Source organism: Campylobacter sp. 2018MI34 (genome assembly GCF_016598975.1).
Taxonomy (GTDB): domain Bacteria; phylum Campylobacterota; class Campylobacteria; order Campylobacterales; family Campylobacteraceae; genus Campylobacter_D.
This window is the reverse complement of record NZ_JAENKS010000013.1, coordinates 1-44,580: the sequence shown is the minus strand read 5'-3', so window position 1 is coordinate 44,580 and position 44,580 is coordinate 1. Positions and strand designations below refer to the sequence as shown.

The following is a 44,580-nucleotide window of genomic DNA, read 5'->3' as shown; positions in this document are numbered from 1 at the left end:
TATTTTATTTGATAATAATAAAGATAGATATTTTGATTTTATGTTAATAAGTGGGGCTAGTGTTAGTGATATTGTAAAGATATTAGATGATTTTAGAGTGATTAAAAGCATAAGGGGGTGAAGGATGTTTTATTAAATATTTTAATATTTTACTAAAATATAATTTTTTATAATAATATAAAGTTATTTATCCAAGGGGTGCTTAGGCTGAGATTATACCCTTAGAACTTGCAAGATAATACTTGCGTAAGGAAGGATAGTTTTGTTAAAAACTCAATTAAGTGATTTATCTTTTAAATTTTATTTCTCATTATTAGCGACTCTAATTTTTGTTATTTTAACAAGTTTAATTATTAGCACAGATATTTTAAGTATTTTTACTGCTTCGTGCGGAATTATTTATGCATTTTTTGCTGGAGCTAAGAAACTAATTTGTTTTATTTTTGGTATTATATATTCTATTTGTTATATTTATATAGCCTATAAAACTAATTTGTATGGCGATGTTATGTTAAATCTTATTTATTTACCTATGAATATATTGGGTATTATACATTGGAAAAATCATCAAAATGAAAATAATTTTGTTAATATTAGAAGCTTAAAATTTAAAAATATTATAATTAGTTTTTGTATAGTTTTAATTTTAACAATTTTATATGGATTTTTTTTAGAAAAAATTAATACTACATTTGCGTATCTTAATAGTTTTGCTGTTGTTGCTCAAATTGTTGCATTTTATTTACAAGTAAAACGATATATTCAAAATTACTTATTAGTTACTTTAGCTAATATTACTAATGTTTTAATTTGGTTTTTAATTTTTGAACATTCTAAAGAAAATATAGCTCAACTTTTAAATATGATTATTTTTTTAATTATTGGTTTATATTATTATTTTATATGGAAAAAGAGTTATAATGAAAGCTTATATACTTGCTAATGGTGCTTTTCCTAAAAAGAAATTTTTAATTAATGAGTTAAAAAATGCACCTTTTATTATAGTTTGTGATGGAGCAATTACACATATTGATCGTTTGGGTATTAAAGTAGATGTAATTATAGGTGATTTAGATAGTATCGATAAAAAGCTAAAAGAAAAATATTTTGAAAAAATTGTTTATATTCAAGAACAAATGAGCAATGATTTATCTAAAGCTTTTTATTATGGTTTAAATTTAGGTTTTAATGAATTTGTAATTTTAGGAGCTACTGGTAAAAGAGAAGATCATACTTTAGGGAATATCTCTTTATTACTTTTATATGCTAAAGCTTGTAAAAATGTTATTATGAAAAGTGATTATGGCGAATTTGAAGTTGTTAAAACTCCCTGTAAGATTTCTAGTGTTAAAGGGCAACAAATTTCTATATTTTGTTTTGATCCACATATAAAAATTAGTTCAAAAAATCTTAAATATCCACTTAAAAATTTATCATTACCACTTTTGGCTAGTGCTACGTTAAATGAAGCCTTAAAAGATAATTTTTATATTAAAACAGATAAAGTATGCAAGTTATTGATTTATAAAAAATATATATAAAAATGGTGCGGTTAGCGAGACTTGAACTCGCACATGCGAAGCATACTACCCCCTCAAGATAGCGTGTCTACCAATTCCACCATAACCGCATAAATTTAAAAAAAGCTTCTAAATTTTTAGAAGCTTTTTATAGAAAAGGATTTCCATAAAGAAGTAATAAAGCAATAACTAAAGCATAAATAACTTGCGCTTCGATCATAGCAAGAGCAATAAACATTGTAGTCATTAACTTAGATCCAAGCCCAGGATTTCTAGCTGTTCCTGCTATTGTTGCTGCTGCTGTATTTCCCATACCTATAGCACCACCTAAAGCTGCAACTCCAACTCCTAAACCAGCCGCTAAGACTGAAAATGCTTTAATCCATGCATCCATTGTTCCTTGGATACCTAATTGAGTTGTGGTATTTGTTTCAGCAAAGGCAACTGCTGTTAAAGCACATAATAAAAAAATAGTTTTTTTCATAATAATAAATCCTTTTTATAATTTATAAAATACTAAAATCATAATTTCGGCTTGCGTATCCCTACTTTTAAATGATAAAGTATATTATAAGCTAAAATTATATAATCATTTAACTTTATTTTTATTGAAAATTACTTATCTCAATAAAAATTAAACTTTTTTTTGCTTTAATATTAACATAAAATAAATATTTTGATAAAGGTTATATTTTGAGTTCTAAATTTTCAAAAATAGGTTTTATATTAGCTGTAGCAGGATCAGCTGTTGGTCTTGGAAATGCATGGAAATTCCCAACTTTGGTTGGACAAAATGGAGGTTCGGCTTTTGTTCTTTTATATCTTATCTTAACTCTTGGGGTTGGTTTTGTGATTTTTCTTGCTGAGTTAGCTCTTGGTAAATTAAGCGAAAAAGATCCAGTAAATGCTTATAGAACATTAGCCCCTAAATATAAAAAAGAATGGTCTTTTGCTGGTTTTACTATGATAGCCAATATTTTAATTGTTTCTTTTTATAGTGTGATAATTGGTTGGATTTTAAAATATGTTTTTTTAAGTATTGCTTTTGAACTTCCTTTTGATATTAATTCTGCAAAAGATCAGTTTAGTGAGTTATTGCATAAAGATTTTTTAAGTCAGTTTATTTGTTTTACTTTGGTATTTTTGCTTATTTTTTATATAGTTTCTAAAGGTATTAAAAATGGGATTGAAAAATTAAATATTTGGATGATGCCAACTTTATTTATTTTGCTTATTATGATGCTTGTTTATACAATGAGTAAAGATGGTTTTTATATGGCAGCTAAATTTTTATTTATTCCAGATTTTTCAAAGATTTCCGTTTCTGCTATTTTAGAAGCTTTAGGTATGGCTTTTTTTAGTCTTTCTTTAGGAGTTGGAACTATTGTTACCTATTCGGCTAGCTTGCCTGAAAAAACAAATTTTATTACTAGTACTTTAAATATTATTTTTATTAATATTTTAGTAGGTATTTTAATGGGACTTATAGTTTTTACTTTTATTTTTGAATTTAATGCGGATCCAGCTGTAAGTGGTCCTGGTTTGATTTTTATTTCTTTATCAACCTTATTTTCTAAATTAGGCATTATAGGTTCTATTTTTGCTGTAGCTTTTTTTATATCTTTGATTTTTGCCGGAATTACTTCTGCAGTTTCCATGATAGAACCTTTTGCCTTTTATCTTATTAATACTTATGAAATGAGTCGCAAAAAAGCTCTTGTAATCATTGGAGTTGTTGTATATATTTTAGGTATTCTTTGTATTTTATCTTATCTTAATTTTACTCAAGGATATCTTAGTTTTTTTGGAATGAGTTTTTTTGATATATTAGATTCTTTATCAAGTAAAATTATTATGCCTCTTGGTGGAATTTTGGTAGCCATTTTTGTTGGTTTTATTATGAAGAAAGAAGGTTTAAAAATTCTTTTTAAACCTTCTATGAGAGGAATTTATTTTGAGCTTTGGTATATATTTTTACGTTTTATTTCTCCTTTAGCTGTTATTATTATCATGGTTAGTACATTTATTAGATAAATTATGAGAAATTATTTTAGTAAAATAGGTTTTATTTTAGCAGTGGCTGGAGGCGCAATAGGTCTTGGAAATGCTTGGAAATTTCCAACTTTAAGTGCAGAAAATGGAGGTTTTATTTTTGTCCTTTTATATCTATTTTTTACTTTAACGATAGGTTTTAGTGTTTTTTTAGCAGAAATTGCTATGGGAAGATTAAGTAAAAGTGATTTAGCAAATGCTTATTCAAGTCTTGCTATTAAATATCCTGAAAAATGGCGTTATGCTGGTTTGTTTATGTTGGGAGGAATTTTTGTTCTTTCTTTTTATCTTATGATTATGGGATGGGTTTTAAAATATACTTTTACCAGTATATTTTATTTACCTGTGAATTTAGAAGTGGCAAAGCTTGATTTTATAAACTTAACTAGTGAAAATTTAAGTATTTCTTTATTATTTTATACATTATCTTTTTTCTTGACTTTATTTATTGTTTCTAAGGGTCTGATAAAAGGCATTGAAAAGCTTAATATTATCATAATGCCTAGTCTTTTTTTAATGTTAATTTTTATGTTGATTGTTTGTATCAATTTTGATAATGGGTTTATTAAAGCTTTGAATTATCTTTTTTATCCTAATTTTTCTAATTTTAATTTTCAATCTGTTTTGAAAGCTTTAGGTCTTGCTTTTTTTACCCTTTGTCTTGGTATAGGTTGTATTGTAACTTATTCAGTAGCCTTAAATAAAAAAACGAATTTTATCAAAAGTTCAATTTTTATTGTGTTGATTAATCTTGTGATTTCACTAATGATGGGACTCATAGTTTTTACTTTTATTTTTGAATTCGATGCCAATCCTCACTCTCAAGGTGCTAGTTTAGTTTTTATTTCTTTAATAAGCTTATTTAAACAACTTGGAATTTTAGGTTATTTTTTAGCCTTTATCTTTTTTTTAGCTTTGTTTTTTGCCGGAATTACTTCTGCAGTTTCCATGATAGAACCTCTTGTTTTTTATATGATAAATAATTATAAAATAACGCGTATAAAGGCATTAGTTTTTATAGGATTTATTGTTTATATTTTAGGAATACTTTGTATTCTATCTCTTAATAAAAATTTTTCTTTTTTAAAAGTTAATTTTTTTGAAATTTTAGATAATTTTACTTCAAATTTTTTATTACCTTTAGGAGCAATAACAAGCTCTATTTTTGTTGGTTTTTTTATAGACAAAAAAAGAATTTACAAAATTTTTTGCAAATTTTTAAATAGAAAGATTTTTTTATTTTGGTTATTTTTTGTTCGTTTTATTGCACCTTTGGCAATAATTTTTATTATGTGTTATCAAATTTTTGTATAATGCTTAAGAATTTAGATTTTTAGGGAAAATGTATGGCTAAAAAATTTATAGATGTAATGGATACTACTTTTAGAGATGGTTTTCAATCAATTTATGGAGCAAGAGTTTTAATGAATGATTTTTTCCCTGCTTTAGAAGCTGCAAAAGAAGCAGGGATAACTCATTTTGAATTTGGTGGTGGAGCAAGATTTCAAAGTTTATATTTTTATTTAAATGAAGATGCTTTTTTAATGATGGATAAATTTAGAGAAATTGTTGGAAAAGAAGCAAATTTGCAAACATTATCAAGAGGAGTTAATACTGTTGCTTTAGAAACAGCAAGTAGAGAAATAATTGATTTGCATGCTAAATTATTTGCTAAACATGGAACGACAACAATAAGAAATTTCGATGCTTTAAATGATGTTAATAATCTCAAATTTAGTGCAGAATGTATAAATAAGTATGGATTAAAACATGAGTTGGCTATAACTTTAATGGATTTGCCACCGGGTTGTAAAGGAACCCATGATGTTCCTTTTTATGAAAAAATTCTAAAAGAAATTTTAAAAGAACAAATTCCTTTTTCAAGTCTTTGCTTTAAAGATGCTAGTGGAACTTCAAATCCAAATAAAATTTATGAAACAATTAAAATGGCTAGGAAAATATTGCCACAAGAAACACATATAAGATTTCATACTCATGAAAGTGCCGGAGTAAGTGTTGCTTGCTATTTGGCGGCTTTAGAGGCCGGTGTAGATGGTATAGACTTAGCAGCAGCTCCAGTAAGCGGAGGAACTTCTCAACCTGATATTTTGACAATGCTTCATGCTGTAAAAGGTAGAGATTATGATTTGGGTGGATTAGAAGAAGAAAAAGTTTTAAAATACGAAGAAGTTTTAAAAGATTGTTTAAAAGAATATTTTTTACCTCCTGAAGCCTCTATGACAAATCCTCTTATCTTATTTTCTCCTATGCCAGGAGGTGCATTAACAGCGAATACTCAAATGATGAGAGATAATAATGTTTTAAATAAACTTCCTGAAGTGATTAAAGCTATGCAAGAGGTTGTAGAAAAAGGGGGATTTGGAACCTCAGTTACGCCTGTTTCACAATTTTATTTTCAGCAAGCTTTTAATAATGTAATTTTTGGTCCTTGGAAAAAAATTGCACCAGGTTATGGTAAAATGATACTTGGATATTTTGGAAAAACTCCAGTTAAACCAGATGATGAGATTGTAAATCTTGCCGCAGAACAATTAAATTTAAAACCAACTACAAAATTGGCTATCGATTTAGCAGATGAGGATGAGACAAAAAGTATAGCTTATATTAAAAAAATTCTTAAAGAACATAATATTGAAGAAAGTGAAGAAAATATTTTTATTGTAGCAGCTTGTAAAGAAAAAGGAATAACTTTTTTAAAAGGTGAAGCTAAAGTCAATATTCGCAAAATACAGGATGAATTATCTAAAAATTTATCGTTAAAACAAAATAAATTTGAAGTTTTAGTTAATGGAAATAAATATGATGTTGAAATTAACCCAAAAGATGATAAAGATTTAATTGTTAAAGAAAAAAAAGAAGTTAATTTAAATACACAAAATAATTTTAATAATAAACAAGCAATATCTTCTGAGATTTCTGGTAATGTTTTTAAAATCTGTATTAAAGAAGGAGAAGAAGTAAAAGCAGGACAAAAGATAATGATTTTAGAAGCTATGAAAATGGAAATGGATATTAATTCTCCAAAAGATGGAGTTATCGAGAAAATTTTTGTATCATTAGGTGATAGCGTAAGTGAAGGTCAAATTATTGCAAGTTTTAAATAAATTTTTAAGGAAAAGTTATGAAAAATTTTGATGCATTAGGTTTGGAAAATATAAAAGTATTTTATAATTTAAGCTACGAAGAGTTAAATGAGCATGAAAAAAATAATAAAGAAGGTGAAAGCTGTTTAAATGGTACTTTTTGTGTTGATACAGGGATATTTACAGGGCGTAGTCCCAAAGATAAATATTTTGTCAAACAAGATCCTTCTCAAAACTATATTTCGTGGGGAAAAATTAATCAGTCTATCACAAAAGAATTATTTGAAAAGCTTTTAAAAAAGGCTAAAAAACAATTAAGTGGAAAAAATGTTTATATTCAAGATGCTTATTGTGGAGCTTCTTTAAATTCTAGAAAAAGTGTTCGCTTTGTTACTGAATTTGCTTGGCAAGCCCACTTTGTAAAAAATATGTTTATAAGACCTACAGAAGAAGAATTAAAAAATTTTAATCCAGATTTTATTGTTTATAATGCTTGTAAATGTATTAATGAAGATTTTAAAAAAGATGGTTTAAATTCGGAAGTTTTTGTTGTTTTTAATATAGAGCAAAATATAGCGATTATTGGAGGGACTTATTATGGCGGAGAAATGAAAAAAGGAATTTTTTCTATGATGAATTATTGGCTTCCGCTTGAAAATAAGCTTTCTATGCATTGTAGCGCTAATGTAGGGAAAGATGGTGATGTAGCTTTATTTTTTGGATTAAGTGGCACAGGAAAAACTACACTTTCAACAGATCCTAATAGACAGCTGATAGGAGATGATGAACATGGTTGGGATGATGAGGGAATTTTTAATTTTGAAGGTGGATGTTATGCTAAAACAATTAATTTAGATCCAAATAATGAACCTGAAATTTATGCAGCCATTAAAAAAAATGCTCTTTTAGAAAATGTTGTATTAAGAGAGGATAAAAGTGTTGATTTTGCAGATTCTTCAAAAACTGAAAATACTAGAGTTTCTTATCCGATTGAGCATATTCAAAATCATAAAAAAGACTTAAAAGCAACTCATCCTAGAAATATCATTTTTTTAACAGCTGATGCTTTTGGGGTTTTACCTCCTGTTAGTAAATTAAATAAAGAACAAGCTATGTATTATTTTTTAAGTGGTTATACGGCAAAAGTAGCGGGAACAGAACGCGGAATTACCGAACCACAAGCAACCTTTTCTGCTTGTTTTGGCGAGCCTTTTATGCCACTTCATCCAACCGTTTATGCAAGATTATTAGGAGAAAAAATAGATACATACAAGGTTAATGTGTATTTAATAAACACAGGTTGGAGTGGTGGAAAATATGGGGTTGGTAAAAGAATGAGTATTAAAGCTACAAGAGCTTGTATTAATGCTATTTTAGATGGTAGCATTAATCAATGTGAATTTGAAACTTTTGATGTTTTTAATTTATTAATACCTAAGTCTTTAAATGGTGTTGAAACTACGCTTTTAAATCCTATTAATACTTGGAATAATAAAAATGAATATATTGATACAAGAAATAAATTAGCTATGATGTTTATAGAAAATTTTAAACGTTATGAAGATGTAAAAGAAGGAATTGAATATAGTAAATTTGGTCCTAAATTATAATTTAGCAAAAGTAATTTTACTTTTGCTAAAATTTTTAAAAACCACCTAGCATATGAAAATGAAGATGAAAAACTTCTTGTCCGCTATTTTTTCCACAATTTGTTAAAAGCTTATATCCTTTTTTATCGAGCTCTAAAAGTATTGCTAACTCTTGTATAAAAGAAGTCATTTTTGCCATCAAATTAGGATCAAATTCTTGAAAATCTTTAAAATGTTTTTTAGGAATAATTAAAATATGTATAGGAGCTTTAGGATTAATATCATGAAAGGCTAAAAAATCTTCATTTTCTAAGACTTTATTACAAGGAAGTTCTCCATCAACAATTTTTTCAAAAATAGTTTTTTCACGCATTTTCGTCCTTTATATTTTTCTAAAATTATATCTTAGAATTTTTATTGTGAATTTAAATTTATTTTTATAAAATAATTTAAATTTTTATTATGAAAGTAAGGTAAAAAATTGCAACAAATTATTGAACAAATTAAAAAATGTAGTAATTTAAATGATCTTGAAAATCTTAGAGTTTCAGTTCTTGGAAAAAAAGGTATTCTAACGCAAAAATTTTCAGAGCTTAAGAATATTAATGGAGAAGAAAAAAAAGAATTGGCAAGTATATTAAATAAGCAAAAAGATGAATTCAATCATTTTTTTGCTTTGAGATTAAAAGAATTAGAAGATTTAGAATTAAATGAAAAAATGAAACAAGATGTTTTAAATTTTACTTATTTTGATGAAACTTCTACATCAGGAGCTTTACATCCAGTTCTTAGCACTATGGATAAGATTATAGAATATTTTTTGAATTTAAATTTTAGCATTGAAAAAGGTCCTTTAATTGAAGAAGATTTTTATAATTTTGAAGCTTTAAATTTGCCAAAATCTCATCCGGCAAGAGATATGCAAGATACTTTTTATTTTGATGATAAAAGACTTTTAAGGACTCAAACCTCTCCTGTGCAAATAAGAACTATGTTAAAGCAAAAACCACCTATTCGTATGATAGCACCCGGTGTTGTTTTTAGAAGAGATTTTGATATAACGCATACTCCTATGTTTCATCAAGTTGAAGCTCTTGTAGTAGAAGAGGGACAAAAGATAAGTTTTGCCCATTTAAAAGGCGTATTAGAGGATTTTTTACATTATATGTTTAAGGATATTAATATTAGATTTCGCCCAAGTTTCTTCCCTTTTACAGAGCCTTCTGCTGAAGTTGATATTTCTTGTGTTTTTTGTAAAGGTCAAGGATGTAGGGTTTGTAAAAATACAGGGTGGCTTGAGGTTTTAGGTTGCGGTATTGTGGATCCTAATGTATATAATTTTGTAAATTATAAAAATGTAAGTGGTTATGCTTTTGGGCTTGGTGTTGAAAGATTTGCTATGCTACTTCATCAAATTCCTGATTTAAGATCTTTATTTGAAGGAGATTTAAGATTATTGGAGCAATTTAGATGATAATTACAAGAAGTTGGTTAAGTGATTGGCTTGATATAGAAAAAAAGAATTTAAATGAATTGGTCAATACTTTAAATTCTATAGGGATAGAGGTTGCTAATGCTTATAGATCAAGAGTTCCTGATAAAATTGTTGTAGGTTTTGTTAAAGAAAAAATTAAACATGAAAATTCTGATAAATTAAGTATTTGTCAAGTAGATGTTGGAAGTGAGATTTTACAGATTGTATGTGGTGCTTCCAATGTAGCACAGGGACAATTTGTAGCTGTGGCTTTAATTGGGGCTTTAATGCCAAATGGTATGATGATAAATAAGACAAAGCTTAGAGGGGTAGATTCTTATGGAATGCTTTGTTCATCTGTTGAATTAGGTTTTGCTAAAATTAATGACGGAATTTTAGTTTTAGATGAGAGTATAGGTAAATTAGAGTTAGGTCGAGCTTTAAACGAGTATAGTATTTTTAATGATGATTTGATTGAGGTTGAATTAACTCCCAATAGAGGGGATTGCTTAAGTATTTATGGTATAGCAAGGGATTTGGCAACTGCTTGGGATTTAGATTTAAAAAAGCTTTCTGTCTTTAAAGAAGAAGAAAATGTTTTGGGTATCGGTAGAATTTTAAGACTTCAGTCTGAAAAAAACCTTAATAGCTTGTTTAATTACAGAGCTATTGAAATTAAAGAAAATATAACACTTGGACTTTTATATAGTTTAAGATTAGCTCAGGCAGGAGTCTTAAAAACAAATACAATTGAAAATTTTCTTTTTTATACAACTTATTCAACCGGAGTACTTTTTAATGCTTATAATTTTAATGAATTAAGTAAAGAAGGCGAAGAATTAACTTTTAATTTAAGTAAAGAAGCTAATGGGGTTACAAAAGTTTCTTGTAATAATCAAATATTAGGAATAAGCGGTATATATCAAGAGAAGAAGTTAAAATGTGATATAGAAACAAAAATTATTATCATAGAAGCAAATTATACAGATCCTTTTATAATAGCTAATGCAAAAAATGTTTATAAAGAGCAAGATAATGATGTTTTTTATAGAAGTTTTAGAGGAAGTGAGCCAAAACTTAATCTAGGAATGGATTTTTTATTAAAGATATTTAAAACTATTCCAAGTATAGTTATTTATAGTAGCTCTCAACAAATTTCAGAAGAGAAAGAAATTCCTAGTATTTCTTTAAATATTGAAACTATAAACAATATCATAGGACAAGCTATTGATAAGGATGAGATTTTAAAAATTCTTAAAAAATTAGGTTTTGAAATTATTTTTTTCGCAGAAGGCCTGGTAAATGTTAAACCTCCTATTCATAGACCAGATATTAAAAATTTGGCTGATATTTGCGAAGAAGTTGTTAGAATCATAGGGATAGATAATATAAAATCTAAGAATTTAAATTTTATTGAAAAAAATAGATTAAATTTAGTTCATAAAGATTATAAAAAACTTTTAGATTTAAGATTAAAAGCTGTTAATAATGGCTATTTTGAAAGTTTGCACTTTATTTTAGATAGTGAAGATGAGCTAAAAGATTTTGGTTTTAATCCTATAAAATTAAAACTTATTAATCCTATAAATCAAGAATTAAATACCTTAAGAACTACGCTTTTAAATCATCTTGTAAATGCAGCAAGCTTAAATATTAAAAATTCAAAAAAACTAGTTAAACTTTTTGAAAGTGGAATAGTATTTAATCAAGATAATCAAGAATTAAATCATATAGCTTTTATACATTCAGGTTATAAAGAAGAGAGTAAAATTTCTAATAAAGCAAAACCTAATTTAGTTAATTTTTACGATTTCTTGCTTGATATTAAAAATATTATAGGAGATTTTAAACTAGTTGCTTCTAATTATGCTTTTTTGAGTCCTTATGAACAAGCTGATTTATATATTAATGATATTAAAATTGGATTTATAGGAAGATTGCATTTAAAGATTGAAAATGCAAGATCTTTACTTAAAACTTATGTGTGTGAGCTTGATGTTGATGCTATTAATTTTAAAGAAAAAAAAGCTAAAATTTATTCCAAATTCCCAAGTATTCATAGAGATTTAAGCATTTTAATTCCTAAGAATTTTTCTTATGATAAAATTAAAACTTGCATAGAAAAATACCATTTTGATATTTTAGAGAGTTTTAGAATCGTTGATCTTTATACAGATGAAACCTTGCAAGATAAATATAGTCTTACTATATCTTTTATTTTTAGAGATAAGGAAAAAACTTTAGAAGATAGTGAAGTTGTTTCGTGTATGGATAAAATTTTAGAAGGTTTAAAAGATTTAGGTTTGCATTTAAGATGAAAGTTCACCCTTTAGGGTTTTTTAATAAAGAATTAGAAGATATTGCTTCTGATAAAAGCATTTCTCAGCGTTTTGCTATTTTTTCCTTACTTGCTAAAGAATCAAGTATAGCTAAAAATTATCTTTTAGCAGAAGATTCTTTAGGAACTTTAACTATACTTAAAGCCTTAGGGGCTAAAGTTGAGATTGAAAATACTTGGGTTAAAATTACCCCACCTACTACCTTAATCACTCCTTGTAATGTTTTAGATTGTGGTAATTCTGGAACAACGATGCGTTTGTTAATAGGATTATTAAGTGGAATACCCGGCTTTTTTGTTTTAAATGGAGATAATTCTTTAAATAAGCGTCCTATGGATAGAATTTGCAAGCCTCTTAAGAAAATAGGAGCAAAAATTTATGGGCGTGAAAATACAAGTTTTGCTCCACTTTGTATACAAGGAACAAAATTAAAATCTTTTGATTTTAAAAGTAAAATTTCTTCAGCTCAACTTAAAACAGCAATGATTTTAGCCGGTTTTAATGCAGATTCAACTTCTTTTTATAAAGAAGAAGAATTAAGTAGAGATCATAGTGAAAATATGTTAAAAGCTATGAATGCACCAATTAATATAAGTAAAGATCATTTAGAAATTAAAATTAATCCTTTAAAAAGCCCCTTAAAAGCCTTAAATATTACTATACCTAATGATCCATCTTCAGCATTTTATTTTGCATTAGCAGCACTTATATTACCTCATTCTTCTATTTGTTTAAAAAATATTTTACTTAATAAAACACGTATTGAAGCGTATGAGATCTTAAGAAAAATGGGAGCCAAAATTACTTATAAAATTAATAAAAGAGATTTTGAGGATATTGGTGAAATTTATGTTGAAAGTAGTCAGTTAAAAGCCATAGAAATTAAAGAAAATATTTCTTGGCTTATTGATGAATTGCCAGCCCTTGCTATAGCTTTTGTTTTTGCCAAGGGTAAAAGTAGGGTAAGAAATGCCAAAGAATTAAGAGTAAAAGAAAGTGATCGCATAAAAAGTATTGTAATAAATTTAAAAAAATGTGGTATTGTAGCTAAAGAATTGTATGATGGTTTTGAAGTTGTATCGGGTTCGCCTAAAAAAGCTATAATTGAAAGCTTTAATGATCATCGTATTGCAATGGCTTTTGCTATTTTAGGTTTAATGTGTGGAATTGAGATTAAACAAAGTGAGTGTATTAAAACTTCTTTTCCAAATTTTAAGGATATTTTAAAAAATTTAGGAGCACAAATTGAAGATTGAATTAGCTGAAAATTATGGTTTTTGTTTTGGAGTAAAAAGAGCAATTAAAAAAGCAGAGCAAATTAAAAATGCTGCAACAATTGGACCATTGATTCATAATAATGAAGAAATTATGCGCCTTAAGAAAAAATTTAATGTTAAAACCCTTAATGATGTTAAAGAACTTAGCGATGAAAAAAGAGCTATTATAAGAACTCATGGTATTACAAAACAAGATTTAGAAAATTTAAAACAAAAAGAAATTGAAATTTTTGATGCTACTTGTCCTTTTGTAACAAAACCTCAGCAAATTTGTGAAAAAATGAGCAAGGATGGTTATGAAGTCGTTATTTTTGGAGATGAAAATCATCCAGAAGTAAAAGGAGTAAAAAGTTATGTAAGTACTAAAGCTTATGTTGTACTAGATAAAAAAGAATTAGAAAATATTAATTTTTCTAATAAAATAGCTGTAGTGTCTCAAACAACTAAAAAAGTAAAAGATTTTATGGAAATTGTAAATTTTTTAATTTTAAAAGTAAGAGAAGTAAGAGTCTTTAACACTATATGCGATGCAACCTTTAAAAATCAAGAAGCTATTGCAAAACTTTCTAAAAAAAGCGATATTGTTATTATTGTAGGTGGAAAAAATTCTTCTAATACTAAGCAACTTTTTTTGATTGCAAAAAATTATTGTAATGATAGTTATTTGATAGAAACTAAAGATGAGCTAGATAAAAAATGGTTTAAAAATAAAAAATTATGCGGTATTAGTGCTGGAGCTAGTACTCCTGATTGGATTATTCAAGAAGTTGTAAACGAAATTAAGTCTTTTGAGATTCAATAAAATGGAATTATTTTTTTAAATAAAGAAAAAATTAGTATTAATTTATAAAAAATAAGATACAATTCATAAATTTAAATATTAAAAAGGAACCCTATGATTGAGGTAGAGAAAAAGATTCAAAAAGATAATGAAATTTTTGATGACGAAGATTTTGAACAACTTTTAGAGGCATTTGATAAATCAAATAAAGAAACTATAACAGAAGGTGTTATAGTTGGTATTAAAGATAATGAAGTCTTTATAGATATAGGAGAAAAATCAGAAGGAATTTTAGAACTTAGTGAAATTCAAGATAAGAATTCTGATTTGTTATTTAAAATAGGTGATAAAATAAAAGTTGCTATCATTGGGTCACGCAATGGAAAATCTTTAATATCTCATAGTAAAGCTTTAAGAAAAGAAAAAGTAATTTGGTTTATTGAAAACTATAAAGAAGATCAAGAAAGTATTTTTGAGGTTAAAATTATAGGAAAAAATAAAGGCGGTCTTATAGCTATTGATAAAGATAATGTTGAATTTTTTCTACCTAAATCTCAGTATGGTTTTAAAGAAAATGCTAATGTTTTAAATAAAACTTTTAAAGTTAAAATTATCAAAATTGATAAAGAAAATCAAAGTATTGTTGTTTCTAGAAAAAAGATTTTAGATGAAGAAAGAAAGAAAAGAAAAGAAACTATTTATAATATTACTCAAACACAAGATCTTATAGAAGGAGTTATTAAAAAAATAACGACTTATGGAATGTTTGTTGATGTTGGAGGAATTGATGGACTTGTGCATTATAGTGAAATTTCGTATAAAGGTCCTGTAAATCCAAATCTTTTTTATAAAGAAGGTGATAAAGTTCCAGTTAAGGTTATAAAATACGATAAAGATAAAAAGCATCTTTCTCTTTCTATTAAAGCTGCTTTACCAGATCCTTGGATGGAGATAAAAGATAATTTAGAAGTTGGAGATACTATTAAGGTTGTAGTATCAAATATAGAATCATATGGATCCTTTGTTGATTTAGGCAATGATATAGAAGGTTTTTTACACATTAGTGAAATCTCTTGGGATAAAAATATTAAAACACCAAAAGACTATCTTAGCAAGGGACAAGAAATTGATGTTGAAGTGATTGAAATAAATCCAGAAGAAAGACGTTTAAGGGTATCTTTAAGAAATTTATTAACAAAACCTTTTGAGAATTTTATCAAAATGTATAAAAGTGGTGATATTGTAGAAGGTGTAGTTACTTCTATTACTTCATTTGGTGCTTTTGTTAAATTTGATTCTATAGAGGGACTTTTACATAATGAAGATGCTTCTTGGAATAGAAATATCAAATGTAAAGATTTGTTTAAAAGTGGAGATAAAATAAAAGTTAAAATTATTAAAATAGATACAGAAAATCAAAAAATCTCTTTAAGCGCAAAAGAATTGACTCAAAGCCCTGTTCAAAGTTATGCTAAAGAACATAAAGTAGGAGATATAGTCAAAGGCATTGTTAGAGATATAAAAGAATTTGGTGTTTTTGTTGAACTTAGTGAAGAAGTCGATGCTTTAATCCATAAAGAAGATATTAATATTTCAGATTTTGAAAAATTAAAAATTGGAGATGAAGTTGAAGCAAGTATTGCTTTTATTGATGAAAAGAAGAATAGAATTCGTTTAAGTGTGAAGAATTTATTAAAAATAAAAGAAAGAGAAGCTTTAAATGAAATTAATAATAATGACAAAATTACTTTAGGTGATATTATAAAAGATCATTTATCATAATGAAGCAGTATTTCCTTATAGGATTTTTAGGTTTTTTCTTACTGATTTTACTTGTTGCTGTTTTCTTTTTGTTGTGGAGTTTTAAATCAAATATAGATTTTACTCCGCAATTTATGCAAGATAATAAAATTCAAGCAATTTCTACTAATAACAACCCTACTTGGCAAGAAGAAGTTGCTAATTGGGTCTCAAAAGATTATACTCCAGCAGCAGAACAATTTAGCATGCATTTTGAGGCTGATATAAGCGATTTTAAGGAAAAAAGTAAGTACTATCAATTAATAATTAATAAATATGATATTTATTCTATATTTTGTTTAAAACAAACTCTTAATTTTTTTAATATTGATTATTTTTTATTAAAATCAAATGATAATCCAGAGATTTTTTTAAATACTGATAATAAAACCTTAATTGAAAATATTATTAATAAATTAAAAGAATATAAAATTAATGCTAAAGCAAAGGAAATATGGTTATAAACTATTATTTTAAGGATTTTTTTGGCACTAATAGATTTAATTAATGCATCAAAAAGATTTGATGAAAGAATTATTCTTAATGAAGCAAATTTTAGTGTTTGCGAAGGTGAAAAAATTGCCATAATAGGTAAGAATGGACAAGGAAAATCTACTTTTTTAAAAATCATTTTTGGAAATTTATCTTTAGATAGTGGAAGAGTTTTAAGGCAGAATGGAAAAACCATAGCAATGCTTTCCCAACAGGTCGATTTTGAACTTAATTTAAGTGTTAATGAATTAATTCATAAAGAACTTAAAGAAATTTATGATACTTTAAATGAGTATGAAAATTTACAAGATAAATTATCTAAAGATCCTTGCAATAAAACTTTATTAAAAAGAATTGATGAACTTATAAATTTGATTGATAGTAAAGATGCTTGGAATATTGATCAAAAAATTCATAGAATTTTAAATGAATTAAAGCTATTGGAATTTAAAGATCAAATGGTTTGCTCTTTAAGCGGAGGAGAGATTCGTAGAGTTGGTCTTAGTATTCTCTTGCTTAAAAATCCTGATATACTTCTTTTAGATGAACCAACCAATCATTTAGATGTTTATATGACAAGTTTTTTAGAGGATATGCTTAAAAAATCTAAAATGTGTATTATTTTTATTTCGCACGATAGATATTTTATAGAAGAAATAGCACATAAATGTGTCGAAATAGAAAATGGCAATATTAATGTTTTTGAAGGAGGATATACAAATTATTTAGATAAAAAAGCTCAAATCCTTCAAAATCTTTCAAAAAATTATGAAAATTTATTAAAGCAACTCAAAAGTGAAGAAGAATGGTTAAGAAAAGGTGTTAAGGCAAGACTTAAACGAAATCAAGGTCGCAAAGAAAGAATTTTAAAAATGAGAGAGGAAGCTAAGAAAAATCCTGCAATTATAAATCGTCTTAAACTTGAAATTCAAAGAGCAAGTCAAATAAATTCAAATCAAAATTCAAACCGCAAGAAAATGCTTTTTGAACTTGAAAATATTAGTAAAAATATAGGTGAAAAGGTTCTTTTTAAAGATTTTAGTGCAAGAATTTTGCAAAATGAACGTATAGCTATAGTTGGTAAAAATGGTTGTGGCAAATCAACATTTTTAAAGATTCTTATGGAGCAAGTTTTAAGTGATAGCGGGAAGATTAAAAAAGGAGATATAAAAATAGGGTATTTTGATCAAGCAAGAACGCTTTTAAATTCAGATAAAACTCTTATTGAAATTTTTTGTCCTAATGGAGGTGATAGAGTTTTAGTTAAAGGCAAAAATATGCATATTTATGGTTATTTAAAGCATTTTTTATTTCCAAAAGAATTTTTAGATAAGCCTGTAAGCGTATTAAGTGGTGGAGAGAAAAATCGCGTCGCCTTAGCTTTGCTTTTTACTAAAGAATATGATGTTTTAATTTTAGATGAGCCAACAAATGATCTTGATATTTCAACAATTAATATTTTAGAAGAATATCTTTTAGATTATAAAGGCGCTATTTTATTTGTTTCTCATGATAGATATTTTGTTGATAAAATTGCTAATAAAATTTATGCTTTTGAAAAAAATGGCAAAATTAATATAGAGTATATGACTTATACAGAATATTTAGATAATGAAAAAGAACTTAATGAAATTGAAGAGTATGAAAAAGAATTTAAAAAAGAAAATCCAGTATCCAACAAAGAGAAAACAAGTAAAAAATTAAGCTATAAAGAAAATGAAATTTTAAAAACTTATCCTGATAAAATTGAGATTTTAGAAAAAGAAATTAATAAACTCCAAAATTCTTTATCAAATCCCAAGCTCTATAAAGAAATAGGCATTGAAAAACTTTATGAAGAATTGACGCAAGCACAAAATGAGCTTAAAATTCTTGAAGAAGATTATTTTAAAGTGCTAGAAAAAAGTCAAAATTAAATTTATCATTAGTGTTTTTAAGAGTGAAAATAATTGATTGATCTTAAATTTATTGTATTGTAAAAATTTTTTAACAATATTTTAAAAAGCATTTTTTATTATTTTATATTAACCTTTTAAAAGTAAAACTAAGATAGAATTTACGATCTTAAGGAGTATTATATGGTTTTAATTGCAATTTTATGTTTTTATACTGCAATTTTTTCTTTGGTTTCTTATATACAAATTCAATTTTTAGAAAAACAAAAATTCAATAAAGCTTTAGTTTTAGATGATGAGACTTATAAAGATGCAGCAAATATAGCAATTGAAAATGAAAAATTTAAAATATTTTCCAATTTTTATACATTAATTATTAATATACTTTGGCTTACATTTGGGCTTTTGTATCTTAAAAAATTTATTATTAGTTCTAATTCCATATTAGAAAATACTTTATTTTTGCTTCTTTTTTTACTTATAACAAGTTTATTAAATTTACCACTTAGTTTATATGAAAATTTTGTTAAAAATAAAAAACAAGGTTTTTCAAATATGACTTTAATGCTTTTTATTAAAGATAGTGTAAAATCTTTAATTTTATTTGTAATTTTTGGCTTTTTGATTCTTTATGCTTTATTGTTTTTTTATAATTATTTTGGGACTTTTTGGTGGATAGTAGCTTTTATATTTTCTTTTATAATTATTTTAGGCATAAATGTTATTTATCCTATTTTGATTGCACCTTTGTTTAATAAAATGCAAAAACTTAACGATGAAAATTTATTAAATAAGATTACAAATTTAATGCATAAATGCGGTTTTAGTGTTAATGGAATTTATGTAATTGATGCAAGCAAAAGAGATAAGCGCTTAAATGCTTACTTTGGAGGTCTTTTTAAAAGTAAAAGAGTTGTTTTATTTGATACGCTTTTAAAAGCTTTAAATCAAAAAGAATTATTAGCTGTTTTGGGACACGAATTAGGACACTTTGTGCATAAAGATATAATTAAATCTTTATTTATGAATGCTTTAGTAATGTTTGTTTTATTTTTTCTCTTTGCTAATTTACCAGATTTTGTTTATGAAGAGAGTCATTTAACAGAAATTAATGCTGGAGTATTTGTGCTTTTATTGCTTTTTGGAAATGTTTTTAGCTTTATTATCGCTCCTTTGATTAATTTATTGAGTAGAAATAATGAATTTAAAGCTGATCAATATGGTGCTAAAATGACTTCAAAAGAGGACATGAAAAGTGCTTTAATTACACTTGCAAAAGAAAATAAAGCTTTTGTAAAATCAAGCCCTATTTATACTTTTTTTCATTTAAGTCATCCAAGTATTAGTGATAGACTTAAGGCTTTAAATTGAGGATAAAGCAAGCATTAAATTTAGCTAAAGAATCCTTAAAAGATCACAAAAATGAAGCTGTTTTCATTTTATGCGAATATTTAAAAAAAGATAAAATTTGGCTTTATTTAAATGAAGAATTAGAATTTGATGAAAAACCTTATTTTGATTTGATTTCTCGTTTTAAAAAAGGAGAGCCTTTTGAATATATTTTTAAAAAGGCTTATTTTTATAATTTTGAATTTTATGTAGAAAATGGAGTATTAATCCCAAGATATGATAGCGAGATTTTACTTGTAAAGCTTATTGACTTATGTAAAAAAAATAATTTTAAAAATATTTTAGAAATAGGTTTTGGGAGTGGAATTTTAAGTATTATTTTGGCTAAAGAATTAAGCCTTAAAATTACTGCTTGTGATATTAGTACTAAGGCTTTAGAGATTGCTAAGAAAAATGCTAAAATTCACAAAGTAGATCATTTAATTGATTTTATTTTGTGTGATTTTAGAGATTTAAAATATAATAAATTTGATCTTATTTTTTCAAATCCTCCTTATATAAAAAATGATTATAAGCTTGATAAGTGGGTTCTTAATGAACCAAAAGAAGCTTTATTTGGAGGAGAGAAAGGATATGAAATTTTAGAAGAAATAATAAAATTTAGTTTTTCAAATAATGTGAAATATTTAGCTTGTGAATTTGGTTATGATCAAAAAGAAATTTTGCAAGAAATTTTAAATAAAAATTTTTATCAAAGTCAGTTTTTTAAAGATGAAAGAGGTTTTAATAGAGCTTTTTGGGCAATTTTAAAAGGAGAAATTAATGAAAGCAATTAATCTTTTTTTACTCAGTGCACTTATAGGTATTGAATTAATTCTTGGAATTATTGTTGCACCAACTATTTTTTATCCTAAAGATATTATAGGAGAAGGAATTTTGAGTCATTTTCAAAGCGGATTAATGATGACTCATATTTTTATAAAATTTGGTTATATTTTACTCTTTATATCGTTTTTTAATTTTTTTTATGAATGTTATAGTTTTTTTAAAAATAAAATAAAATTTCAAATTAGATTTTCAAAATTAATACTTTCTTTATTGATTTTAATTTTAAGTTTATTGTTTGTTTTTTATTTTAGTGATTATATAGCAGAGCAACAAAGAATTTTAGGTGATCAAGTGATACAAAATAATGAGTTTAAAAGTATGCATTCAGCTAGCGAGGTTGTGTTAAAAATTATTATTATAATGCAAATTATTTTGTATTTTTTAAGCTTCAAGATAGAAAAAAATACTAAAATAATATAAATTTAATTAAAGGAGGAACTATGAAAATCAATAATGCCAGTGTAATGCAGCAAAATCATTATTTAGATAATGCTCAAAAATCCTCTGAAAAAGCCTTAGGGAATATCGCTGCTGCTAGAGCTATTAGTGGAGTTGATGGTTCTAATTTAGCTATCGCTGATTCTTTAAGAACAAATGCTAGCACTATAGATCAAGGTGTTGCTAATGCTTATGATGCTATAGGTGTTTTGCAAATAGCTGATGCAAGTTTAAATAGCATTTCTCAAAGTGTGGATAAATTAGGTGAACTTTCAGTAAGAATGAATAATGCAGCTTTAAATGATAATCAAAAATCAATGCTAAGAACTGAAGCATCACGTATTCAAGAATCAATTGATAATTCTTTTAATAATGCAAATTATAATGGTAAAAATGTATTTCAAAGTATGGATTTTGTAGTTGGAAGTGGAAATGAAAATTTTAATTTAAATGCTTTAAATACGAAAGATTTAAGTATTGATGATCCTGAAAGTATTGCGAATTTCAAAGATCAGCTTGGAACTTTAAGATCAGAAATTGGTTCAGGTATTAACGCTTTAACTTCAAATATTAATGCTAGCGTGCAAAATAGCATTAATGCTAAGTCTTCTGAAAGTAATTTATTAAATAATGATTTAGCAAAAAATATAAATGATTTAAATCAATCATATTTAAAAGAAAATGCTTCTGCATTTATAGCAGCACAATCAAATATGATGTTACAAGCCAAACTTGCTAGCTTATTAAGTTAAAAAAAGAGTCCTTTTTATGGACTCTTAAATAAAATACTTCCAAGTCTTACCATATTAGAGCCACATTTAATAGCTAATTCAAAGTCATTGCTCATACCCATAGAGCAAATTGTAGCTTTGTGTTTTTTTAAATTTTCATAAATTTTATAAGCTTGTTCAAAATCTTTAGCAATTTGTTTTTTATCATCACTATGAGAACCCATACACATAATTCCACATAAATTTAAATGAGAGCATTCTTCTTGAATTTGAAGATATTCTTCTAAGGCTTTATTAGGTTCTATCCCTTGTTTGGAGTCTTCTTTAGCTATATTGATTTCAAGTAAAGTATCTAGAGTATAATCTAATTTTTTATTAACTAATTTAGCCATTTCAATTCCATTGCAAGATTGCCAAAGATGAGGTTTTTGACGGATTAAAAGATTAATTTTATTACTTTGAAGATTTCCTATAAAATGCCATTTTATATCTAAATTTTCTTTATCAAGTTCTTCTTTTTTTGCTTTTAAAGCTTGAATACGATTTTCCCCAAATTCTTTAATACCTAATTTATAAAAATGTTCAATAGTTTTAGCATCAACATATTTACTTGCACCAATTAAGCGAATATTTTGTGTAAGTTTTAGTATCTTTTCTAAATTCATTAATTTTCTTTCAATCTCCATCCTAAATAAGCACATAAAAGCGAAAGTAAAAAGATAAGGTCAAGTTCTAAATTTTTAAAACCAATAAAACTAATAGAAGTAGCACTATATAAAAATCCACCCATAGCACCATACATACAAAGAGTACTTAAAGTCCCATTTTCAGCCATTTTTTTACAAGGACAAATTTTATAAACCTTCTTTTTTGTTTTATTTTTTAATTTAAGTCCTAGCAGAGCAAAACAATTTAAAAAAACAAAAATACATAATAAAACAAAATCTAAACTCAATGAAAATACCTTAACCAACTTGGTAAATGAAGAATTTCTTCTTGTAAAGTACTTTCTTTTCCGTGTCCAGGTAAAAGACGAAAGTCTTCTTTATAAAGTAGAACTTTTTCTAAGCTTTCTTTCATATTTTGAGCATTAGAATAAGGAAAATCCCATCTTCCTATGCTTCTATAAAATAAAAAATCTCCACTAAACATTAATTTTTCACCTTTTACTTCTATCATAGAACAACCTGGAGTATGACCAGGTAAAAAATGAAATTTAAAAAAAATGCCATTAATGTTAATGTCATCTTCATTTTCAATTAAAACATCAGCTTCGCTTTTTTCAAAGCCTTGATTAAAAGGATCTTGAAGAAAAAATGCATCTAGTTTATGAATATAAATAGGAATATTAAATTTCTTTTTAACTTTAGCATTATCCCATATATGATCATAGTGTCCATGAGTATTTAAAATAGCTATAGGATTTTTAATATTTTTTTCTATAAATTCTAAAGCCCCCATGCCAGGATCTATAATAAATTCACCAATATTTGTGTTTAAAATATAGCAATTTGTTTCATAAGGACCACAGGCTTGTTTAATAATTTGCATTTTTATCCTTTTAGTTTTTTAAATTATATAATATTTGAGTTATTTTTAAAATTTTTAATCTTTTTTAATGAATTTATATTTTTTTGATTTTGCTTAAATAATACTTTTTGTTTTGTTTGATTTTTTATATCTGATTTGAATTAAAAATTAATTTTTATTAAAGATTTAAAAATTTAAATTTATATTTTTATTAAGCTTATTTATATTTTTTTGTAAATCAAATTCTTTTTAAAGATATGAATTTTGCTTATGTTATAATTATGGCAATTTTAAAAGGTATAAAACTTATGGATTATGAAAAATTAACGCAAAAAATTTATGAATTTATAAAAGAAAGAATTAAAAATGCTAATGCAAAAGGTGTGGTGCTTGGTTTAAGCGGAGGAATTGATTCAGCATTGGTAGCAACACTTTGTAAAAATGCTTTAAAAACTAATATTTTTGCTCTTTTAATGCCGAGTAAATATTCAAATGAACAAAATTTACAAGATGCCCTTAAACTTTGTAAAGATCTAGATATAGAATATAAAATTATAAAAATTGATAAAATTTTAACTTCGTTTTTAGAACAAAGTCAAGATATAAACAAAATTAGAATGGGTAATTTATGTGCTAGAATTCGTATGAGTTTGCTTTATGATTATTCTGCATTAAAAGAATGCTTAGTTGCTGGAACTTCAAATAAAAGTGAGTTAATGCTTGGTTATGGAACTATTTATGGAGATTTAGCTTGTGCTTTTAATCCTATAGGAAATTTTTACAAAAGTGAAATTTATAACTTAGCTACTTTTTTAAATTTAGATCAAGTTTTTATACAAAAAGCTCCAAGTGCTGATCTTTGGGTTGGACAAAACGATCAAGAAGATTTAGGTTTTTCTTATGAAGAGATTGATCAAGGTTTAAAAGCTTTAGAATTAAATGATAAGGAAAAAATATTAAGCTTAAATCCAGAATTAGTTTCTATGCTTAAAGAAAGAATGACAAAATATGCTTTTAAGAGAGCTTTGCCGGAAATATTTAATGACTTGGCTTGATAGGTATTTTTTTAAACCATCTTTTTGGCAAAAGTGTTTAGCTTTTCTTTTGCTTCCTATTAGTTTTTTATATGCTTTAGTGGCTATTTTAAATTTATATTTTAGAAAAAAAATAGATTTTAAAAAACCTATTATTAGTGTAGGGAATTTAAGTTTTGGAGGCAATGGAAAAACTCCGGTATGCAAAGCTATTTCTAAAGAATTTAAAGGAGTTTTTATTGTGCTTAGAGGATATAAAAGAAAAAGCAAAGGACTTCTTGTTGTAAAAGCTAATGAACAAATTTTATGCGATGTAATGCAAAGTGGTGATGAAGCTATGGAATATGCTTTTGAAGAAAGTATAAGCGGGGTAATAGTAAGCGAAGATAGAGTAAAAGGGATACAAAAAGCTTTTGATTTGGGTGCAAAGATTGTTTTACTTGATGATGCTTTTTCAAAGTTTTATATTAAAAAATTTGATATTTTATTAGAAAGTAAGATAGAGCCTTATTTTGGTTTTACTTTACCAAGTGGAGCATATAGGCTTCCAAAATTTTATAAAAAAAGAGCCAATTTTATTGCAAAAGAGGGTAAAGATTTTTATCGTTATTCTTTTGCAAAAGAAAATCCTAAGGCTATTTTAGTAACAGCTATTGCAAAACCTTTTAGACTTTATGAGCATTTTATAAAGGCTAGAGCTTGTTATTTTTTTAATGATCATTATGAATTTAAAAAAGATGAACTTAAAAAATTACTTGATAAACATCATTGCGATACTTTAATGCTTACTTTTAAAGATTATGTAAAAATAAAAGATTTTGGTTTTAAGTGTCAAATTATAGAATTAAATATAGAATTAGAAGATAGTTTTAAAAAAGTTTTACAAAGCTATATAAGGAGTTTTAATGCAGCTTGTTAGCACAAGAGATAAAAATAATAAAATAGATTTTAAAGAAGCTTTGATTAATCCTAGTGCAAAGGATGGAGGGCTCTATACTTTTGATAAGATTTTACCTTTTAATGCTTATGATTTAAAAGATTTAGACTATGAAGAATTTGCTTTAAAATTTATAGAACATTTTCATTTTGGTTATATTAATTTATTTAAAAAGGCTTTGCAAACCTATAAAGAATTTGATAATAAAACAGCTCTATTTTTAAGAAAAGTAAATGAAAATTTATTTATTAATGAGCTTTATCACGGCCCAACGCGTGCTTTTAAGGATATGGCTTTACAACCTTTTGGTATGCTTTTAAATGAATTAAATGAAAATGAAAAAATTTTAATTATTTGTGCAACAAGCGGCGATACAGGACCAGCTACTTTAAAAAGTTTTGAAAAATTTCACAATATCAAAGTTGTTTGTATTTATCCTAAAGATGGAACAAGTGAAATTCAAGCTTTACAAATGCAAGCTTTAAATAAAGATCATTTAAAAGTTTTTGCCATAGAAGGAAATTTTGATGATGCGCAAAATACCCTAAAAAAACTATTATTAAAAGATGATTTTAGGGAAATGTTAGCTGGTTTGGATTTTAAACTTTGTGTAGCAAATTCTATTAATTTTGGAAGAATTTTATTTCAAATGATTTATCATTATTATGCTTGTGTGAAACTTGATAAAGTATTAGACATTATAGTTCCAAGTGGTAATTTTGGTAATGCTTTAGCAGCATATTATGCTAAAAAAATGGGAGCTAAAATAGATCGTATTAAAATTGCTACTAATTCCAATGATGTTTTAAGTGATTTTTTTAATCAAGGTGTTTATGATATAAGAGAAAGAAGCCTTAAAAAGACTATTTCTCCGGCTATGGATATATTAATTTCTTCAAATATCGAGCGTTTGCTTTTTGATAAATTTGGAGATTTAAGAACTAAAGAGCTTATGAATAATTTAAAAGAAAAAAAATATTTTTATTTAAGTAAAGATGAGCTTGATAACTTAAAGCAAGATTTTGATGCTTCTTCTTGTTCGGATTTAGAATGTATGAATTTTATTAAAGAATATTCTAAAGATTTTTTAATTGATCCACATACAGCAACTTGTTTTAAACTTTTAGATAAAAATAAAAGTACTCTTATAACTTCAACGGCAGAATGGACAAAATTCACTCCAAGTATATATAAAGCTTTGTTTGATAGAGAATTAAACAATGAAAAAGAAGCCATGCTTGAAATTGCTTTGAAATTTAATTATCAAATAAGACCAGATTTACTTGCTTTATTTGATATAAAAAACAATAATTTAAAAGCTTATAAGTGTGATGAGCTTGAAAATGAAATTATAGATTGGATAAAACAATGATAATTATACCTGCAAGATTAAAATCAACGAGATTTCCTAAAAAAATTCTTTATAAAATTAATAATGTTCCAATGTTTATAGCAACAGCTCAAAAAATGGCAAAGATTGATGAGGTGGTTATAGCTTTAGATGATGAGGAAGTTTTAAAAATTGCTAAGGATTTTGGTTTTAAAGCAGTTTTAACTTCAAAAGAGCACGAAAGTGGAACAGATAGAATTAAAGAAGCAAGTGATATTTTAAATTTAAATGAAAATGAAATTATTATTAATGTGCAAGCCGATGAGCCTTTTATAGAAGAAGAAAATATAATCAAATTTAAAGAATTTTGTTCTATAAATTTAAACGAAGATGTTTTTATGGCAAGTTGTTATAAAAACATATCTAAAATTGAAGCTAATGATCCAAATTTGGTAAAAGTTGTAAATGATAGATTTGATTTTGCCTTATATTTTTCAAGGGCTAAAATTCCTTTTGAAAGAGAAGATTATAATGATTTTAAAGGACATTTAGGGATTTATGGCTATAGGGTTAAATCATTAAGAGAATTTTGCACATTTAAAACTTCAGATTTAGAAAAAAGTGAAAAATTAGAGCAATTAAGAGCCTTAGAAAATGGTAAAAAAATTAAAATGTTACAAATTAATACTAAAAGCATAGGTATAGATACTTTAGAGGATTATGAAAAGGCGTTAAAAATTTTTGATCATGTAAATTAAAAAAGCAAATTTAAGTGATTTACCAATTTTATCACCGTTATTCTTTTTACTTTTTAATGGTGATAAAAATACTTTAGAACAAGAGCTTAAGAAATTACTTTGTTCTAAAAATCATATTTTTTTCTTATTGCATAAAGAAAATAAAGCAATTGCTTTTGCATTAGCTTCTTTAAGATTTGATTATGTAGAAGGGTCTAAAACTTCTCCTGTTGGTTATTTAGAGGCAATTTTTGTTAAAGAAGAATTTAGGAGAAAATCTTATGCAAGTTCTTTATTGAAAGCTTGTCAGTTATGAGCTTTAGAGTTTGCAAGCGATTGCGAATCTAAGAATCTTGCTAGTATTAAATTTCATAAAGCAATGGGTTTTGATATTACTAATCATCTTATTTGTTTTATAAAAAAAACTTAGATAGGATTAAAATGAATTTATGGGATAAAAAAGCTAAAACTTATGCAAGATATAATGAATCTTTAAATCAGATACAAAAAGATAGTTTTAAAGAATTTAAAAAGCTTAATATAGATTTTAAAGATAAATTTATTATAGATATAGGTTGTGGGACAGGAGTTTGGACTTTGCATTTTGCTAAAAGTGCTAAAGAAATTTTAGCCTTAGATAGTTCGAAAACTATGTTAGAAATTTTAAGCCAAGATGCTTTAAATTTAGATATAAATAATATTAAATGTCAAAATTTAAGTTTTAATCTTTTTTGTAAGGAAAATTCTTATTTTAAATGTGATATAGCTTTTTTAAGTATGTCTCCTGCTTTACAAAATGATATAGATTATAAAAATTTTATATCTTTAGCCCCACTTAGAATTTATCTTGGATGGGCTGATTATAGAAAGAGTGATTTTTTAGATCCTATTTTTAAATATTTTAATACAGAATTTAAAGGGTTTTATAAAAAAGATTTAGAAAGTTTTTTATTAAGAGAAAATATTAAATTTCATAAAGTAATTTTTAATGAAATACGCATAGTTAAAAGAAATCGCGAAGAGGCTATTGAAAATGCTTTATGGCATTTAGATATGAATGGGGTAAAAGCAGATAAAAAAATCTTAGAAAATCTTGTAAAAGAAGAGATAAAAGAGCAAATTGAATCAAAAATAAAACTTTTAATTTTTTAAATTTTTTGATATTATAATATTTTTTAGAGGAATATTTATGGATGCTAATACCGTTTTAATGATGATTTCTGATAAAATTCCATCGCAAAGCTTAATTTTTGTTCAAGAAAAACTTAAAAATTCTAGCGAAGATAAAATTAATACTATTGTAACTTTAAATTTTAAAAGTCATATTATTGGTTTAATTTTAGGTTTATTTTTTGGTTTGTATGGGATTGATCGCTTCTATAAAGGCGATATAACTTTAGGGATTGTTAAACTTATAACTTTTATTATAGGTACGATTACTACTTTTATCTATATAGGTTTTATTATTTTAATCGGACTTTGGATTTGGACTATAGTAGATTATTTTCTTGTATGGAAAGGTATTAAAAAAGATAATCTTAAAAAAAATTTTAATTGTATTGGAATAAATATTTTTTAATTATAATAAACCCTAAATTGTATAATTTAGGGTTTTACTTGAAATTTTAAATTTTCTCCTGCCATAAAAGGGATGATTTTTTCATTTTTATTTTTATACTCATTTGGAACTTGCCAATCTTCATTATTTAAAGTAATGATTTTATCTTCTTTAAATTTTAGTCTATGGACTTTACAAGCATTATCTGATATAAATTTTTGTAAATTTTCCTGATTTGAATATTTTTGAAATAGTTCAGCTAAAACACTTAAGGCTATAGGAGCACTAAAAATTCCTGCCGCACAGCCACAGCATTCTTTTTCGCTTTGTGGATGAGGGGCGCTATCACTTCCAAACATTACTTTTTCATAACCATTAAAAGCCAATTCACAAAGTGTAGTTTTATCTTCATAAGTTTTAGCAATGGGTTTACAAAATAAATGAGGTTTCATTTTTCCTCCAATAACATCATCTAAAGTAAGCATTAAATGGTGTAAAGTGATAGTAGCGTATAAATTTTCATAATCTTTTAATAAATTACAAAGTGTTTTGGTTGTTATATGCTCCATTACAATTTTGAGATTTTTAAAATTTTTTGCTAATTTTTCATAAATTTTTGCAAAATTACTTTCTCTATCCATTACAAAGTCATTTGTTTCTCCGTGAATTAATAAAGGAATATTAAGAGCACTCATAGCTTCTAAAGTAGGTTTTAAAGCTTCAATTTCAAAATTTGAAATCCCATTATCCGAATTTGTAGTAATTCCTGCTGGATAAAGCTTAATGGCAAAAATTTCATCTTTTGCTTTTTCTAAAAATTTTTCATCATAATTTTTAAAAAAAAGAGTCATTAACGGAGTAAAACATTTATCATTACTTGCTTTTAGAATACGTTCTTTATAAGATCTTAAAGATTTAATATCGCAAAGTGGAGGAATTAAATTAGGCATAATAACAGCCGCACGAAAATCTTTTGCACTTAAAGGTGCAACAAGTTCTAGCATCGATTTATCTCTTAAATGTAAATGCATATCCAAAGGATTTTTAAGCTTCATTTTTTGTTCCTTATATAAATTATCGAATTTTAATAAAGAAATTAATTTTTAAATTAGCAAATATTTATTCTTTAATATAAAGTTGATAGAACCCATTTTTAAGTTTTTTAAAAACTTTTTTTTCTTCTAAAAATTTAAAAGTTGCAATAATAGTAGGTTTGCTTTGGTTGAGTTTTTTTTCTATCTCATTTATTTTTATTGTAATAAAGCCATTGTTATCAGCATTATCACATAAAAATTTCACAAGTTCATAGCGTTTTTTTCCAAAAAGCTCTTTTATTAAATTTTCAAATTTCATAAGTATAAGCGTCCCAATATCATTCCCCAAGTAAAAAGAGCTAAAATAACACTAAAAAATACAGCGCTTGAGCCACAATCTTTTGCTATTTTTGCTTTTTCATTCCATTCATTTGTTATTAAATCAACACAAGATTCAATTGCTGAATTTAATGCTTCTACGATTAAAATAAGTATCAAAACAAAAATTAAAAATAAATGTTCTAACAAGGAAATTGGAAGAAAAAAGCTTATAATTATAGCAGGGATAATAATGCTAAGTTCTATACAAAAAGAAGTTTCATTTTTAATAAGGCTTAAAATCCCCTCTATGGCGTATTTAGTATTGTTTAAAAGACTATATTTTGGCTTCAAGGGTTATTCCCCCCCCCCTCTTAATTGACTACTAAAGAGATCGTAGCTACTCTCATAAACTTTACTTTTTACATTAAAATATCCCAAAAGAGAACTAAAAAGATTATCTTGAGAAAGTTTTAAATTTCTGTATTGTTGCGCTAGTTTTATTAAATTATTATCATTACTCCAAAAAATTAAAGGAACATGTGTTTGGTATTTTGGAGCAAAAGCATAAGGCATACCATGAAGATATAATCCATTTTCTCCCAAGCTTTCTCCATGATCAGAAATATAGATTAAAGAGCTTTGGAAATCATTCTTCTCTTTTAATAAAGCAATAATTTCACTTAAAATAAAGTCTGTATAAAGCAAAGTATTATCATAAGTATTAACAAGTGCTTCTTGTGAACATTTATCAAGTGTATTGGTATCACAAGTTGGTAAAAATTTTTTAAATTCTTTAGGATAACGTTTATAATAAGTTGGTCCATGTGATCCTTGTAGATGCAATACTATGATATTTTGATTTTTGAGATTTTTTAACTTTTCTTTGAATGAATCAAGTAAATTCTCATCATATTGATAAGAATATAATTCTGTTTGTTTAATGCGATCACAAACCCCTTTACAACCCCCTGAATTATTATCAATCCAAATAGTATTAACTCCTAATTTTTGCAAGATATCTAAAGCATTTTCTTGAAATTCGCTATTGGAGAAATTTGCTCTTTTTGAAATAGAAAACATACAAGGTAAGCTTATAGCTGTAGCTGTTCCACAAGAGCTAACATTATTAAAAAAGATAACATTTTCTTTTTTGGTATAAGCGTTTGTATCATTTGTAGTATAATCACCTAAAGAATAATTTGCCGCCCTTGCAGTTTCACCAACTACTAAAATAAGAAGTTTTTTACTTGTATTATCTTCTATGTAGGCATCATTTTCTATAGTCTTAAATTTTTCTTTAGCTTTTACGTATTTGCTATAATAACGCCATAAAGAATAAATTTGATAAAAAGGAGTGTTATACATTCTAATTTCATTATAACTTCTAAAAAATGGAATATAGGTTTTAGTTAGAGGTAAAAATAAACCTAAAAATAAAATTAAAGCCAAAGATATACTAATTATCTTAGTGGAAAATTTATTAGAATTAACAATTTTTAATTTAACAATAAAAGTAGTTAATATTAAAAAGCCTAAAATTAAAAGAATTAAACGCCAATTTAAAAGTTCTTTAACTTCTTTTACATCTGTTTGCATAGCATTTAAAATCATATCAGAGTCTATTAAAACTCCATAATAATGAATAAAATATATACTTATTAAAGAGCTTAAGATAAAAAATATAGAGAAAAATTTTGTAAGATATTTGATAAACAATATAGAAAAAATAGTATGTATAAGTAAAAAATACATAACAATAAAAGTTAAAGTAAGCCAAATATTTTGAATCTTTTCATATACAAAAATAAAAAGATTAAAATTTAAACAAGTAATCAGTATGGAATTTAATAATACAAATTTAAACCATGAAATTTTTAGCATATTTTGTTATCCTTTTTTACTATCCCTTGAATAAATGTTTATTATAATAGTTTTAGATTAATACACAGCACAAATTTAAAAAATATGTTATGATTGCATTTTTTTATTTTAAGGATAAAGATGAAGTTATTATCGTGGAATGTAAATGGTTTAAGAGCCATTTGTGATAAAAATGCATTAGACTGGATAGGTAAAGAAGATATTGATTTTATAGGTTTTCAAGAAATTAAAGCTCATGAGGATAAATTTCCTAAAAGAATTTATGAATATCCCTTTAAATATATATATTCTAATTCTGCAAAAAGAGCGGGATATTCTGGAGTAATGAGCCTTTGTAATTTTGAATGTGAAGTAAAAAAATGTGAATTTTTTGATGATGATGAAGGAAGAGTTTTAGAGCATCGTTTTAAAAATATAGTTCTTTTTAATATCTATTTTCCTAATGGACAAAAAGATGAAGAGCGTTTAAATTTTAAAATGCAATTTTATAAAGATTTTTTAATATATCTTGAAAAACTTTTAAGTGATAAAAAAGAAATTATTATTTGTGGTGATGTTAATACTGCACATAAAGAAATAGATCTTACCCATCCAAAAGCAAATGCCAATACATCAGGATTTTTGCCTATAGAAAGAGCTTGGATTGATGATTTGCTTAATTTAGGTTTTATTGACACATTTAGAGAAATCAATGGGGATATCAAAGAAAAGTACTCGTGGTGGAGTTATAGAATGAAAGCAAGAGAAAGAAATGTAGGTTGGCGGATTGATTATTTTTTTATTTCATCTGGTTTAAAAAAGAAATTAAAAAATGCCTTTATAAGAGATGATATATTTGGTTCAGATCACGCTCCTGTTGGTATTGAACTCGATATTTAATCAAAAAATAGATGCTGAATTAAAATTTTAATACCAAGTAAAATTAAAACCCCACCTCCTAATAATTCTGCTTTAGAGCTAAGATAAACACCAAATTGATTACCAATTTTAAGTGCAAAAATACAAAGTATAAAAGTAATAAAACCAATTAAAAAAAGTGCTAAAAATAAATTAACTTGCAAAAAAGCAAAACTTACCCCTATGGCAAATGCATCAATACTTGTTGCAATAGCTAATGAAAACATAGTTTTAAAATTAAATTCATTTGCTATATTTTCGCAACTTTTATTTTCGAGTGATTCTTTAATCATTTTTATACCAATAAAAGTAAGCAGTATAAAGGCTATCCAATGATCAATTTCTCTAACAAAAGGTTCAAATTCTATTCCTATAATATATCCTAATAAAGGCATTATGGCTTGAAATCCGCCAAAATAAATTCCTACTAAAAGATAGTGTTTTATATTTAATTTTTTAACGCTAAAACCCTTGCATAAAGATACAGCAAAAGCATCCATTGCTAAGGCAAAAGAGAGAAAAATTAAACTAAAAATATCCATATTTTACCTTTTTGATAAATATAAAAAAATGAAATTATAATTTAAAAATATTAATTTAAAATTTAATATAATATTAAGAATAATAAATGTATAATTCACTTTTTAAAAAAAACTCATTGAAAATTAAAAGGCCCATTCGTCTAGCGGTTAGGACATCGCCCTTTCACGGCGGTAACACGAGTTCGAGTCTCGTATGGGTCACCACTTCTTACTACATATGAACTAATTTAACTTATTAATTATTTTAAATTTGTAGCGAATTTTGTTATAATTTTTTTATAAAATAATAACAATAAGGAAATTTTATGCTTCAAACTTGTATTTTTCCAGCAGCTGGATATGGAACTAGATTTTTACCCGCAACAAAAACACTCCCAAAAGAAATGCTACCTATATTAAATAAACCTCTTATTCATTATGGTGTTGATGAAGCCTTAGAAGCAGGTATGGACAATATGGGATTTGTAACTGGAAGAGGTAAAAGAGCTTTAGAAGATTATTTTGATATTTCATATGAGCTTGAACATCAAATTTTAGGAACAAAAAAAGAATATTTATTAAATGATATAAGATCTTTAATAGATCGTTGTACCTTTACTTTTACAAGACAAAATCAAATGAAAGGTCTGGGTGATGCAATTTTAAAAAGTAGACCATTAGTAGGAGATGAAGCTTTTGGTGTGATATTAGCTGATGATTTATGTGTTAATGAAGAAGGTTTTAATGTAATGACACAAATGGTTAAAATTTATGAAAAATATCGTTGCACTATTATCGCAGTTATGGAGGTACCAAAGGATCAGGTTTCAAATTATGGAATAATTACTGGAAATAATGTAGAAGATAATTTGGTTATGGTTAATTCTATGATAGAAAAGCCAGATATCAATGAAGCTCCAAGTAATTTGGCAATTATAGGAAGATATATTTTAACTCCAGATATTTTTGGTATTTTAGAAAATACCAAAGAAGGAAAAAATGGAGAAATTCAACTTACTGATGCTTTACTGACTCAAGCTTTAAGTGGAATGGTTTTAGCTTATAAATTTCAAGGAAAGCGATTTGATTGTGGTAGTGTTGATGGTTTTGTAGAGGCAACAAATTTCTTTTATAAGAAAAGCTTATGTTAAAAAATACTTTATTTTTTAAAACAACTAAATTTGAAAATATTAGATCTTATGCTAATCGTATAAATGATGAGCTTAAAAGTGGAGATATAGGATATTATCATTTAATTGATACAAGTTTGAAACTTATTGATGAAAGTAAGGATTTTATCAAAGATAAAGATCATATTAAAAATATTATTTTAGTAGGAATGGGTGGTTCAAGCTGCGGGGTTAAAGCATTAAAAGATTTGCTTTTTAATCAAAATACAAGTTTAAAAAATCTTTATATTGTAGATAATACTTCATCTTCTACTTTAATGGAAATTCTAGAACATATTAATATTAAAGAAAGTCTTTTTTTAATCACAAGTAAAACAGGCAATACCATAGAGGTTATTTCAATCTTTAAGATTATTGTTGGATATTTTAATTTAAAACTTAGTGAGTTAAAGAATTATTTTGTTTTTATTACTGATAAGGATTCCAACCTTGATAAACAAGCAAAAGATTTAAATATAAAGACTTTTTTTATTCCAAATAATGTTGGCGGGCGTTTTAGCATACTCTCTGCTGTTGGTATAGTGCCATTTTGTTTTTGTGGTTATGATGCTAAAGAACTTTTAAATGGTGCTAGATCTTGTTTTGAAGATTTTTTTATCCATAAAAAAGATGAAATTTTGCAAAAGGCTTATCATTATTGCACACATAAAAGTGCTAATATTAATGTTTTGTTTAGTTATAATGATATTTTTAGAGGATTTAATGAATGGTATATACAGCTTATTGCTGAAAGTTTGGGTAAAAAACAAGGATATAAAAGGATAGGTTTAACTCCTATTTCTTTAATCGGTGCTAGGGATCAGCATAGTTTTTTACAGCTTATTATGGATGGACCTAAAAATAAAACAATAACTTTTTTAAAAATTAAAAATCTTAAAGATTCTCCAATTATACCGGATATTAATTTTACATTTTTAGATTCATCAAGTAATAATATAAAATTGAATGAACTTTTAAATGCTCAATGTGATGCAACAATGTACGCATTAATTTCTGAAAATCTTAGTGTTGATTTAATAGAAATTGAATATCTTGATTCTTGGCATATAGGGTATTTAATGTATTATTATGAACTTTTTACTTCAGCTTGTGGAATTATGTTAGGGATAAATACTTATAATCAACCTGGTGTTGAAGTAGGAAAACTTATTTTAAAAAATATATTAAATTCTCGTTAATTTTTTACAGAAAAAGAGTATAATAAAACAAATTAAAAATTATAATAAAAAATTTTATATAATAATAATTATTATTTAATAATTTTATGTTATAATTTTAAAAATTAAAAAAAGGAGATAAAATGTCAGTAGTAAATCAATTATTACAAATCCAAGCAGATGCACATCATTTATGGATTAAATTTCATAATTATCATTGGAATGTCAAAGGTCTTCAGTTTTTTTCAATTCACGAATATACAGAAAAAGCTTATGAAGAAATGGCAGAACTTTTTGATGATTGTGCCGAAAGAGTATTACAACTTGGAGAAAAAGCTATAGTTTGTAGAAAAACTTTAATAGAAAAAGCTAAAAGTCCAAAAGTAGATAAAGATTGTTTTACGCCTATTGAAGTAATTGAATTTATTAAAAAAGATTATGAATATCTTTTAAATGAATTTAAAAAATTAAATGAAGAATCAGAAAAAGTTAGCGATACAACTACAGCTGCTTTCGCACAAGAAAAAATTGCTAAATATGAAAAAGATCTTTGGATGCTAAAATCAGCTTCACAAGGCTCTTGTCAAACAACTTCACAAAGTTGTTGTTAATAAAAGCGAAATTTAAGCAGAGTTAATCTCTGCTTAATGTAAATCATCATTAAGTTTTACAGCTTTTTTATTAAAGCCTACAATCATCGCTCCACTAATAGAATCTTGTCTAAAATGAAGTCCGTTTAAACCTTGAAGTTCTAATCCTTTATACATATCTTTTGAAAAATCAAAATCTTTATTAACTTTTTGAAGTTTATCTTTATCCTTGAGTAAAAATTTAGTTCCTTCTAAAACAGCAATTCCAGCATCTACTATACAGTTATCTCCTAAAGGTATACCTGTAACAGAGTTAGCTCCTAAAAGACAAGACTTTCCTATGCTAATGGCATTACCGCTTGTTCCACTTAAAACTCCTAAAATAGAAGCACCTCCTCCTATATCAGTGCCTTCTCCAACTACTACCGAAGAACTAATACGCCCTTCAACCATACAAGCTCCTGTAGTCCCTGAATTAAAATTGACATAACTTGCACCAGGCATTATAGTTGTCCCTGCTGCTAAATGTGCTCCCATTCTGACTTTAGAGCTTTCAAGAATTCTTGTGTTTTCTTCAGGAATGATATGGGATAAAAATCTTGGAAATTTATCAACAAAATCAATTTTTGGATATTGATTTTTCATTTTAAGTTTCATTTGATTTACTCTTAAGTATTCTAATTCTATTGGTTTATCATCACTCCAAGCAACATTGCTTAAAAGTCCAAAAGCTCCATTTAAATTTAAAGATCTTAAAGGAACTTTTTTACTTGAAATAAGATAGAGTTTTAAATATACGCTTTCAACACTTAAAGGCTCTTTATCTTCAAAAATACATACAAAAGCATATTCATCATCTTTAAAAGATTCTTTAATGATTTTAAGTAAATCAATGTTTTGATGCCCTTCTTCTTCTAAAAATGGTTTAAAACAAGAAAGAGCAAATTCTATATCTTCTAATTTTAAAATACTAACAAATTCACTTGCATTAAAATCAATTTCAATCCCTCTTTTAGCAAAAGCTTCAAATATAATAGCAGCTGAGGCATAATTTTGTTCAAAATTTACAAAAGCAAAATTTGCTTGTAAAATTTTATTTTTATTTATTTGTCCACGATCAAGCCTTGCAATACCAAAAGCTTTTGGACTTTTGTATCCTTGTTTTTGTTCTATTTGCTTTACAAAAAGTAAAAAATCTTCTTTAGAATTTATCATTATTTTCTCCTCATATTTTAAGAACAGACACTTTTACCATTTATTGTAGGTTGGATTTTAGAATTATTTACTCCACCTTCTTGATTGATTTTTTCTATAAAATTCCAGATTTTTTCAGCAGCTATAGAATAACGTTTTGCACTTACACTTTCAGGATGGTAAAAACTCACAGGCTTTCCTTCATCTCCACCTTCTCTAACTATCATTTCAATAGGAATTTGAGCTAATACCTCACTATTATAAATTTTTGCTATATCTTCTGCTGTGCCTTTGCCAAAAATATCATATTCTTTACCATTATCAGGGCATAAAAATCCACTCATATTTTCAATAATTCCTGCTATAGGAATATAAAGTTTATTAAACATATCCAGTGCTCTTTTACTATCATCAAGCGAAACAATTTGAGGAGTACTTACGCAAACTCCAGCAGTTATAGGAATACTTTGTGCTGAGGTAATTTGAGCATCTCCAGTTCCAGGAGGCATATCAAGAAAAAGTACATCAAGTTCTGGCCAAATAACATCAGATAAAAGCTGTTCCACAGCTTTCATAATCATAGCTCCACGCCACATAAGACCTTGACCTTCTTCAATTAAAACACCCATACTCATTATATAAATTCCGTGTGTTAAGATAGGTTTTAATTTTTGGCCTACAACTTCAGGTTGTGTTTTGGTTTCTCCAAGCATTCTTGGAATATTTGGTCCATAAATATCTGCGTCTAAAAGTCCTACTTTTTTACCCATTTTTGCCATAGAAATAGCTAAATTAACAGCAGTAGTACTTTTACCTACTCCACCTTTGCCGCTAGAAACCATAATAAAATTTTTAATTTGAGGAGCTATATTTTTTCCAGTTCTAGAATTACTTTTTTCTTCAGGAATTTTAGGTTGTATGATATTAATTTTAAGCTCTTTTAAATTTAATTCTTTAAGATTTGCTTCAATATTATCTTTTAGTTCTTTTGCAATTTGTGGATTTGCTGATACTATTTCAATATCAATCAAAGCAGTTTCATTTTCAAAATGTATATTTTTTACAAAACCAAAACTAACAATATCTTTTTCAAATCCAGGATATTTTATGTTTTTAAGTTTTTCTTCAATTTTTTTTAACATTAATTCTCCTTATTTAAAATATTATTCTACTAACAAAAAAATAAAATTTAGCTTTTTATAAGTGTTTAATATGGTAACATACTATAAAGTCATAATTTTTAAAAAGGAAAATATATGCTTGATATAAGCTTAATTATACTTGCAGCTGGGGATTCTACTAGATTTAATCTTGATGTAAAAAAACAATTTATTCGTTTAAAAAATGATCCACTTTGGCTATATGCGACAAAAAATTTAAGTTCTTTATATCATTTTAAAAAAGTTGTTGTTACTTCTAGTAATACTTCTTATATGAAAAAATTTACTTCTCATTATGAAATTGTTGAAGGCGCTAAATCAAGATCGCAATCTTTAAAGAATGCACTTAATAAAATTGATAGCGAATTTGTGATGGTAAGTGATGCTGCTAGAGTGCTTATTTCTAAAGAATTATTTGACAGATTAATTATAAATATTAATTACGCAGATTGCATAACGCCTATTTTAAAAGTAGTTGATACTACTTTATTTGATGAAAAAATTTTACCAAGAGAAAAAATTAAGCTTATTCAAACTCCACAAATTTCACGCACTTCTTTACTAAAAAAAGCTTTAGAAACAGATAAAGAATTTAGCGATGATAGTAGTGCTATTGCTTCAGTAGGTGGAAAAATTTGGTATGTTGAAGGAGAAGAGAGTGCAAGAAAAATCACTTTTAAAGAGGATTTAAAAAAATTAGATTTACCAAAACCAAGTAATGAAATTTTTTGTGGCAATGGTTTTGATGTGCACGAATTTGGAGAAAAGCGTCCTTTGCTTTTAGGAGGGGTTGAAATTCATCCTAGTAAAGGTTTAAAAGCTCATAGTGATGGAGATGTTTTGGCTCATTCTTTAATTGATGCTTTACTTGGAGCTGCTGCGCTTGGAGATATAGGTGAGCTTTTTCCAGATACAAATATGAAATTTAAAAATGCTAATTCTATGGAGCTTTTAAAGCAAGCTTATCAAAAAGTTAAAGAAGTGGGATTTGAAATTATAAATGCCGATGTAACTATCATAGCACAAGCTCCAAAAATGCAAAATTTTAAACAAGATATTGTAAAAAATATAGCCAAAATTCTAGAAATAGATGAATTTAGAGTTAATGTAAAAGCAACTACAACAGAAAAATTAGGTTTTGTAGGAAGAGAAGAGGGTATAGCTGTCTTATCTTGCGTAAATTTGAAATATTTTGATTGGACAATATAATGAAAGTTTTAATTATAGAAAATGAAATTTACTTAGCACAGAGTATAAGTATGAAATTAAGTGAAATTGGATATTGGTGTGAAATTATTAACTCTTTTGATGAGTTAAAAGATGAAAAGACTTACGATGTCATTCTTCTTTCTACTAATACTAATAATTTTATCAATGCAGTTGAAAAATTTAAATCTAGTATTATAATTCTTCTTATTTCATATATAAGTACAGATACCGTTTCTGACCCATTAAAAATGGGAGCTAGTGATTATATTCAAAAACCTTTTATGATGGAAGAATTATTAAGAAAAATCAAGCATCATCAAGATTTTAGAAAACTTCTTGTATTAAATAATACTTATGAAAGTTATTTTAAATCACATTTTAAAAATTTAAAAACTATTGAATACAATTATAAAAAAATTAAATTCCCTCTTATAATCCAGACAAATAATCAAGATAATGCTGATTTTTTTGTTTTTAGTTATATGAAAAAATATGATTTAATTTTTTCATATATTGATCTTTTAGAATTAAGTTCATTGGAAAAGATTTTTAAACTCATTTCTTATAACAATATTATATATATAAGCAATTTTCAAATCTTAAAAAATACAGAAAAAGAAAAAATTTTAAATTTTATTAAAGATAAAATGGTGATTTTGCATACAAGTACTGTATTGGAAAAGCCTGTAAATTTTGATTATATTGATTTAAGAAATGATGAAAAAAATATCAATAATAATGAAATCTTAACTATTGATGAATATGTAAAATATATAATACTTACTTATCAAAATATTTTTCCAGATACAGATTTGTCTAAAAAATTAGGAATTTCAAGAAAATCTTTATGGGAAAAAAGGAAAAAATATGAAATCAGCAAAAGAAAATAAAAGTATAGTTATTAATGCTAATGAATTTAAAATTCTTGCACTTATTAAAGAAGGAATGCTTGGTCCTTATAGATATTTAATGAATGAAGAAGAAAGCGAAGAAATTTCACGCACAAAGAAATTTAAAGGTCATACTTTTCTTTATCCATTAACCTTTGTTTCTAAATATAATAAAATTAAAGAAACTTTAAAAAATATTCAATTTGGCGATAAAATCGATCTTATATTAAATAATCAAATAGTTGGACATATAATTTTTCATTCCCAGTTTAAATATAAAAGTCATTTTACAAGTATTTTTAATTTTAATGAGTGTTTTTTAGATGATAAAAATGTATGTATTAGCGGGGAATTTGAAATTTATAATTCTCCTATTAAAAGTATTAAAGAAAAATTTTTAAGTATTAAAAATAATCTTAATGCAAAAAAAATTACAGCGATAGTTTCAAGTTTTGATCCTTTACATAGAGCTCATGAGAGAATTTTTAGATGGAGTATTGATAAGGCTGATCTAGTAGTAGTTTTTTTAATAGAATCTTATGAAGAAAATGGACTTGATTTTGCTCTTAAAGAAAAATATTTAAATAAATTTATAAAAGATTATTTGCCACCTGAGCGTATTTTTGTATTTCCTTTGCAAGATACTGATATATTTCACGCTCATTTAAATCCTGGACTTGAAGGGACTATTGCTAAGAATTTAGGTTGTACGAAATTAGTAGTGGGACAAAATCATACCGGACTTGGAATGTTTTATGATTGTAATCAACCTAAAACTATTTTAGATGAATTTGCTAAAGATTATGGTATTGAAGTAATTGTTTTACCTGAGTTTGTTTTTTGCGATAAGTGTGCTATTATAGTAAGTACAAAATCTTGTCCCCATGGACATCACCATCATATGCATTTTAATAGTAATTCTTTAAAAGAATTATTAAGAGCAGGAATCATTCCTCCAGCTATTTTTATGAGAAAGGAAATTTCAAGTATGATTTTGAGCAAACTTTTTCCAAATCGTTTTAAAAATATGCAAAAAATTTATAATGATCTTTTTCCTACTAATGGAATCTTAGAATATAAAGAAGATGAAGAGTTTTATCAAAAACTTTTAGAAGTTCATCAAATGTCTTATATGGTGTAGATTATGAGAAAATTATATTTAACTTTTTTTTATTCAGGTTGCACTAAAAAAGCTTCTGGGACCTTTGGAACTATAGCAGCTTTGATTCCTGCATTTTTTATTTTAAAATATTTAGGAATACAAACTTTATTTTTACTTTCAATACTTATCTGTATTGCCTCAATTCGTGTGATTGATAATTATGAAAAAGAAACTAAAATTCACGATGATAAACATATAGTAATTGATGAAGTTGCTGGAGTATTTTTAGCTTTAGCTATTTTTGGAAATACACTTTTTGCTTTTTTACTTTCTTTTATATTATTTAGAATGTTTGATATTTTAAAACCTTCTATTATCGGGATAGTCGATAAAAAATTTAAAGGAGGCTTGGGCGTAATGCTAGATGATATGTTGGCAGGGTTATTTGCAGGATTGCTCAGTGCTGTAATTTATGGAATTTTAAATCATTTTAATTTATTGCAATGGGATATCGAATTAAAAAGTTTATTTTAAAATAAATTTAAACTTAAATTAATATAACTTTAAAATTTATTCTTATATAATTTAAGTTTTAATTTCAAAGGCAAGGAAGAAAAGCTTATGGCAAACCATAAATCAGCTGAAAAAAGAGCAAGACAAACAATTAAAAAAACAGAAAGAAATAGATTTTATCGTACAAGACTTAAAAATATCACTAAAGCTGTTAGGGTAGCTGTTGAGAATAATGATAAAAATGCTGCAAATGAAGCTTTAAAGATAGCAAATAAAAGCATACATGCTATGGTAAGTCGTGGTTTTTTAAAGAAACAAACTGCTTCACGTCGTGTAAGTCGCTTAGCACTTTTGGTGAATAAAATTGCATAGATTTTAATGCTAGCTGAAAAATTAGAACCTTTTTTAAAACGCTATGAAGAACTCAATTCTCTTCTAAGCGATACTAATATTTTAAAAGATATTAGTAAAATGACTCTCCTTTCTAAAGAACAAAAAAATTTAGAACCCATTGTAGCTAAAATTAAAGAATATTTTAGAATTTTACAAAATATTGAAGAAAATAAGAATCTATTAAGTGATGTAGATTTAGCTGAGCTCGCTAAAGAAGAGCTTAAAAATTTAGAAGATTTAAGACCAAAATTAGAAGAAGAGATAAAAATTTTACTTTTACCTAAAGATCCTAATGATGAAAGAAATATTTTTTTAGAAATTCGTGCTGGAACAGGTGGAGATGAAGCTTCTTTATTTGTAGGAGATTTAGTTAAGGCTTATGCAAGATATGCTGAAATTCGTGGTTATAAACTTGAAATTGTAAGTTCAAGTGAAGGAAGTGTAGGGGGATTTAAAGAAATTATAATGCTTGTAAAAGGCGAAGGAGCTTATTCAAGATTGAAATACGAAGGCGGAACCCATCGCGTTCAAAGAGTTCCTCAAACTGAGTCACAAGGTAGAGTCCATACTTCAGCAATTACGGTTGCTGTTATGCCTGAGGTTGATGATATAGAAATTGAAATTAATCCTAATGATTTAAAAATTGATGTAATGCGTTCAAGTGGTCATGGAGGCCAAAGTGTTAATACAACTGATAGTGCTGTGCGTATAACTCATATTCCAAGTGGAATTGTTGTAGTAAATCAAGATGGAAAAAGTCAGCATAAAAACAAAGAAAGTGCAATGAAAGTTTTAAAAGCTAGACTTTATGAAATGCAAGAAAATGAGCGTTTAGCTAAAGAGAGTGAAGCAAGAAAATCTCAAGTAGGAAGTGGAGATAGAAGTGAGCGTATAAGAACTTATAATTTTCCACAAAATAGAATTAGCGATCATCGCATCAATTTAACACTTTATCGTTTAGATGCAATTATGCAAGATGGTCTTTTTGATGAGATAATAGAACCTTTAATTGCACACTATCAATCTTTATCTTTACAAGAACAAAATCTTTAAGTATTTATGAGGGTTTTAAATTTTTTTTATGAAAATCCTCATAAATTTGAATTAAACTATGAAAGAAAAATAAAAATAACTTCTACGCGTACTCTTATTAAAGGGCCAAAATATTGTGGCAAGAAAACCTTAATTTTTAATTATCTCTCTCAGTTTAAAAGTGAAGAAATTTTATTTTTAGATCTAAAAGATTTGAGATTTGAGGAAGAAAGTTTAAAAAATTTACCTTCTTTTTTACAAAAAAATACAAAAATTAAAATTCTTTGTTTGTATAATCTAGAGCATAATATATCTTTAAAGGATATAAATATATCAATTATTTTAAGTACAAATAAAAAAGATTTAAAATTTGAGGGTTTTGATGAATTGGAGCTTGATTATTTTGATTTTGAAGAATTTCTTAGTATAGGTAAAAATATAACTTCTAATCATTCTTTAGGACTTTTTTTAAATTATGGAAGATCTAATTTTAATAATCAAATGCTAAGAGATAATTTTACTATTTTAGAGCTTGAAATTTTAAAATATCTTGCTTATAATCTTGGAAATCAAATTAGCATTACAAAACTTTTTCAAAATTTAAAAAATAAGATTAAAACTTCAAAAGATAGTGTATATA

The 44,580-nt window shown here is 26.0% G+C and carries 46 protein-coding genes, 2 tRNA genes, 1 pseudogene and 1 riboswitch; of the genes and pseudogenes, 36 read left to right on the top strand and 13 right to left on the bottom strand.

Features of this window, described 5'->3' with window-relative positions; genetic code table 11:
* Window positions 1-184: 184 nt before the first annotated feature.
* Window positions 185-270, top strand: a riboswitch (TPP riboswitch).
* Window positions 263-943, top strand: coding sequence for a nicotinamide riboside transporter PnuC (gene pnuC / locus JG676_RS04975; RefSeq protein ID WP_200217503.1), 681 nt, complete (start codon window positions 263-265; stop codon window positions 941-943). (Overlaps the previous riboswitch by 8 nt.)
* Window positions 921-1,541: a thiamine diphosphokinase gene (locus tag JG676_RS04970; RefSeq protein ID WP_200217502.1), complete on the top strand. Its 621-nt coding sequence runs from the start codon at window positions 921-923 to the stop codon at window positions 1,539-1,541. The genes pnuC and JG676_RS04970 overlap by 23 nt, the downstream gene beginning before the upstream one ends.
* 3 nt (window positions 1,542-1,544) lie before the next feature.
* Here the strand turns inward: JG676_RS04970 and JG676_RS04965 are convergent.
* Both JG676_RS04965 and JG676_RS04960 read right to left on the bottom strand, forming a co-directional pair.
* Window positions 1,545-1,630, bottom strand: a tRNA-Leu gene (locus JG676_RS04965).
* A gap of 38 nt (window positions 1,631-1,668) precedes the next feature.
* Window positions 1,669-2,004, bottom strand: coding sequence for a F0F1 ATP synthase subunit C (locus JG676_RS04960; RefSeq protein ID WP_200170371.1), 336 nt, complete (start codon window positions 2,002-2,004; stop codon window positions 1,669-1,671).
* A 209-nt stretch (window positions 2,005-2,213) separates the two neighbouring features.
* On the opposite strand from JG676_RS04960, the gene JG676_RS04955 reads away from it, so the two are divergent.
* Genes JG676_RS04955 through pckA form a run of 4 tightly spaced genes read left to right on the top strand, consistent with a single transcriptional unit; the run spans window position 2,214 to window position 8,286 of the window.
* Window positions 2,214-3,554 (top strand): sodium-dependent transporter, encoded by a 1,341-nt coding sequence (locus JG676_RS04955; protein ID WP_200217501.1) that lies wholly within the window; start codon window positions 2,214-2,216, stop codon window positions 3,552-3,554.
* A 3-nt stretch (window positions 3,555-3,557) separates the two neighbouring features.
* A complete protein-coding gene (locus JG676_RS04950) occupies window positions 3,558-4,886 on the top strand; it encodes a sodium-dependent transporter (RefSeq protein ID WP_200217500.1) in 1,329 nt (442 codons plus the stop codon).
* Between the two features lie 32 nt (window positions 4,887-4,918).
* Window positions 4,919-6,697 (top strand): biotin/lipoyl-containing protein, encoded by a 1,779-nt coding sequence (locus tag JG676_RS04945; RefSeq protein ID WP_200170368.1) that lies wholly within the window; start codon window positions 4,919-4,921, stop codon window positions 6,695-6,697.
* A gap of 17 nt (window positions 6,698-6,714) precedes the next feature.
* Window positions 6,715-8,286, top strand: coding sequence for a phosphoenolpyruvate carboxykinase (ATP) (pckA, locus tag JG676_RS04940; RefSeq protein ID WP_200217499.1), 1,572 nt, complete (start codon window positions 6,715-6,717; stop codon window positions 8,284-8,286).
* Between the two features lie 34 nt (window positions 8,287-8,320).
* Here pckA and JG676_RS04935 read toward each other — a convergent pair whose 3' ends face one another.
* Window positions 8,321-8,638 (bottom strand): histidine triad nucleotide-binding protein, encoded by a 318-nt coding sequence (locus JG676_RS04935; protein WP_200170366.1) that lies wholly within the window; start codon window positions 8,636-8,638, stop codon window positions 8,321-8,323.
* A gap of 108 nt (window positions 8,639-8,746) precedes the next feature.
* Here JG676_RS04935 and pheS point away from each other — a divergent pair, with 108 nt between their 5' ends.
* The 11 genes from pheS (at window position 8,747) to JG676_RS04880 (ending at window position 21,751) form a co-directional block, all read left to right on the top strand.
* Window positions 8,747-9,739 (top strand): phenylalanine--tRNA ligase subunit alpha, encoded by a 993-nt coding sequence (gene pheS, locus JG676_RS04930; RefSeq protein WP_200170365.1) that lies wholly within the window; start codon window positions 8,747-8,749, stop codon window positions 9,737-9,739.
* Complete coding sequence (pheT, locus tag JG676_RS04925; protein WP_200217498.1) at window positions 9,736-12,057, top strand: phenylalanine--tRNA ligase subunit beta; 2,322 nt, start codon at window positions 9,736-9,738, stop codon at window positions 12,055-12,057. The genes pheS and pheT overlap by 4 nt, the downstream gene beginning before the upstream one ends.
* Complete coding sequence (aroA, locus tag JG676_RS04920) at window positions 12,054-13,334, top strand: 3-phosphoshikimate 1-carboxyvinyltransferase (protein ID WP_200170363.1); 1,281 nt, start codon at window positions 12,054-12,056, stop codon at window positions 13,332-13,334. The genes pheT and aroA overlap by 4 nt, the downstream gene beginning before the upstream one ends.
* The gene (locus JG676_RS04915) at window positions 13,324-14,157 is read left to right on the top strand and encodes a 4-hydroxy-3-methylbut-2-enyl diphosphate reductase (RefSeq protein ID WP_200170362.1); all 834 of its coding nucleotides are present in this window, start codon (window positions 13,324-13,326) and stop codon (window positions 14,155-14,157) included. Before aroA ends, JG676_RS04915 begins: the two co-directional genes overlap by 11 nt.
* Before the next feature lie 93 nt (window positions 14,158-14,250).
* Window positions 14,251-15,918, top strand: coding sequence for a 30S ribosomal protein S1 (locus tag JG676_RS04910; RefSeq protein ID WP_200217497.1), 1,668 nt, complete (start codon window positions 14,251-14,253; stop codon window positions 15,916-15,918).
* Window positions 15,918-16,400, top strand: coding sequence for a hypothetical protein (locus tag JG676_RS04905; RefSeq protein WP_200217496.1), 483 nt, complete (start codon window positions 15,918-15,920; stop codon window positions 16,398-16,400). Before JG676_RS04910 ends, JG676_RS04905 begins: the two co-directional genes overlap by 1 nt.
* Before the next feature lie 21 nt (window positions 16,401-16,421).
* Complete coding sequence (gene abc-f / locus JG676_RS04900; protein WP_200217495.1) at window positions 16,422-18,344, top strand: ribosomal protection-like ABC-F family protein; 1,923 nt, start codon at window positions 16,422-16,424, stop codon at window positions 18,342-18,344.
* A gap of 162 nt (window positions 18,345-18,506) precedes the next feature.
* Window positions 18,507-19,694: a M48 family metallopeptidase gene (locus JG676_RS04895; RefSeq protein ID WP_200217494.1), complete on the top strand. Its 1,188-nt coding sequence runs from the start codon at window positions 18,507-18,509 to the stop codon at window positions 19,692-19,694.
* Window positions 19,691-20,509, top strand: coding sequence for a HemK/PrmC family methyltransferase (locus tag JG676_RS04890; RefSeq protein WP_200217493.1), 819 nt, complete (start codon window positions 19,691-19,693; stop codon window positions 20,507-20,509). Before JG676_RS04895 ends, JG676_RS04890 begins: the two co-directional genes overlap by 4 nt.
* Window positions 20,496-20,981 carry a DUF4149 domain-containing protein gene (locus JG676_RS04885; protein WP_200217492.1) on the top strand — a complete coding sequence of 162 codons (486 nt, stop codon included), beginning with the start codon at window positions 20,496-20,498 and terminating at the stop codon, window positions 20,979-20,981. The genes JG676_RS04890 and JG676_RS04885 overlap by 14 nt, the downstream gene beginning before the upstream one ends.
* Window positions 20,982-21,001: 20 nt before the next feature.
* Window positions 21,002-21,751 carry a flagellin gene (locus JG676_RS04880; protein ID WP_200217491.1) on the top strand — a complete coding sequence of 250 codons (750 nt, stop codon included), beginning with the start codon at window positions 21,002-21,004 and terminating at the stop codon, window positions 21,749-21,751.
* A 14-nt stretch (window positions 21,752-21,765) separates the two neighbouring features.
* Here the strand turns inward: JG676_RS04880 and JG676_RS04875 are convergent, their stop codons facing one another.
* The 3 genes from JG676_RS04875 to JG676_RS04865 are packed head-to-tail and all read right to left on the bottom strand — an operon-like array spanning window position 21,766 to window position 23,281.
* The gene (locus JG676_RS04875) at window positions 21,766-22,395 is read right to left on the bottom strand and encodes a YggS family pyridoxal phosphate-dependent enzyme (protein WP_200169830.1); all 630 of its coding nucleotides are present in this window, start codon (window positions 22,393-22,395) and stop codon (window positions 21,766-21,768) included.
* On the bottom strand, window positions 22,395-22,685 hold the full coding sequence (locus tag JG676_RS04870; RefSeq protein WP_200169829.1) for a hypothetical protein: 291 nt from the start codon (window positions 22,683-22,685) through the stop codon (window positions 22,395-22,397). Before JG676_RS04870 ends, JG676_RS04875 begins: the two co-directional genes overlap by 1 nt.
* The gene (locus tag JG676_RS04865; protein WP_200217490.1) at window positions 22,682-23,281 is read right to left on the bottom strand and encodes an MBL fold metallo-hydrolase; all 600 of its coding nucleotides are present in this window, start codon (window positions 23,279-23,281) and stop codon (window positions 22,682-22,684) included. Before JG676_RS04865 ends, JG676_RS04870 begins: the two co-directional genes overlap by 4 nt.
* 287 nt (window positions 23,282-23,568) lie before the next feature.
* On the opposite strand from JG676_RS04865, the gene JG676_RS04860 reads away from it, so the two are divergent.
* The 7 genes from JG676_RS04860 (at window position 23,569) to JG676_RS04830 (ending at window position 28,877) form a co-directional block, all read left to right on the top strand.
* Window positions 23,569-24,315, top strand: coding sequence for an NAD+ synthase (locus JG676_RS04860; RefSeq protein ID WP_200169840.1), 747 nt, complete (start codon window positions 23,569-23,571; stop codon window positions 24,313-24,315).
* The gene (locus JG676_RS04855) at window positions 24,302-25,213 is read left to right on the top strand and encodes a tetraacyldisaccharide 4'-kinase (protein ID WP_200217504.1); all 912 of its coding nucleotides are present in this window, start codon (window positions 24,302-24,304) and stop codon (window positions 25,211-25,213) included. Before JG676_RS04860 ends, JG676_RS04855 begins: the two co-directional genes overlap by 14 nt.
* A complete protein-coding gene (gene thrC / locus JG676_RS04850; protein ID WP_200217489.1) occupies window positions 25,200-26,603 on the top strand; it encodes a threonine synthase in 1,404 nt (467 codons plus the stop codon). Before JG676_RS04855 ends, thrC begins: the two co-directional genes overlap by 14 nt.
* Window positions 26,600-27,319: a 3-deoxy-manno-octulosonate cytidylyltransferase gene (gene kdsB, locus JG676_RS04845; protein ID WP_200217488.1), complete on the top strand. Its 720-nt coding sequence runs from the start codon at window positions 26,600-26,602 to the stop codon at window positions 27,317-27,319. The genes thrC and kdsB overlap by 4 nt, the downstream gene beginning before the upstream one ends.
* The gene (locus JG676_RS09210; RefSeq protein WP_373563807.1) at window positions 27,315-27,614 is read left to right on the top strand and encodes a GNAT family N-acetyltransferase; all 300 of its coding nucleotides are present in this window, start codon (window positions 27,315-27,317) and stop codon (window positions 27,612-27,614) included. The genes kdsB and JG676_RS09210 overlap by 5 nt, the downstream gene beginning before the upstream one ends.
* Window positions 27,615-27,739: 125 nt before the next feature.
* Entirely contained in the window at window positions 27,740-28,450 is a 711-nt protein-coding gene (locus JG676_RS04835) for a class I SAM-dependent methyltransferase (RefSeq protein WP_200217486.1), read from the top strand.
* A 37-nt stretch (window positions 28,451-28,487) separates the two neighbouring features.
* Window positions 28,488-28,877, top strand: a complete 390-nt coding sequence (locus JG676_RS04830; RefSeq protein ID WP_200217485.1) for a TM2 domain-containing protein — start codon at window positions 28,488-28,490, stop codon at window positions 28,875-28,877.
* Window positions 28,878-28,903: 26 nt separating this feature from the next.
* Here JG676_RS04830 and pyrC read toward each other — a convergent pair whose 3' ends face one another.
* From pyrC to JG676_RS04810, 4 genes are all read right to left on the bottom strand, one after another.
* Window positions 28,904-29,911: a dihydroorotase gene (gene pyrC / locus JG676_RS04825; protein ID WP_200217484.1), complete on the bottom strand. Its 1,008-nt coding sequence runs from the start codon at window positions 29,909-29,911 to the stop codon at window positions 28,904-28,906.
* A gap of 64 nt (window positions 29,912-29,975) precedes the next feature.
* The gene (locus JG676_RS04820; protein ID WP_200217483.1) at window positions 29,976-30,209 is read right to left on the bottom strand and encodes a replication/maintenance protein RepL; all 234 of its coding nucleotides are present in this window, start codon (window positions 30,207-30,209) and stop codon (window positions 29,976-29,978) included.
* Entirely contained in the window at window positions 30,206-30,562 is a 357-nt protein-coding gene (locus JG676_RS04815; RefSeq protein WP_200169821.1) for a diacylglycerol kinase, read from the bottom strand. The genes JG676_RS04820 and JG676_RS04815 overlap by 4 nt, the downstream gene beginning before the upstream one ends.
* Before the next feature lie 3 nt (window positions 30,563-30,565).
* Complete coding sequence (locus JG676_RS04810; protein WP_200217482.1) at window positions 30,566-32,092, bottom strand: phosphoethanolamine transferase; 1,527 nt, start codon at window positions 32,090-32,092, stop codon at window positions 30,566-30,568.
* Between the two features lie 120 nt (window positions 32,093-32,212).
* Between JG676_RS04810 and JG676_RS04805 the strand changes: the two genes are divergently transcribed.
* A complete protein-coding gene (locus JG676_RS04805) occupies window positions 32,213-32,971 on the top strand; it encodes an exodeoxyribonuclease III (RefSeq protein ID WP_200217481.1) in 759 nt (252 codons plus the stop codon).
* Here JG676_RS04805 and JG676_RS04800 read toward each other — a convergent pair.
* Entirely contained in the window at window positions 32,968-33,531 is a 564-nt protein-coding gene (locus JG676_RS04800; RefSeq protein ID WP_200169818.1) for a manganese efflux pump MntP family protein, read from the bottom strand. The two genes, JG676_RS04805 and JG676_RS04800, sit on opposite strands and share 4 nt — an antisense overlap.
* 129 nt (window positions 33,532-33,660) lie before the next feature.
* Between JG676_RS04800 and JG676_RS04795 the strand changes: the two genes are divergently transcribed.
* From JG676_RS04795 to JG676_RS04780, 4 genes are all read left to right on the top strand, one after another.
* Window positions 33,661-33,735, top strand: a tRNA-Glu gene (locus tag JG676_RS04795).
* A 101-nt stretch (window positions 33,736-33,836) separates the two neighbouring features.
* Entirely contained in the window at window positions 33,837-34,661 is an 825-nt protein-coding gene (gene galU / locus JG676_RS04790; protein WP_200169817.1) for a UTP--glucose-1-phosphate uridylyltransferase GalU, read from the top strand.
* A complete protein-coding gene (locus JG676_RS04785) occupies window positions 34,655-35,878 on the top strand; it encodes a glucose-6-phosphate isomerase (RefSeq protein WP_200217480.1) in 1,224 nt (407 codons plus the stop codon). The genes galU and JG676_RS04785 overlap by 7 nt, the downstream gene beginning before the upstream one ends.
* 122 nt (window positions 35,879-36,000) lie before the next feature.
* The gene (locus JG676_RS04780; protein ID WP_200169815.1) at window positions 36,001-36,468 is read left to right on the top strand and encodes a DNA starvation/stationary phase protection protein; all 468 of its coding nucleotides are present in this window, start codon (window positions 36,001-36,003) and stop codon (window positions 36,466-36,468) included.
* A gap of 33 nt (window positions 36,469-36,501) precedes the next feature.
* Here JG676_RS04780 and JG676_RS04775 read toward each other — a convergent pair whose 3' ends face one another.
* A complete protein-coding gene (locus tag JG676_RS04775) occupies window positions 36,502-37,662 on the bottom strand; it encodes a tetrahydrodipicolinate N-succinyltransferase N-terminal domain-containing protein (RefSeq protein WP_200217479.1) in 1,161 nt (386 codons plus the stop codon).
* A 17-nt stretch (window positions 37,663-37,679) separates the two neighbouring features.
* Window positions 37,680-38,783 carry an Mrp/NBP35 family ATP-binding protein gene (locus JG676_RS04770; RefSeq protein WP_200217478.1) on the bottom strand — a complete coding sequence of 368 codons (1,104 nt, stop codon included), beginning with the start codon at window positions 38,781-38,783 and terminating at the stop codon, window positions 37,680-37,682.
* A 114-nt stretch (window positions 38,784-38,897) separates the two neighbouring features.
* On the opposite strand from JG676_RS04770, the gene JG676_RS04765 reads away from it, so the two are divergent.
* The 7 genes and pseudogenes from JG676_RS04765 to JG676_RS04735 form a co-directional block, all read left to right on the top strand.
* Window positions 38,898-40,010, top strand: coding sequence for a bifunctional 2-C-methyl-D-erythritol 4-phosphate cytidylyltransferase/2-C-methyl-D-erythritol 2,4-cyclodiphosphate synthase (locus JG676_RS04765; protein ID WP_200217477.1), 1,113 nt, complete (start codon window positions 38,898-38,900; stop codon window positions 40,008-40,010).
* Window positions 40,010-40,900: a response regulator gene (locus tag JG676_RS04760; protein WP_200217476.1), complete on the top strand. Its 891-nt coding sequence runs from the start codon at window positions 40,010-40,012 to the stop codon at window positions 40,898-40,900. The genes JG676_RS04765 and JG676_RS04760 overlap by 1 nt, the downstream gene beginning before the upstream one ends.
* The gene (locus JG676_RS04755) at window positions 40,878-42,041 is read left to right on the top strand and encodes a sulfate adenylyltransferase (protein ID WP_200169810.1); all 1,164 of its coding nucleotides are present in this window, start codon (window positions 40,878-40,880) and stop codon (window positions 42,039-42,041) included. The genes JG676_RS04760 and JG676_RS04755 overlap by 23 nt, the downstream gene beginning before the upstream one ends.
* Window positions 42,042-42,044: 3 nt before the next feature.
* Complete coding sequence (locus JG676_RS04750; protein WP_200169809.1) at window positions 42,045-42,536, top strand: phosphatidylglycerophosphatase A; 492 nt, start codon at window positions 42,045-42,047, stop codon at window positions 42,534-42,536.
* An 87-nt stretch (window positions 42,537-42,623) separates the two neighbouring features.
* Window positions 42,624-42,887: a 30S ribosomal protein S20 gene (gene rpsT / locus JG676_RS04745; protein WP_200169808.1), complete on the top strand. Its 264-nt coding sequence runs from the start codon at window positions 42,624-42,626 to the stop codon at window positions 42,885-42,887.
* A gap of 6 nt (window positions 42,888-42,893) precedes the next feature.
* The gene (prfA, locus tag JG676_RS04740; RefSeq protein WP_200217475.1) at window positions 42,894-43,961 is read left to right on the top strand and encodes a peptide chain release factor 1; all 1,068 of its coding nucleotides are present in this window, start codon (window positions 42,894-42,896) and stop codon (window positions 43,959-43,961) included.
* Window positions 43,962-43,967: 6 nt separating this feature from the next.
* Window positions 43,968-44,580 (top strand): annotated as a pseudogene (locus tag JG676_RS04735) (ATP-binding protein); the annotation flags it as partial.

Bases quoted from the DNA above. Each gene is read 5' to 3' on its own strand.
- JG676_RS04820 (WP_200217483.1), bottom strand. From the start codon at position 30,209: ATGAAATTTGAAAATTTAATAAAAGAGCTTTTTGGAAAAAAACGCTAT.
- JG676_RS04780 (WP_200169815.1), top strand. From the start codon at position 36,001: ATGTCAGTAGTAAATCAATTATTACAAATCCAAGCAGATGCACATCAT.
- JG676_RS04970 (WP_200217502.1), top strand. From the start codon at position 921: ATGAAAGCTTATATACTTGCTAATGGTGCTTTTCCTAAAAAGAAATTT.
- JG676_RS04910 (WP_200217497.1), top strand. From the start codon at position 14,251: ATGATTGAGGTAGAGAAAAAGATTCAAAAAGATAATGAAATTTTTGAT.
- JG676_RS04880 (WP_200217491.1), top strand. From the start codon at position 21,002: ATGAAAATCAATAATGCCAGTGTAATGCAGCAAAATCATTATTTAGAT.
- JG676_RS04810 (WP_200217482.1), bottom strand. From the start codon at position 32,092: ATGCTAAAAATTTCATGGTTTAAATTTGTATTATTAAATTCCATACTG.
- JG676_RS04895 (WP_200217494.1), top strand. From the start codon at position 18,507: ATGGTTTTAATTGCAATTTTATGTTTTTATACTGCAATTTTTTCTTTG.
- thrC (WP_200217489.1), top strand. From the start codon at position 25,200: ATGCAGCTTGTTAGCACAAGAGATAAAAATAATAAAATAGATTTTAAA.
- pyrC (WP_200217484.1), bottom strand. From the start codon at position 29,911: ATGAAGCTTAAAAATCCTTTGGATATGCATTTACATTTAAGAGATAAA.
- prfA (WP_200217475.1), top strand. From the start codon at position 42,894: ATGCTAGCTGAAAAATTAGAACCTTTTTTAAAACGCTATGAAGAACTC.
- galU (WP_200169817.1), top strand. From the start codon at position 33,837: ATGCTTCAAACTTGTATTTTTCCAGCAGCTGGATATGGAACTAGATTT.
- JG676_RS04805 (WP_200217481.1), top strand. From the start codon at position 32,213: ATGAAGTTATTATCGTGGAATGTAAATGGTTTAAGAGCCATTTGTGAT.
- aroA (WP_200170363.1), top strand. From the start codon at position 12,054: ATGAAAGTTCACCCTTTAGGGTTTTTTAATAAAGAATTAGAAGATATT.
- JG676_RS04950 (WP_200217500.1), top strand. From the start codon at position 3,558: ATGAGAAATTATTTTAGTAAAATAGGTTTTATTTTAGCAGTGGCTGGA.
- JG676_RS04835 (WP_200217486.1), top strand. From the start codon at position 27,740: ATGAATTTATGGGATAAAAAAGCTAAAACTTATGCAAGATATAATGAA.
- JG676_RS04800 (WP_200169818.1), bottom strand. From the start codon at position 33,531: ATGGATATTTTTAGTTTAATTTTTCTCTCTTTTGCCTTAGCAATGGAT.
- JG676_RS04945 (WP_200170368.1), top strand. From the start codon at position 4,919: ATGGCTAAAAAATTTATAGATGTAATGGATACTACTTTTAGAGATGGT.
- JG676_RS04860 (WP_200169840.1), top strand. From the start codon at position 23,569: ATGGATTATGAAAAATTAACGCAAAAAATTTATGAATTTATAAAAGAA.
- JG676_RS04905 (WP_200217496.1), top strand. From the start codon at position 15,918: ATGAAGCAGTATTTCCTTATAGGATTTTTAGGTTTTTTCTTACTGATT.
- kdsB (WP_200217488.1), top strand. From the start codon at position 26,600: ATGATAATTATACCTGCAAGATTAAAATCAACGAGATTTCCTAAAAAA.
- JG676_RS04830 (WP_200217485.1), top strand. From the start codon at position 28,488: ATGGATGCTAATACCGTTTTAATGATGATTTCTGATAAAATTCCATCG.
- pheT (WP_200217498.1), top strand. From the start codon at position 9,736: ATGATAATTACAAGAAGTTGGTTAAGTGATTGGCTTGATATAGAAAAA.
- rpsT (WP_200169808.1), top strand. From the start codon at position 42,624: ATGGCAAACCATAAATCAGCTGAAAAAAGAGCAAGACAAACAATTAAA.
- JG676_RS04935 (WP_200170366.1), bottom strand. From the start codon at position 8,638: ATGCGTGAAAAAACTATTTTTGAAAAAATTGTTGATGGAGAACTTCCT.
- JG676_RS04960 (WP_200170371.1), bottom strand. From the start codon at position 2,004: ATGAAAAAAACTATTTTTTTATTATGTGCTTTAACAGCAGTTGCCTTT.
- JG676_RS04875 (WP_200169830.1), bottom strand. From the start codon at position 22,395: ATGAATTTAGAAAAGATACTAAAACTTACACAAAATATTCGCTTAATT.
- JG676_RS04775 (WP_200217479.1), bottom strand. From the start codon at position 37,662: ATGATAAATTCTAAAGAAGATTTTTTACTTTTTGTAAAGCAAATAGAA.
- pckA (WP_200217499.1), top strand. From the start codon at position 6,715: ATGAAAAATTTTGATGCATTAGGTTTGGAAAATATAAAAGTATTTTAT.
- JG676_RS04755 (WP_200169810.1), top strand. From the start codon at position 40,878: ATGAAATCAGCAAAAGAAAATAAAAGTATAGTTATTAATGCTAATGAA.
- JG676_RS04885 (WP_200217492.1), top strand. From the start codon at position 20,496: ATGAAAGCAATTAATCTTTTTTTACTCAGTGCACTTATAGGTATTGAA.
- JG676_RS04770 (WP_200217478.1), bottom strand. From the start codon at position 38,783: ATGTTAAAAAAAATTGAAGAAAAACTTAAAAACATAAAATATCCTGGA.
- JG676_RS04865 (WP_200217490.1), bottom strand. From the start codon at position 23,281: ATGCAAATTATTAAACAAGCCTGTGGTCCTTATGAAACAAATTGCTAT.
- JG676_RS04750 (WP_200169809.1), top strand. From the start codon at position 42,045: ATGAGAAAATTATATTTAACTTTTTTTTATTCAGGTTGCACTAAAAAA.
- JG676_RS04760 (WP_200217476.1), top strand. From the start codon at position 40,010: ATGAAAGTTTTAATTATAGAAAATGAAATTTACTTAGCACAGAGTATA.
- JG676_RS04765 (WP_200217477.1), top strand. From the start codon at position 38,898: ATGCTTGATATAAGCTTAATTATACTTGCAGCTGGGGATTCTACTAGA.
- JG676_RS04785 (WP_200217480.1), top strand. From the start codon at position 34,655: ATGTTAAAAAATACTTTATTTTTTAAAACAACTAAATTTGAAAATATT.
- JG676_RS04855 (WP_200217504.1), top strand. From the start codon at position 24,302: ATGACTTGGCTTGATAGGTATTTTTTTAAACCATCTTTTTGGCAAAAG.